The 57,671-nt window shown below is 32.1% G+C and carries 55 protein-coding genes and 2 tRNA genes (2 of these 57 cut by a window edge); 34 read left to right on the forward strand and 23 right to left on the reverse strand.

The features are described from left to right. Positions 1 to 98 carry the 5' end (the start) of an AIR synthase related protein gene (locus DIS18_RS00560; RefSeq protein WP_109351104.1) on the reverse strand. Its footprint begins 1,081 nt before the window's first position, so only the first 98 of its 1,179 coding nucleotides appear in the window; the start codon lies at positions 96 to 98; the stop codon falls past the left edge of the window. A 328-nt stretch (positions 99 to 426) separates the two neighbouring features. Here DIS18_RS00560 and DIS18_RS15145 point away from each other — a divergent pair, with 328 nt between their 5' ends. The 4 genes from DIS18_RS15145 to DIS18_RS00580 are packed head-to-tail and all read left to right on the forward strand — an operon-like array spanning position 427 to position 2,682. Beyond that, positions 427 to 765 (forward strand): DUF6249 domain-containing protein, encoded by a 339-nt coding sequence (locus DIS18_RS15145; protein WP_109351105.1) that lies wholly within the window; start codon positions 427 to 429, stop codon positions 763 to 765. Beyond that, entirely contained in the window at positions 766 to 1,290 is a 525-nt protein-coding gene (locus tag DIS18_RS00570) for an RNA polymerase sigma factor (RefSeq protein WP_109351106.1), read from the forward strand. Next, positions 1,271 to 1,582 carry a hypothetical protein gene (locus DIS18_RS00575; protein ID WP_109351107.1) on the forward strand — a complete coding sequence of 104 codons (312 nt, stop codon included), beginning with the start codon at positions 1,271 to 1,273 and terminating at the stop codon, positions 1,580 to 1,582. Before DIS18_RS00570 ends, DIS18_RS00575 begins: the two co-directional genes overlap by 20 nt. After that, positions 1,579 to 2,682: a serine hydrolase domain-containing protein gene (locus DIS18_RS00580; protein WP_109351108.1), complete on the forward strand. Its 1,104-nt coding sequence runs from the start codon at positions 1,579 to 1,581 to the stop codon at positions 2,680 to 2,682. Before DIS18_RS00575 ends, DIS18_RS00580 begins: the two co-directional genes overlap by 4 nt. A 199-nt stretch (positions 2,683 to 2,881) precedes the next feature. Here DIS18_RS00580 and DIS18_RS00585 read toward each other — a convergent pair whose 3' ends face one another. Continuing rightward, positions 2,882 to 5,068, reverse strand: coding sequence for a glutamine synthetase III family protein (locus DIS18_RS00585; RefSeq protein ID WP_109351109.1), 2,187 nt, complete (start codon positions 5,066 to 5,068; stop codon positions 2,882 to 2,884). A gap of 270 nt (positions 5,069 to 5,338) precedes the next feature. Between DIS18_RS00585 and DIS18_RS00590 the strand changes: the two genes are divergently transcribed. Continuing rightward, positions 5,339 to 6,361 (forward strand): glutamine synthetase beta-grasp domain-containing protein, encoded by a 1,023-nt coding sequence (locus DIS18_RS00590; protein ID WP_109351110.1) that lies wholly within the window; start codon positions 5,339 to 5,341, stop codon positions 6,359 to 6,361. A 610-nt stretch (positions 6,362 to 6,971) separates the two neighbouring features. Continuing rightward, the gene (locus tag DIS18_RS00595; protein WP_146191769.1) at positions 6,972 to 8,549 is read left to right on the forward strand and encodes a hypothetical protein; all 1,578 of its coding nucleotides are present in this window, start codon (positions 6,972 to 6,974) and stop codon (positions 8,547 to 8,549) included. A gap of 62 nt (positions 8,550 to 8,611) precedes the next feature. Here DIS18_RS00595 and DIS18_RS00600 read toward each other — a convergent pair whose 3' ends face one another. Continuing rightward, on the reverse strand, positions 8,612 to 9,562 hold the full coding sequence (locus DIS18_RS00600; RefSeq protein WP_109351112.1) for a calcium/sodium antiporter: 951 nt from the start codon (positions 9,560 to 9,562) through the stop codon (positions 8,612 to 8,614). 236 nt (positions 9,563 to 9,798) lie between these two features. Here DIS18_RS00600 and DIS18_RS00605 point away from each other — a divergent pair, with 236 nt between their 5' ends. The 4 genes from DIS18_RS00605 to DIS18_RS00620 all read left to right on the forward strand — a co-directional run bounded on the left by DIS18_RS00605 (position 9,799) and on the right by DIS18_RS00620 (position 14,781). After that, positions 9,799 to 10,158 carry a BlaI/MecI/CopY family transcriptional regulator gene (locus tag DIS18_RS00605; protein ID WP_109351113.1) on the forward strand — a complete coding sequence of 120 codons (360 nt, stop codon included), beginning with the start codon at positions 9,799 to 9,801 and terminating at the stop codon, positions 10,156 to 10,158. 2 nt (positions 10,159 to 10,160) lie between these two features. After that, positions 10,161 to 11,963 (forward strand): M56 family metallopeptidase, encoded by a 1,803-nt coding sequence (locus DIS18_RS00610; protein WP_109351114.1) that lies wholly within the window; start codon positions 10,161 to 10,163, stop codon positions 11,961 to 11,963. A 509-nt stretch (positions 11,964 to 12,472) separates the two neighbouring features. Continuing rightward, a complete protein-coding gene (locus tag DIS18_RS00615) occupies positions 12,473 to 12,625 on the forward strand; it encodes an SsrA-binding protein (protein WP_109351115.1) in 153 nt (50 codons plus the stop codon). 101 nt (positions 12,626 to 12,726) lie between these two features. Then, the gene (locus tag DIS18_RS00620; protein ID WP_109351116.1) at positions 12,727 to 14,781 is read left to right on the forward strand and encodes a hypothetical protein; all 2,055 of its coding nucleotides are present in this window, start codon (positions 12,727 to 12,729) and stop codon (positions 14,779 to 14,781) included. 55 nt (positions 14,782 to 14,836) lie between these two features. Here DIS18_RS00620 and DIS18_RS00625 read toward each other — a convergent pair. Beyond that, positions 14,837 to 14,910, reverse strand: a tRNA-Arg gene (locus tag DIS18_RS00625). Positions 14,911 to 14,994: 84 nt separating this feature from the next. Here DIS18_RS00625 and DIS18_RS00630 point away from each other — a divergent pair. The 5 genes from DIS18_RS00630 to DIS18_RS00650 all read left to right on the forward strand — a co-directional run bounded on the left by DIS18_RS00630 (position 14,995) and on the right by DIS18_RS00650 (position 19,370). Continuing rightward, positions 14,995 to 15,624 carry a Crp/Fnr family transcriptional regulator gene (locus DIS18_RS00630; protein WP_109351117.1) on the forward strand — a complete coding sequence of 210 codons (630 nt, stop codon included), beginning with the start codon at positions 14,995 to 14,997 and terminating at the stop codon, positions 15,622 to 15,624. A 495-nt stretch (positions 15,625 to 16,119) separates the two neighbouring features. Continuing rightward, the gene (locus DIS18_RS00635; RefSeq protein ID WP_109351118.1) at positions 16,120 to 16,677 is read left to right on the forward strand and encodes a YeeE/YedE family protein; all 558 of its coding nucleotides are present in this window, start codon (positions 16,120 to 16,122) and stop codon (positions 16,675 to 16,677) included. Positions 16,678 to 16,681: 4 nt separating this feature from the next. Beyond that, positions 16,682 to 17,095: a DUF6691 family protein gene (locus DIS18_RS00640; RefSeq protein WP_109351119.1), complete on the forward strand. Its 414-nt coding sequence runs from the start codon at positions 16,682 to 16,684 to the stop codon at positions 17,093 to 17,095. Continuing rightward, a complete protein-coding gene (locus tag DIS18_RS00645; RefSeq protein WP_109351120.1) occupies positions 17,096 to 17,887 on the forward strand; it encodes a sulfite exporter TauE/SafE family protein in 792 nt (263 codons plus the stop codon). 70 nt (positions 17,888 to 17,957) lie between these two features. Next, positions 17,958 to 19,370, forward strand: a complete 1,413-nt coding sequence (locus DIS18_RS00650) for an MBL fold metallo-hydrolase (protein WP_109351121.1) — start codon at positions 17,958 to 17,960, stop codon at positions 19,368 to 19,370. A gap of 100 nt (positions 19,371 to 19,470) precedes the next feature. On the opposite strand, the gene DIS18_RS00655 is transcribed toward DIS18_RS00650, so the two are convergent. The 7 genes from DIS18_RS00655 to DIS18_RS00685 form a co-directional block, all read right to left on the reverse strand. Beyond that, positions 19,471 to 19,746 (reverse strand): ATP-dependent Clp protease adaptor ClpS, encoded by a 276-nt coding sequence (locus tag DIS18_RS00655; protein ID WP_109351122.1) that lies wholly within the window; start codon positions 19,744 to 19,746, stop codon positions 19,471 to 19,473. Between the two features lie 31 nt (positions 19,747 to 19,777). Continuing rightward, complete coding sequence (gene prmA / locus DIS18_RS00660) at positions 19,778 to 20,611, reverse strand: 50S ribosomal protein L11 methyltransferase (protein WP_109351123.1); 834 nt, start codon at positions 20,609 to 20,611, stop codon at positions 19,778 to 19,780. 141 nt (positions 20,612 to 20,752) lie between these two features. Continuing rightward, on the reverse strand, positions 20,753 to 21,502 hold the full coding sequence (gene tpiA, locus DIS18_RS00665; RefSeq protein ID WP_109351124.1) for a triose-phosphate isomerase: 750 nt from the start codon (positions 21,500 to 21,502) through the stop codon (positions 20,753 to 20,755). Positions 21,503 to 21,582: 80 nt separating this feature from the next. Beyond that, on the reverse strand, positions 21,583 to 22,074 hold the full coding sequence (locus DIS18_RS00670; protein WP_109351125.1) for a TlpA family protein disulfide reductase: 492 nt from the start codon (positions 22,072 to 22,074) through the stop codon (positions 21,583 to 21,585). A gap of 6 nt (positions 22,075 to 22,080) precedes the next feature. Continuing rightward, positions 22,081 to 23,157: an ABC transporter permease gene (locus tag DIS18_RS00675; RefSeq protein ID WP_109351126.1), complete on the reverse strand. Its 1,077-nt coding sequence runs from the start codon at positions 23,155 to 23,157 to the stop codon at positions 22,081 to 22,083. Between the two features lie 35 nt (positions 23,158 to 23,192). Then, positions 23,193 to 24,500: a BT_3928 family protein gene (locus DIS18_RS00680; protein ID WP_109351127.1), complete on the reverse strand. Its 1,308-nt coding sequence runs from the start codon at positions 24,498 to 24,500 to the stop codon at positions 23,193 to 23,195. After that, positions 24,497 to 25,042 carry a DUF1599 domain-containing protein gene (locus tag DIS18_RS00685; RefSeq protein ID WP_109351128.1) on the reverse strand — a complete coding sequence of 182 codons (546 nt, stop codon included), beginning with the start codon at positions 25,040 to 25,042 and terminating at the stop codon, positions 24,497 to 24,499. The genes DIS18_RS00680 and DIS18_RS00685 overlap by 4 nt, the downstream gene beginning before the upstream one ends. 104 nt (positions 25,043 to 25,146) lie before the next feature. Between DIS18_RS00685 and folP the strand changes: the two genes are divergently transcribed. From folP to DIS18_RS00705, 4 genes are read left to right on the forward strand one after another with little or no spacing between them, the layout of a single operon-like run. Continuing rightward, positions 25,147 to 25,971, forward strand: a complete 825-nt coding sequence (gene folP / locus DIS18_RS00690) for a dihydropteroate synthase (protein WP_109351129.1) — start codon at positions 25,147 to 25,149, stop codon at positions 25,969 to 25,971. 6 nt (positions 25,972 to 25,977) lie between these two features. Continuing rightward, the gene (locus DIS18_RS00695; protein ID WP_146191770.1) at positions 25,978 to 26,661 is read left to right on the forward strand and encodes a hypothetical protein; all 684 of its coding nucleotides are present in this window, start codon (positions 25,978 to 25,980) and stop codon (positions 26,659 to 26,661) included. Between the two features lie 35 nt (positions 26,662 to 26,696). Then, the gene (locus DIS18_RS00700) at positions 26,697 to 27,482 is read left to right on the forward strand and encodes a diadenylate cyclase (RefSeq protein ID WP_109351131.1); all 786 of its coding nucleotides are present in this window, start codon (positions 26,697 to 26,699) and stop codon (positions 27,480 to 27,482) included. A 3-nt stretch (positions 27,483 to 27,485) separates the two neighbouring features. Next, entirely contained in the window at positions 27,486 to 28,268 is a 783-nt protein-coding gene (locus tag DIS18_RS00705) for a DUF3667 domain-containing protein (protein WP_109351132.1), read from the forward strand. Between the two features lie 8 nt (positions 28,269 to 28,276). Here the strand turns inward: DIS18_RS00705 and DIS18_RS00710 are convergent, their stop codons facing one another. The 3 genes from DIS18_RS00710 to DIS18_RS00720 form a co-directional block, all read right to left on the reverse strand. Continuing rightward, on the reverse strand, positions 28,277 to 30,046 hold the full coding sequence (locus DIS18_RS00710; protein ID WP_109351133.1) for an ABC transporter ATP-binding protein: 1,770 nt from the start codon (positions 30,044 to 30,046) through the stop codon (positions 28,277 to 28,279). Continuing rightward, positions 30,047 to 30,790 (reverse strand): tRNA pseudouridine(38-40) synthase TruA, encoded by a 744-nt coding sequence (truA, locus tag DIS18_RS00715; RefSeq protein WP_109351134.1) that lies wholly within the window; start codon positions 30,788 to 30,790, stop codon positions 30,047 to 30,049. Positions 30,791 to 31,215: 425 nt separating this feature from the next. Beyond that, a complete protein-coding gene (locus DIS18_RS00720) occupies positions 31,216 to 32,190 on the reverse strand; it encodes a hypothetical protein (RefSeq protein WP_245925550.1) in 975 nt (324 codons plus the stop codon). 186 nt (positions 32,191 to 32,376) lie between these two features. On the opposite strand from DIS18_RS00720, the gene DIS18_RS00725 reads away from it, so the two are divergent. Both DIS18_RS00725 and DIS18_RS00730 read left to right on the forward strand, forming a co-directional pair. Then, positions 32,377 to 32,883, forward strand: a complete 507-nt coding sequence (locus DIS18_RS00725) for a metallophosphoesterase family protein (RefSeq protein WP_109351136.1) — start codon at positions 32,377 to 32,379, stop codon at positions 32,881 to 32,883. 72 nt (positions 32,884 to 32,955) lie between these two features. Beyond that, positions 32,956 to 33,384, forward strand: coding sequence for an FKBP-type peptidyl-prolyl cis-trans isomerase (locus DIS18_RS00730; RefSeq protein WP_109351137.1), 429 nt, complete (start codon positions 32,956 to 32,958; stop codon positions 33,382 to 33,384). 349 nt (positions 33,385 to 33,733) lie between these two features. Here the strand turns inward: DIS18_RS00730 and DIS18_RS00735 are convergent, their stop codons facing one another. Then, positions 33,734 to 34,144, reverse strand: coding sequence for a DUF4293 domain-containing protein (locus DIS18_RS00735; RefSeq protein WP_109351138.1), 411 nt, complete (start codon positions 34,142 to 34,144; stop codon positions 33,734 to 33,736). Positions 34,145 to 34,329: 185 nt separating this feature from the next. On the opposite strand from DIS18_RS00735, the gene rho reads away from it, so the two are divergent. After that, the gene (gene rho, locus DIS18_RS00740) at positions 34,330 to 35,955 is read left to right on the forward strand and encodes a transcription termination factor Rho (protein WP_109351139.1); all 1,626 of its coding nucleotides are present in this window, start codon (positions 34,330 to 34,332) and stop codon (positions 35,953 to 35,955) included. Between the two features lie 100 nt (positions 35,956 to 36,055). Here rho and DIS18_RS00745 read toward each other — a convergent pair whose 3' ends face one another. The 4 genes from DIS18_RS00745 to proS form a co-directional block, all read right to left on the reverse strand. Further along, positions 36,056 to 36,418 (reverse strand): hypothetical protein, encoded by a 363-nt coding sequence (locus DIS18_RS00745; RefSeq protein WP_109351140.1) that lies wholly within the window; start codon positions 36,416 to 36,418, stop codon positions 36,056 to 36,058. A 137-nt stretch (positions 36,419 to 36,555) separates the two neighbouring features. Then, positions 36,556 to 36,807: a 30S ribosomal protein S20 gene (rpsT, locus tag DIS18_RS00750; RefSeq protein WP_109351141.1), complete on the reverse strand. Its 252-nt coding sequence runs from the start codon at positions 36,805 to 36,807 to the stop codon at positions 36,556 to 36,558. Between the two features lie 27 nt (positions 36,808 to 36,834). Then, a tRNA-Glu gene (locus DIS18_RS00755) sits at positions 36,835 to 36,906 on the reverse strand. Between the two features lie 172 nt (positions 36,907 to 37,078). Then, positions 37,079 to 38,557: a proline--tRNA ligase gene (gene proS, locus DIS18_RS00760; RefSeq protein ID WP_109351142.1), complete on the reverse strand. Its 1,479-nt coding sequence runs from the start codon at positions 38,555 to 38,557 to the stop codon at positions 37,079 to 37,081. A 98-nt stretch (positions 38,558 to 38,655) separates the two neighbouring features. Between proS and DIS18_RS00765 the strand changes: the two genes are divergently transcribed. The 6 genes from DIS18_RS00765 to DIS18_RS00790 all read left to right on the forward strand — a co-directional run bounded on the left by DIS18_RS00765 (position 38,656) and on the right by DIS18_RS00790 (position 45,923). Further along, positions 38,656 to 39,795, forward strand: a complete 1,140-nt coding sequence (locus tag DIS18_RS00765) for a hypothetical protein (RefSeq protein ID WP_109351143.1) — start codon at positions 38,656 to 38,658, stop codon at positions 39,793 to 39,795. Positions 39,796 to 39,917: 122 nt separating this feature from the next. Next, positions 39,918 to 41,474, forward strand: coding sequence for an OmpP1/FadL family transporter (locus tag DIS18_RS00770; protein ID WP_181363964.1), 1,557 nt, complete (start codon positions 39,918 to 39,920; stop codon positions 41,472 to 41,474). 171 nt (positions 41,475 to 41,645) lie between these two features. Continuing rightward, positions 41,646 to 42,323 (forward strand): GTP cyclohydrolase I FolE, encoded by a 678-nt coding sequence (gene folE / locus DIS18_RS00775; RefSeq protein ID WP_109351144.1) that lies wholly within the window; start codon positions 41,646 to 41,648, stop codon positions 42,321 to 42,323. Between the two features lie 38 nt (positions 42,324 to 42,361). After that, positions 42,362 to 43,843 (forward strand): cysteine--tRNA ligase, encoded by a 1,482-nt coding sequence (gene cysS / locus DIS18_RS00780; protein WP_109351145.1) that lies wholly within the window; start codon positions 42,362 to 42,364, stop codon positions 43,841 to 43,843. A gap of 67 nt (positions 43,844 to 43,910) precedes the next feature. Then, positions 43,911 to 44,129, forward strand: coding sequence for a membrane protein insertion efficiency factor YidD (yidD, locus tag DIS18_RS00785; protein ID WP_109351146.1), 219 nt, complete (start codon positions 43,911 to 43,913; stop codon positions 44,127 to 44,129). A gap of 63 nt (positions 44,130 to 44,192) precedes the next feature. Further along, positions 44,193 to 45,923 (forward strand): amidohydrolase, encoded by a 1,731-nt coding sequence (locus DIS18_RS00790; protein ID WP_219930749.1) that lies wholly within the window; start codon positions 44,193 to 44,195, stop codon positions 45,921 to 45,923. A gap of 203 nt (positions 45,924 to 46,126) precedes the next feature. Here DIS18_RS00790 and DIS18_RS00795 read toward each other — a convergent pair whose 3' ends face one another. Then, a complete protein-coding gene (locus DIS18_RS00795; protein WP_109351147.1) occupies positions 46,127 to 47,587 on the reverse strand; it encodes an aminoacyl-histidine dipeptidase in 1,461 nt (486 codons plus the stop codon). A 71-nt stretch (positions 47,588 to 47,658) separates the two neighbouring features. On the opposite strand from DIS18_RS00795, the gene DIS18_RS00800 reads away from it, so the two are divergent. Beyond that, complete coding sequence (locus DIS18_RS00800) at positions 47,659 to 48,726, forward strand: DUF3810 domain-containing protein (protein WP_109351148.1); 1,068 nt, start codon at positions 47,659 to 47,661, stop codon at positions 48,724 to 48,726. On the opposite strand, the gene DIS18_RS00805 is transcribed toward DIS18_RS00800, so the two are convergent. After that, entirely contained in the window at positions 48,727 to 49,515 is a 789-nt protein-coding gene (locus DIS18_RS00805) for a DUF6503 family protein (protein ID WP_109351149.1), read from the reverse strand. A gap of 115 nt (positions 49,516 to 49,630) precedes the next feature. Beyond that, positions 49,631 to 51,454, reverse strand: a complete 1,824-nt coding sequence (locus DIS18_RS00810; protein ID WP_146191771.1) for a T9SS type A sorting domain-containing protein — start codon at positions 51,452 to 51,454, stop codon at positions 49,631 to 49,633. Positions 51,455 to 51,491: 37 nt separating this feature from the next. Here DIS18_RS00810 and DIS18_RS00815 point away from each other — a divergent pair, with 37 nt between their 5' ends. The 5 genes from DIS18_RS00815 to DIS18_RS00835 all read left to right on the forward strand — a co-directional run bounded on the left by DIS18_RS00815 (position 51,492) and on the right by DIS18_RS00835 (position 57,304). After that, positions 51,492 to 52,331, forward strand: a complete 840-nt coding sequence (locus DIS18_RS00815) for a TrmH family RNA methyltransferase (protein ID WP_109351151.1) — start codon at positions 51,492 to 51,494, stop codon at positions 52,329 to 52,331. A gap of 9 nt (positions 52,332 to 52,340) precedes the next feature. Continuing rightward, positions 52,341 to 52,655: a GIY-YIG nuclease family protein gene (locus DIS18_RS00820; RefSeq protein ID WP_109351152.1), complete on the forward strand. Its 315-nt coding sequence runs from the start codon at positions 52,341 to 52,343 to the stop codon at positions 52,653 to 52,655. Between the two features lie 169 nt (positions 52,656 to 52,824). Then, a complete protein-coding gene (locus DIS18_RS00825; RefSeq protein ID WP_109351153.1) occupies positions 52,825 to 54,057 on the forward strand; it encodes a M48 family metallopeptidase in 1,233 nt (410 codons plus the stop codon). A gap of 175 nt (positions 54,058 to 54,232) precedes the next feature. After that, positions 54,233 to 55,045 carry a hypothetical protein gene (locus DIS18_RS00830; RefSeq protein ID WP_109351154.1) on the forward strand — a complete coding sequence of 271 codons (813 nt, stop codon included), beginning with the start codon at positions 54,233 to 54,235 and terminating at the stop codon, positions 55,043 to 55,045. A gap of 441 nt (positions 55,046 to 55,486) precedes the next feature. Then, a complete protein-coding gene (locus DIS18_RS00835; protein ID WP_109351155.1) occupies positions 55,487 to 57,304 on the forward strand; it encodes a DEAD/DEAH box helicase in 1,818 nt (605 codons plus the stop codon). A 53-nt stretch (positions 57,305 to 57,357) separates the two neighbouring features. On the opposite strand, the gene DIS18_RS00840 is transcribed toward DIS18_RS00835, so the two are convergent. Continuing rightward, positions 57,358 to 57,671: the 3' portion of a T9SS type B sorting domain-containing protein gene (locus DIS18_RS00840; RefSeq protein WP_109351156.1), read on the reverse strand. 2,584 nt of this gene lie beyond the right edge of the window; 314 of the gene's 2,898 nt are visible here — the last part of the coding sequence; its start codon lies beyond the right edge, outside the window — the gene reads right to left on this strand; it ends in the stop codon at positions 57,358 to 57,360.

The following is a 57,671-nucleotide window of genomic DNA, read 5'->3' on the forward strand; positions in this document are numbered from 1 at the left end:
AATAGCCCTTTATCAATATTCTTAATAGCATTGTGTACATCTTCTTTTGATGCTGAAACACCACGTTGCGCGTAACGTTTTGAAACTTCTTGACTCATAATATTGTATTGTGATGCAAAAGTAGTTTTTTGAATGAAAAAATCTTGGTTTTGCTAATAAGTTTTAATAAAAAATAATGCTTCTTTTTTGGTTATAAATACTAGAATGATGTATTTAACTTCATAAGAATAAAATGACAACTTTGTTTAAGTGGATATAAAACAATAAAACACTTTTATACCTACGAAATATTTTAGTCAATTTAAACAGACTAACCGTCTTAAAAAACATTCTCTTTTCCTTTCAATTACCTAAAAGCAAAAAGGTGTTGAAATAAGTTTGTAACCTTTTTATCAATCCTTACTCTTATATATAAAACAAAGCCAGATGCACACAACAAGTAATGAATTAAGCCTTATCCCTTTTGTAGTAATTTTTGTTTCTATTATAACAATAATTATACTTTTTTTAAGAAATAGACATAAAGAAAAAATTGAACTTATAAAAAAAGGGAGTGATGTAATTTTTGAGGATATTATTGAGCAAATGAGACTCAATAATTTAGGCCGAGGCATTATACTTATCAATTTAGCACTCGGCATTTTTTTGGGTCATTTATTAACCACAATAAGCGATTTAAATAATGCTGTTTGTTATATAGGAAGTTGTCTTATGTTTTTAGGAATAGGTTCTCTATTATTTTATTTTATTTTAAGAAATAAATAATTGGAGCCACTTATAAAACAAGCCAAAAAAGGTGATACAAATGCAATAAATACATTGATTAGCAATCATAGAGATTTAGCATTTTCTATTGCTTTAAACATTACAAAAAATAAAGCTGATGCAGAGGATATTGTTCAAAATTCTTTTTTAATTGTTCTAAAGTCACTTCAAAGTTTTAGAAATGAATCTAAATTTTCTACTTGGCTGTTTAAAATAGTTTATCGAGAAAGCATAAGAGCCTTTAAACAAAAAAGAAAACTTATCGAATTCTCAAAAACTGATATTGAATCTGAAGAAACAGACGTTAAAAAGGAAATAAATATCACCAAACTACTATCAAATTTAAACGAAAAAGAATACATAGTAATTTCTCTATTCTACCTAAAAGAAAAGAGCATAAATGACATTATAAAAATCACTTCTTTTAGTAAAGCTAATATAAAAGTATTGCTACATAGAGGAAGACAAAAATTAAAAAAAATAAAATTAGATACATCTTATTATCATGGACAAGAAAACAATTAATAATATACTTTCTAATGATTTAATCAAAATCTCATCAACAGAATTTAATAATGAAATTATTTCAAAATTAAAAAAGAAACCAGCTATTAAATATAAACCCATTTTTAAATCAACAGAAGTACTATTATCAAGTTTAATTATTCTTACACTGTTTTTAACAGTAGAATACAAAATCATAAATAACCCAGACCAGACTACATTAATATTAAGTCTATCATTAATTCTTATCCCTATTTGCTTTTTAGGATTCAATAAAATTCAACAATTAATTATAAATCAAAAAAGAGCATGAAAAAAAACTATTTACTACTAATTGCTTTTGTAATAACTGTGAGCTGTATAAGTCAAAACAAGTTTATATATTCTGAGGCTGCTTTAAAAAAAATAATAGATAAAAATGTAAATGAATTACTAACTGATAAAAGCATCCGTTCAGTAGCAATTGGAGTATACTTAAAAGGAAATGAATTTTCCGCTTACTATGGTGAGTTAGATAAAGAAAAAAATAACGCCCCTAATGATGGTTCAATATATTCAATAGCTTCAATTACTAAAACTATGACTGGTCTTCTTGCTGCTAGAGCTGTTTTAGATGATAAATTTTATTTAGAAGATGATATTAGGCAATATTTAAAAGGTGATTATAAAAATTTATCTTTTAATAACCATCCTATAAAAATTAAACATCTTCTAACACATACTAGTGGATTACCTGCAGAATTAGTTGGTGTAGAAGCTTATTTAAAAAATGGAGATATTAACGGCGCTTTAAACTTTGTAGAAAATTACAAAAAAGATAATTTTTTTAAAGATTTAAAAAGAATAAAAATAAATAAAACACCTGGAACAGAATATGTATATTCTTCTAACGGTACTAATCTATTGGGTTACATTTTAGAAAATGTATATAAAATGTCTTATGAGTTACTCTTGAAAAAATATATTTTTAAACCTTCTGAAATGGATAATACAAAACTAGAACTGTCTGACATAGAATTACAAAAGTTAACTAAAGGACATGATGGCCAAGGAAACACAACACCTAATCAACCTCGTTTTCATTTAGGAGCAGATGGCTATTTAAAATCTACTATTCCTGATTTACAAAAGTATATGAAGTTCTTATTGAATGATAAAAATGTAGTTGCTCAAGAATCTTGGAAAAAAGTAACCCAGAATACTACACCAATGGGATATTTTTGGCATATTGAAAACGATAATAAAACAACCATATATAAACATGCAGGAACAGCAATAGGTACTACATCTTGGTTAATTATTTGTCCTAAAAATAAAATAGGGATTAGTATGATAATAAATAGTAGATTTTCTAATTCTTCTGATTTACTTTATAGTACGGTTAAGAATATATTTCATGATATTAACTTATGATAATAAGCAAAAAACTGGCTGCAAAATCATAAAGAAATACATTAAACGAACCTCTACTAAAAAAACAATTCCGGATTTATAAAACACATCTTCGGATATCCGCGTTAGGTATTGAACGGTATGTTTGAAATCCCCGACGAAGGAGGGATTGAGTAGTGAAAGCCCGACCCCTTTTCGGGGTAACGCCCAAATAAAAACACTACCTTGTAAATAGCATTTCGCGGTACTTGGTTAGTGGCCAAATTTCGTCGTCTACCAATAGTTCTAGCTTATCGCAATGGTAACGGATATCATCAAACAGGGGTTTTACATTGTTGCAGTAAGCATGTGCTTTCTTTTCGATATCTTTACTTGCATTAGCCTTTTTTCTGGCTTCTAACATTTTGGTTACGTTAGCATTTATGCCTTCTATATGCTTAGATATTTCTTCGATTAAATTGATTTGCTCTCTGGAAACACTGTTGTACTTTTCTTCGAAAATTTCTTTTAAACCTCGAACATTTTCTACCAAAATATTTTGATACCTAACCGCTGTTGGTACAATATGATTTCGGGCAATATCGCCCAATACACGACTCTCAATTTGAATATGCATGATGTAAGCCTCCACCTCTATTTCGTAACGGGCTTCGGTTTCAATTTTACTCATAACACCCATTTCTTCAAACAGTGCAATGGCTTCTTTAGAAACTCGAGCTTTTAAGGCTTCTGGCGTTGTTTTATTATTACTTAAACCGCGTTTTTTTGCTTCTTTCTCCCAAGCTTCTCCATAACCATTGCCTTCAAACAAAATGGCTTTGGATGCTTTAATATATTCTCTTAATACATTAAAAACAGCCTCATCTTTCTTTAAATCTTTTTTGTCAATTAAAGCATCAACTTCTTTTTTGAAATCTTTAAGTTGTTTGGCTACAATGGTGTTTAAAACCGTCATTGGGTTACCACAATTTGCTGTAGACCCAACGGCTCTAAACTCAAACTTATTTCCTGTAAAGGCAAAAGGCGATGTTCTGTTTCTATCCGTATTATCTAATAAAACATCTGGTATTTTACCAACTACATTAAGTTTTAATTCGGTTTTTTCTTGTGGTGATAACTTTCCTTTTGTTACGCCTTCTAACTCTTCTAAAACTTTGGTTAACTGCTCGCCAATAAACACGGATATAATGGCTGGTGGTGCTTCGTTTGCACCTAATCTATGATCGTTACTAGCAGATGCTATAGCTGCTCTTAAAAGTGCTTCATGTGTATGTACTGCTCTAATCGTGTTTATAAAAAATGTTAGAAATTGCAGGTTACTCATTGGTGTTTTTCCTGGTGCCAATAAATTAACCCCTTTATCTGTTGATAAGGACCAATTGTTATGTTTACCAGAACCATTTACGCCTGCAAAAGGTTTTTCGTGAAGCAATACTTTAAAGTTATGACGAGATGCTACACGCCCCATAATATCCATTAATAACGCATTATGATCTACCGCTAAATTGGCTTCCTCATAAATAGGCGCTAACTCAAATTGGTTTGGTGCCACCTCATTATGTCTGGTCTTTACAGGAATTCCGAGAAGCATACATTCGGTTTCCAACTCTCGCATAAAGTTTAATGCTCGGCTAGGAATAGATCCAAAATAATGATCGTCTAATTGCTGACCTTTTGCTGAAGAATGTCCTAACAAAGTACGCCCCGTTAAAGTAATATCTGGACGACTTGCTGCCATCATTTTATCTATTAAAAAATACTCTTGCTCCCAACCTAAAGACGAGGTTACTTTCTTTACGTTTTTATCAAAGTACTTGCAAATGGCAGTTGCAGCATCATCTACAGCATGTAATGCTCTTAATAATGGTGTTTTATAATCTAAAGCTTCACCAGTATATGCAACAAAAATGGTAGGAATACATAATGTTGTTCCGTATATAAATGCTGGTGACGTTGGGTCCCAAGCTGTATAACCTCTAGCCTCAAAAGTGTTTCTAATACCGCCACTTGGAAAACTAGATGCATCAGGTTCTTGTTGTACCAATTGGTTACCACCAAATTTCTCGATAGCCATTCCACCACCTACAGTTTCAAAAAAGGCATCGTGTTTTTCAGCAGTTGTTCCTGTTAAAGGCTGAAACCAGTGTGTATAATGTGTAACACCTTTTGAAAGTGCCCAATCCTTCATTGAAGATGCTACTTGGTCTGCTACACTTCTATCAATCTTTTTTCCATGCTGAATAGCATTCATAACACCTATAAAAGCATCTTTTGTTAAGTAATGGCGCATCGTGTTTTCGTTAAACACATTTTTACCAAATAAATCTGAGCGTCGCTCTTTTTCTTCAACCAAAATAGGTTTGTAATTAAGAGACTCTTTTATAGCGTGAAATCTTAGTGTAGACATCTTATTAAGTATTAAAATGTTTGATTTTGAATTGTTAAGCAAAAATAAGCAGGTTAAATAATAAAACCTTCAAACTGAAAAATTCTTTTAAGCTTTTTTCAGTTTTTTTATAAAATAATCATCTTTTTTTAAAATAAACCTTAAAAAAATGGGGTATGAATAAAAATAACTCATCCATTTACTAAAATACCCCCTATATATTTAAAGTGAATATATAAAAAATTATATTTGTGATATTATTATCAATATTTCAATTATAAAATATTCATTATGGCAAAAATTAAATTAGAATATCTTTGGTTAGATGGGTACTACCCAACTCAAAACTTGAGAAGTAAAACTAAGGTAGAAGAGCACGAAAACTTTAAAGGGACATTAGAAGAATTAGGAAACTGGTCTTTTGATGGATCATCAACTAGACAAGCAGAAGGTGGATCTTCAGATTGTTTATTAAAACCTGTAGCTATTTATCCAGATCCAGATAGAATCAACGGATACTTAGTAATGACTGAAGTTTTAAATGCAGATGGAACGCCTCACGTATCTAACGGAAGAGCTACAATTGATGATGATGATAATGATTTCTGGTTTGGTTTCGAGCAAGAGTATTTCATAATGGATACAAAAACTCAATTACCATTAGGATTCCCTGTTGGCGGATATCCTGCACCTCAAGGTATGTACTACTGTTCAGTTGGTGGTAAAAATACTCACGGTAGAGATTTAGTTGAAGAGCACGCTGATTTATGTATTGATGCTGGCTTGAACTTTGAAGGTATTAACCAAGAGGTTGCTTCTGGACAATGGGAATTCCAATTGTTTGCTAAAGGTGCTAAAAAAGCTGGTGACGAAATATGGGTTGCTAGATATTTATTAGACCGTTTAACTGAAAAATATGGTTACTACATTGAGTATCACCCAAAACCATTAGGTAAAGATATGGACTGGAATGGTTCTGGTATGCACGCTAATTTCTCTAACGAGGTTTTAAGAACATGCGGATCTAAAGAAACTTACGAAGCTATTTGTGAAGCTTTCCGTCCGGTAGTAAAAGAACACATTGCTGTTTACGGTGAGTTTAACGACCAACGTTTAACTGGAGATCACGAAACTGCAGCTATCACAGATTTCTCTTATGGAGTTTCAGATAGAGGAGCATCAATTCGTATTCCAATTATTACTGTAGAGAAAGGTTGGAAAGGTTGGTTAGAAGATAGAAGACCAGCATCAAACGGAGATCCTTATAAAATTGCAGGTAGAATTATTAAAACTGTTAAATCTGCTAAAATATAATTTAGCAACAGATTTTGTTCATAAAAGAACGCTAGCATTAATTTGTTAGCGTTTTTTTGTGGTTAATAATTTGGGCGTTACCACAAGGGTCGGGCTTTCCGCTATATCTTTCTGCGAAGCAGCCCCGAACATGTTTCGGGATCTCGTTATCAATTAACTTCACATTTCAAAAAATCTATTTATAACCAAAACTTCGCATAAAGGATGCCACTGCAATCCCTAACGCGGGTGTGTTTGCTTGCTTTAGGTGTTTAAACTGTGGTTTTGGGTCTGTTTTGGGAGGTTCGTTTAATGTTTCGTGGATATAAAATCGTTTTAATACTGAAACAAGTTCAGCACATGTGTTTTATATCCGATACTAAACGAAGATAGTAGGTTTTTTTACAAAATAAAACCCTAAGCTACAATACTATTTGTGAAAATTAAGAAAAATAGGATTCGAATTTTTAAAACTAAAGCTTCACGTGAGTAAATATCAAAAACATAAACACGCCATAGCAAACCACTAAAAAGAACCCTTTAGATCTACTAATTTGGAAACGTTCTTTTATTAAACAAATTCTTACAATTATTTTTTTAGATTTGCACACTTAAAAACAAACCAATTATAATGAAAAAACTATTTACATTAATTCTATTACTATTTATCACAATGTCTTTTGCACAAGATGTTTCTATTACAAAAAGTGACATTTTTAAGGACAAGAAAAAAAATTCATATTTATCATTTACGCTTGAAGCAGATGATGGAGGTATAGTAACCATAAGATCATACCATGGAGGTATGCAACAAAAACTTAAAGGCTATTACATTCAATATTTTGATAGCAACCTGAAGGAAGTTAAAACTCTTGATTATGAAGTTAAAAATAAAACTATAAAAAATGCTTTTTTAAAAAACGACAAACTACATCTTATAGAAATTGAAGAGCTTAAAAAGGAAAAATCTATTGCAATAAATATATCATCATCAGAAATTAATAGTTTAAGTTTTTCATCTCAAAACTTACTTAAGTTTTCTGAAGATAACATCAAAGACTATTTTGGAGTATTTATATTTCCATTTTTTATAAATAATGGTTGGGGACAAGCTGATGGTAATCATATGGGAGAGGTTATTTTCTCACTAAACAAAAAGTTTTTTGCCATAAATTTTGATATTAAAAATAAAGACAAAGAAACCCATAAAGTATTTGTTTTTAATGACAATTTTGAGCTTGTTTATGATAAACTAATTACTAAAAATATTAAAGACAGGCTATTTGAATACAATAGTTTTGAAGTAGATGATGAAGATGGTACTGTATATTTTCTTGGTAAATCCTTTGAAAAAAATTCAAAAAGAACTAAAAAAGGTGGAAAAGTAAATTACCATTTTGAATTATATAAAGTTAATGCAGAATCGGTTGAAAGCACTAGTTTTAAAACTACTGGAAAATTAATAGAATCTTTACAATTATTAAAAAATGAAGATAGGTTAATTTGCACTGGTTTTTTCGGAAATGACAAAGAACATAAAATCAATGGTGTTTGCATTTATGATTTAAATCCTACTACGTTAGACATAAATTATAGTAAATTCAATGAGTTTTCAGAAAAATTCTTGAGTGATAAATACGGAGAAAAAAACAGAAAAAAGAAACGTAAAAAGGAAAAAGGAATTGACAATATAGAATTTAAAGGTGTTTACCTAATGGGCAATAATGACCTTGTAATAAATGCTGAAGAGTTTTTTATAACGACACATACAATGTCGAGTGTAAATGGAGGTATGAGAACTTATACAGTATACCACTTTAATGATATTATGACTCTAAGACTAGATGCTAATGGTGACTTAAAATGGGCAAGAAATATTAATAAGTCTCAAACAGGTTTTACAACTAGTTCTTTTACTACACTTCCTGTAAACGAGTCTACTTACTTTTTTATAAACTGCTCAGATAAAATAAAAAGAGTTAGCAAAGACAAAATTTATTTTAGCCAAACATCATCAAAAAAGTCTAATCTATATATCATCTCTCTTGATGAAAACGGGAACTATGATTACAAAAAATTAATTGATGATAAAGAATCAAAAGTTTATTACAAAGTAAATAATGGTATTCCAAATTTAGAGAAGAAAACTGTTTTCTTGCTAGGTGAACGAAAGAAAAATGGAAGAATCATTAAACTGAAAGTCGATTAAATTCTTCAAAATCTAAACTATAAACCTCCAATTCTTTTTTTGAATTAGGAGGTTTTTCTTTTTTAAAGCTTCCCGTGAGTAAACACCAAAAACATAAACACGCCATAGCAAACCACTAAAAAGAATCCTTTAGCTCTACTAATTTGGAAACGTTTAGGAAGAAATATTAACGGAATTAGAATTGCTGAAAAACCAAGCATCCAAAAAATATCGTTTGATAATATTTGAGGTTCTGTAACTGGTATTGGTTTTACCAAAGATGTTAAACCTAAAACTGAAGCTATATTAAATATGTTCGAGCCTATAAGGTTTCCAAGAGAAATGGCTTTTTCTTGTTTTGCGGCTGCAATTACTGATGCTGCTAATTCTGGCACACTTGTTCCAATAGCTATTAAAGATACACCTATTACAGCTTCACTAACCCCAACAGAACGTGCTATTTCTTTAGAGCCTTCAACCAACCATTCGCTTCCAAAATAAAGTGATGCTGCTCCGATTAATAACCATAGGCCAATTTTAAAGTTAGAAACGGTTGCTAAGGCATCATCAACCTCTTCTGAAACGGTATCTTTTTTTGCACTTCGGATGAGATAAACTAAAAATGTAATTAATCCAGCAAATAAAATACCGCCTTCTATGGCTGTTAAAACATTATCATTCTTTAAAAAATAATAGAGCACAATGGAAAACACCATCATTACTGGCCAATTAAGCTTGTAAAACGATTTATCTACAGCTATTGCTCCTACCATAGCTGTAATTCCTAAAACCAAACCAATGTTAGCTATGTTAGAGCCTACTACATTGTTAATAGCTATTGCTGGCGAACCAGAAAGTGCCGCTTGTAAGCTTACTAATAATTCTGGTGCAGAGGTTGCAAATGAAACCACCGTCATACCTATTACCATTTTAGAAATACTAAACTTAAATGATAAGGCTACTGATGAGCGTACTAAAAACTCACCTCCTATTACTAACAATATAAAACCAAGGATAACCCAAAGGATGCTCATAAACTTATTTTTTTACGAAGATAAATGAAAGTAAAAAAAGTGATAAGTTAAAAGTAAAAAGTTTTTTGAAAACTTAAAATTTAGTTAAATAACTATTAATTTAGTTGTGTAACTATAAAAATAGTTATAGGTTTGTAATGCGTTAGGGATAGTAGCGGCATCCTTTTTTGAAGCATGAGAAAAAGATATAGCGAATAGCCCGACCCTTGTGGTAACGCCCAAATATTTATTAGGACATGGAAAAATTAACCAATAAGGAAGAAGAAATTATGCATATTTTATGGAAGCTAGAAAAGGCTTTTGTGAAAGATGTGCTTGCAGAAATTAGCGAAGATAAACCGCATTACAACACGCTTTCTACCATTATTAGAAACTTAGAAGAGAAAGGTTATGTAGCTTATAATGCTTACGGGAAAACACACCAGTACTACCCTATTATTAAAAAGGAGGATTATAGAAAACGGTTTATGAGTAATGCAATAGATAGCTATTTTAACAATTCTTATAAGAATGTAGTATCATTTTTTGCTAAGGAGGAAAAGATTAGCGTTGAAGAATTAAAGGAGATAATTAAACTTATTGAAAAAAACGAATAACCATGGAATATTTAATTAAAGCGAGTGGCGTTATTGCTGTTTTTTACCTGTTTTACAAGTTGCTTTTAGAGCGCGATACTTTTTTTAAATCTAACAGGTGGTTTTTACTTGTTGGTTTATTGATTGCTATAATTGTACCTAGTATTGTAATTCCTGTATATATTGAATATACGCCTATTGATGTATCTGAACTTACATTTGAAAATGTTGCAACTGCTCCCGCAAATTCTGGTTTAGAGTTTTGGGATTACGTTATTATAGCCTATGCATTAGGTGTTGTTTTCTTTTTTGGTAGATTTTTTGTTCAGATGTCATCCTTATTACTCCTTATTTTTAAGAATAAAAAGGAAAAACAAGGCAAGTATACTTATGTAAAAACCAAAACTGATATTTCTCCGTTTTCATTTTTTAATTGGATTGTTTACAACCCAACGCAGTTTAATAAAACAGAATTGAAGCAGATAATTGCTCATGAAAAAGTACATGCTAAACAATATCATAGCATAGACATATTATTAACGCATTTAGCCTGCGTTGTACTTTGGTTTAATCCATTTATTTGGCTTTATAACAAAGACTTAAAACAAAATTTAGAGTTTTTAGCAGATTATGATACTGTGCGTCAAACAGCTTGCAAAAAAACCTATCAATATACATTGCTTAAAACAAGTGTGCCAACTCATCAATTGGTATTAAGCAATAATTTTTATAATTCATTAATCAAAAAACGAATCGTTATGTTACAAAAATCGAAATCAAAAAAAATCAACAAAATTAAATATGCATTGGTTATACCATTATTAGTCATATTCCTGATGAGTTTTAACACCAAAGATATTTATATAAAAAAGGCAGAACCTGTTTTTGATATGCTTCCAAACCCGGTACTAAATAATCTAGAACCCGAAAAAAGCATGATTGTAGAAACGCCTTTAAAAACAAATGCAGTTGAGACTATTACAACACCAAAAGTAAAAAATAGGACCATAAATAATGTATCTAAAAAAGAAGTTGAGGTTTTTATAGTTACAAAAAACGCTTCTGATGCAGATCTTGATCAAATTACTTCTGAAGCAAAAGCTAAAGGCGTTACTTTAAAATTTAAAAATGTTAAGCGAAATGCTGACGGTGAAATTACTGCAATTAAAATTGAAGCTCGTGGAAATGATTCTAACGCTAGTTATAACTTAAATTCTGATGAGCCTATTACACCAATAAAAATCTCTTTTGGCAAAAAAGGCAAAAACATTTCTATTGGTAATGCTAATGTTAAACAGAAATCTGTTACCTATATTATTAAAAATGGTAGTAAGGTTAGCAAAGTAAAAGGCACAGGAAGTGGTACTGAGAACATTTTTATATCTAATGATGATGGTGTTTATGAGGTTGAAGGTGACTCAGTACACTACATTACAAAAGGCAGAAATAGTTTTACAAAACGTATTAAAACTGTTGATGTTATTAAAAATGGAGATAATGACGATACCGTTGAAATTATTGTTGATAATGATGGTTTAAATGAGAATGAGGATATTATTATAGTAAAAAAGGATAAACCTGGTAAAACGGCTTATAAAGTAAAAGCTGTAGGGAAAGGAAAAAGTAATAACAAAGTCATTATTAAAACGGATGATGGTACTGAACCTATATATATTATTGATGGAAAAGAAGTTAAAAACAAAGCTTTTAAAACCTTAGATAACGACGATATTAAAAGTATAAATGTTTTAAAAGGTGATTCGGCAATAAAAAAATATGGTGATAGAGCCAAAAATGGTGTAGTAGAAATTACAACCAAAGATTAACGATAAACATTACCAATTTTTATAGTTTTAAAAGGCACTCTATTAAGAGTGTCTTTTTCATTTTTTTAGTTTATGTAATGATGAAAATCACTAAAAAGTACTTTTTTGAAACAAAACGCCCCTTGAGTTTTAAAAACTGTTACAAAAAACCCCTATAATTATTATAATTTAATACAATAATTATATTATTAAATTACAAATAATAACTTTAATAAAGACCGTCACATAAATATTGAAATCAATTTCATCTTTTTACTTACAAATTCGTATTTAAATTCATTGATTTATATAAAAACACTTGGTAAGCATATTGGTAAATATATATCTTCAAAAAACATTGATATAATTAACCTTATTTACAAACCTTTTAAAACCTAAAAATATGATTACACTTGCCAAAATTGTAGTAGAAATAATAGTCTTTATTCTTTCACTACTATAAATCAAAACCAAGTAAAACTTAGTCTAGAATAAGTTTTACTATTTTTACACTTTAAATAAGTTATAAAGTGAAAAAGCAAGTTTTTAAATTTTTAGCCAAAGTAAATAAACTAGTTCTTCCAAGTTACTCAAAAAAGCAATTAGATTTAGTAAAAGCTACTAAATTGCAAATGGCAATTATAGGCTGGAGATGGTATGTAACCCGAAATGCGTTAGATTGATAGATAAAAACACGCATTTTGGCTTAAATTTTGCGTTTTAATTATTTCTAATAGTACATTTACATCTAATAATTACAAATGCCCCACAAATCTCTAAACCTATGGTTAAAACTATTTATCCATTATTAATATTTCTAAGCTTCACATTACAAGTATTTTCTCAAGAAGCTAGTATCTCTACTAAATTTTCTCAAGATGGTAATCTATACCAAACAGAAGAGAGGTCGTCTGAAAAAATTGCAGAATTTAAAGAAAATCAAAAATGTATAGTTAAAAGCTACTTAGGTAATTATACTTATAAAGTAAAGTATAAAGATGTTGTTGGCTTTGTTAGAGATCAGTACTTGTTTGTTAATGAACAAATGATGGACTTGTATTTTGATCATGAAGAAAAGCAGCGAGAAAAAGCTATTGAAGCCAGAAAGCAGAGACAAGACAAGGTAGAAGCTATTGCAAGAAAAGCTCGAGAAGAGAAAGAACTTATTGAACAAAGGAAAAGAGATTCTATAGCTAAGATTGAAGCTGAAAAGCAAAGAAAGCTCCTAGAAATTCGCAGAAACGATTCTATTGCTAAAGCCAGAATAGAACAAGAACGTCTTCGTATTGAACAAAGAAAAAAAGATTCTATTGCACGAGTTATAAAAGAACAAAACAGACTGATAGCTGAAAAACGCAGAAACGACTCTATTGCTTTAGTAAAAGAAGAAGAGAGAAAGTTATTAGTAATAAAAAGACGTAACGACTCTATAGCAAAGGTAAACGCTGATAAAGAAAGACGTCGTATTGCACAAATAAAAAAAGACTCGATTGCTCAAGCAATTAAAGAACAAAATAGACTAATAGCTGAAAAACGCAGGAATGATTCCATTGCTTTAGTTAGAGAAGAAAGAAGGAGACAATTAGCACTTCAAAAAAGAAACGATTCTATTGCTAAGGTTAAAGCTAATCAAGAATTACTTCGCATTGCACAACAAAAGAAAGATTCTATAGCAAGAGTTAAAATTGAACAAGATAGACTTCTAGCTGAACAAAGAAAAAAAGATTCCATTGCACAGGCATTAAAAGAACAAAAGCGGTTACAAGCTGAAAAACGTAAAACAGATTCTATTAACCAAGTTAATAAAGAATTAAAGCTATTAAAACAGCGAAATGATTCTATTGCTAAAGCTAAAGTGCAACAAAAGAAGGAAGCAGAGAAAAGAAAAAAAGACTCTATTGCCAAAGTAAATGTAGAGCAAGCAAAAGCTTTAGAACTTCTAAAAAAGCGAAATGATTCACTTAAATCTGTAAAATCTAAACTTAAAAAAGAAGCTGAAAGAAAAAAGAAGGATTCTCTAGCTAAAGTAAAAAAAGAGAAAGCTGATGCTTTGAAATTATTAAGAAAACAAAATGACGCTGCAGCTAAAGCCAAAAAAGAAGCTGAAAAAAACGAAAAAATTACCATCAAAAGATCTAGCGAAGCACTTTTAATAAAAGAAGAAAAAAGGAAATATGATTCTTTAATAAAGGCACAACAACAAGAAAGAAAAGAGTTGCAAGCACTTAAAAGGAAAAGTGATTCTATTGCTCAAGTTATTGCTCTAGAAAGACAAGAGTTAATAGCATTGAGAAAAAGAGATTCTATTGCTAAACTTAATAATCAGAGATTACAAACTGATAATTCTCAACAGGAAGATATCTCCAGAAAAGCTCATGAGAAAGCCGCAAAAGAAGCTGCCTTTTTAGAAAGAATGAAGTTTAGAGATTCTTGTCATTATCAAATTAATGAATATGATAAGTTTTATAACATTACAACCATTAGAACAGAAGCATATACATTAAGCAATAATTTAACAGTTGAGTTATATAGACAAAACAGAAAAACAAATGTATTTTTTAACTACTCTGGAGACCTAGGTTGTGCATCTTATTTACCAAACCAAAGGTCTAGTGTTAAAGTTACTTTAGAGAATAATCAAACCATTCCTTTTTACCACTCTTGGGATATTGAATGTGGTGAGTTTTTATTTAAAGCTAGATTAACTAGTGCACAAATTTCAATTCTTAAAAATTCTCCAATTAAGTCTATTGTTCTCAAGGGAACTGAAGACTCAAAACAAATAAACTTTATTGAGTATAAAGAGTTTTTTATAGATAAACTCAAATGTATTGAGTAAAAAAAATTTGTAAGTAAAAAAGCTCTCAATTATATTGAGAGCTTTTTTACTTTAGTGACCATGGCAGGATTCAAACCTGCAACCTCTTGAGCCGTAATCAAGTGCGCTATTCAGTTGCGCCACATGGCCTTTTTTCGTGGGTGCAAATATACATTTTTTATTAAAACTCCACCAAACAATTTCTTTCAATTTTTTAAATCATTACTTTTGAATATGACTTCTACCTTACTACAAGAAAAATTTAACAACACCTTAGATAATTCGCTCATAAGCGAAATAGAAAATATTGGTAAAATAGCCACATTTAAGACAAATGATATTATTATAGACATTAATCAACCTCTCAAATTCATTCCCCTATTATTGGAAGGTAATATTAAAATTCTAAGAGAAGATTCAGAAGGTAACGAACTACTAATATATTTTCTAGAAGCAGGAGAAACCTGTACCATGTCTCTAACTTGTTGCATGGGAACCACAAAAAGTAAAATAAGAGCCGTTGCAGAACAAGACTCCACACTTATCATGATTCCTGTTCAAAATATGCAAAAATGGTTTCATGAAAATGCCAGTTGGCGCAACTTCATCCTAGAAAGTTACCAAACCCGTTTTGACGAAATGCTCGAAGCCATAGATAACCTAGCCTTCATAAAAATGGACCAAAGGTTGTATAAATACCTCATCAACAAAACCAAACTCCACGATACAAAAACCATCATTGTAAAACATCAAGATATTGCTGAAGATTTACACACATCGCGTGTCGTTATTTCACGCCTTTTAAAACAACTTGAAAACCAAAACAAAATCAAACTCAGCCGAAATAAAATAGAAATCCTTTAAATAATTTGGGCGCTACCCAAGGGTCGGGCTTTCCGTTACAAGTCCTCGCTTGTGCGCTAAGGCGCAAAAGCTGTGGGCTTTCCACTGCAATCCCTAGCGCAATTATCTGCCATTACAATTCACAATCTACAAACAACTAGACTATTTAAAAAGTCAGAAGAGATAACCAAAACTAGTAAAAAGTAAAGTCCCTAATTCCGATAAAATCGGAATCATCAATCTGTAGAAATAATGAACGAAAAAACGTAATCGCGATGCGTAGCATCAGGCGTGAAGTTTTGAAAGTGAATGGTGCTTTTGCAATTTCCTCAGATTGATTTGATTTTTTGGTTCGTTTTGCATCAAGGCAAAATGAACATATAATAACTCTTTAACAGATTCTCAGCTAAAGAATATATTAGTAAAACACTTTTGTATATTACAGCTATACTTAAGTAACATTTATTACAATAACTTAAGTACATTCAACATAAATTCGCACTAAAACTGGTAAATATGGAATCTATTTTAAACCCATGGCCTTGGTATATATCTGGTCCATTAATAGCCTTAGTTATGGCTCTTCTACTCTACTTTGGCAAAACATTCGGCATGTCATCAAACCTTCGTACCATGTGCTCTATAGCTGGTGCAGGTAAATTTGCAGACTTTTTCAATTTTAAATGGAAAGACCAAGTTTGGAACTTAACCGTAGTTCTCGGCGCTATTATTGGCGGATTTATAGCAACTCAATACCTTTCAAACAACTCTGGAACAGATTTAAACCCTTCAACAGTATCAGAACTTCAAAGTATGGGCTTTAAAAATCCTGGTCAAACATTAGTCCCAAACGAGATGTATAGTTTAGATGTTTTAGCATCGCCAAAAGCTTTAATCCTATTAGTTGTTGGCGGATTACTTGTAGGTTTCGGAACACGTTACGCAGGTGGTTGCACATCAGGTCATGCTATTACAGGTTTAAGTAGTTTACAAAAACCATCATTAATAGCTGTTATTGGTTTTTTTATCGGAGGCCTTATTATGGCGAATTTTATTTTACCTCTAATTTTTTAAATATATGAAGGCGTTAAAATTTTTATTAGTAGGCATATTTTTCGGTATCGTTTTAGTGAAATCCGAAGCGGTTTCATGGTACCGTATTTATGAGATGTTTAGGTTTCAATCCTTTCATATGTATGGTATTATTGGTACAGCTATAGCATCGGGTATTTTATTTTTACAACTCTCAAAACGAGGCGCTATAAAAAGTATAAAAGGTGCAGATATTTTTGTCCCTAAAAAAGAAAAAGGGCTGATTAGATATATAGTTGGAGGCATTATTTTCGGATTAGGCTGGGCGCTAATTGGTGCTTGCCCAGGCCCTATGTACATCCTTTTAGGAACAGGAGTTTGGAGCATGGTAATTGTTATCGCTGCTGCTATTTTTGGGACATTTATTTATGGTCTTTTGAAAGATAAATTACCTCACTAAATGGATACAACCCAAATTATTGGTTATGTAGGCGCACTAATCGTCGGTTTAGTTTTAGGCTTAATTGGCGGTGGTGGTTCTATTTTAACTGTTCCACTATTAGTATACTTATTAGGATATAACCCTGTTGTTGCAACTGCTTATTCTTTATTTGTTGTTGGCACCTCTTCAATGGTTGGTACTTACCAAAAACATAAAAAGGGTTTGGTGGATTTTAAAACGGGATTAGCATTTTCTTTTCCATCATTTGTTGCTGTTTATTTGTCCAGACGTTATTTGGTTCCTGGAATTCCTGAAACACTTTTTAGCATAGGAGATTTTGATATAACAAAGGGTATGGGAATCATGATTTTTTTCGCAATCATCATGATTATTGCCTCATATTCCATGATAAAAAATAGAAAAGAAAATCTTGAATTATCTCGAAGTCAACCCTATTACAAAACATTCATCCAAGGTCTTATAATTGGCACAATAACAGGCATTATTGGTGCTGGTGGTGGATTCCTATACGTTCCAGCACTTGTAATATGGGCAAACATTCCTATGAAAAAGGCAGTTGGTACATCATTGATTATTGTAACTATTAACTCTTTAATTGGTTTTATAGGTGATATACAAACTTTAGATATAGAATGGACATTCTTATTAATTTTTACAAGTATTTCAATATTAGGAATTATTTTAGGTGTATTTCTATCCAAATTTATAAGTGGTAAAAAACTTAAAAAGAGTTTTGGCTATTTTGTTTTAGTCATGGCTACCTATATCATTTACAAAGAGTTAAAATAATTTTAAAAGTAATATAAGTTACAAATCAAACTCAAAAGGTTTCGTAATTTTACAAAAGAATTTATAGCAAATGAAAATAGAACAGATATATACAGGATGTTTAGCCCAAGGTGCTTACTACATTGAATCAAATGGAGAGGTTGCTATTATTGATCCTTTACGAGAAACCCAACAATATGTTGATAAGGCTGCTAAAGAAAACGCCAAAATCAAATATATTTTTGAAACTCATTTTCATGCAGATTTTGTTTCTGGTCATGTAGATTTAGCTAAAAAAACTGGAGCTACTATTGTTTTTGGACCTGGAGCAAAAACAGAATATAATATTCATGAAGCCACAAACAATGAGGAATTTAAAGTAGGAAACCTAACCATTAAAGTGTTGCATACACCTGGACATACTCTAGAATCTTCAACATTTTTATTATTGGATGAAAATGGAAAAGAACACGCTATTTTTTCAGGAGATACTTTATTTTTAGGTGATGTTGGCAGGCCAGATTTGGCAATTAAATCCGATTTAACAAAAGAAGATTTAGCGGCTATGTTATATGATTCTTTACGAAATAAAATCATGACTTTACCAGATGATATTATTGTGTATCCTGCTCATGGTGCAGGTTCTGCATGCGGTAAAAATTTAAGTAAAGAAACAGTTGGTATCTTAGGTGATCAAAAGAAAACGAATTATGCTTTAAGAGCAGATATGACTAAAGAAGAATTTGTAAAAGAAGTGTTGGATGGTATTGCTCCTCCTCCACAATATTTTGCAAAAAATGCCATGATGAATAAGGTTGGATACGATGCTTTTGAAAACATTCTTAAAAAAGGAGATACTCCTTTAAGTCCTGAAGCTTTTGAAGTTAAAGCAAATAACGAAGATGCTTTGGTTTTGGATGTGCGTTCTCCAAAAGATTTTGTTGACGGACATATTCCTAACTCAATTTTTATAGGTTTAAATGGTGGTTTTGCACCTTGGGTTGGTGCCTTAATCACAGATTTGAAACAGCCAATTTTATTAGTAACTCCAGAAGGTCGTGAAGAAGAAACTGTAACCCGATTATCTCGTGTTGGTTATGATAATACACTTGGGTATTTAGAAGGCGGTATAAACGCTTGGAAGCAATCAGGAAAAGATATAGAAACTATTAAATCGATTAATGCTGACGTGTTCTCTAATCATTTTAAAAATGAAAATATAAATGTACTTGATGTTAGAAAAGATGGTGAATTTCTATCTGAACACTTAAAAGGTGATAATGTACAACACTTTTCTTTAGATTTTATTAATGATAATATGAACTCCATAAACAAAGATCAAACCTATTATGTGCATTGTGCAGGAGGTTATCGTTCAGTCATTGCAGCTTCTATTTTAAAAGCACGAGGTTTTAATAATTTAGTTGATATTGCTGGTGGTTTTGGAGCTATTAAAAATACAGATTTGCCAACTACAGATTTTGTTTGTCCTACAACGCTCTAATTTCTTAGAATTTTGAAGACTCTAAAAAGTTGTAAATAAAAAAGACTTCACAAGTTTTAAAATTTGTGAAGCCTGATAATTATAATTTTTCAACTTTTAATTATATTATTTCTGCACTTAAACCTGCTTCTAAAAGCATAGAACAACGCGGTTTTAAATCTTTATACTCACCTGTTTTTACTGTACATCTACCTTTATAGTGCACAAGAATGGCACATTGTTCAGCTTGTTCCGCGGTATGCTCACATGCATGGATAAGCGTTTCTATAACATGATCAAAGGTATTTACATCATCGTTATGTAATACAATTTCATTTTGAGTAACTACTGCTTCTTTAAGCAATAATTCTTCCGAAGTTTTTTCTTTTGAACTCATAGCCTAATAATCTTGGGGATTAATTATAGTACTAATTTAAAAATTTTAGTGAAACCCAATTGTTTCTTTCCAACTTTTCTTCAAATTTTAACAAATGTTTTTCACACACCTCTTGAATCATTGGAATATCATCATTGTAAAATCCACTTAAAAAAAGCATTCCATTTTTATTAAGTTTTGACACATAGGTTGACATATCTTGCATTAAAATATTACGATTAATATTTGCTATAATTATATCATACTTATTTTTAATAGCTGATGCATCCCCTTCTATAACCGTAATACTTTTGCAATTATTGCGCTCTACATTTTCGAGACTATTTAAATAACACCAGTTATCATAATCTATAGCATCAATAGGTTTTGCGCCTTTAAGTTCTGCTAGAATAGCCAAAACTCCTGTACCACAACCCATATCTAAAACGGATTTATCTTTAAAATCGTTTTTTAATATATGCTGAATCATCATGTGCGTAGTTTCATGATGCCCAGTACCGAAACTCATTTTAGGCTCGATGACAATATCGTATTTAGTATCGAATTTATCATGAAATGGTGCACGAACTGCACATTCACCATCTACCACAATCGGGTTAAAATTTTTCTCCCATTCGGCATTCCAATTGGTTTGTTCTATCTCTTCAAAAGTGAAACTAATTTGAAATTCGTCTGAATTTAGAATTTGAACATCGTCTAAAATGTCTGCATACCATTCTTCTTTTTGAATGTATGCGGTTACACCGTCTTCAGTTTCTACAAAACTCTCAAAACCTGCATAACCTAATTCGGCAATTAGAATTTCTACTGCTGGTTGTAAAGGATGTACTTTGAAGTAGTACCCTATGTAGATGATATTGGACATGATGCTAGTATTATGTTTGCGGATTTACCCGCGTTAGCGATTGCAGTGGAAAGCCCACAGACCGACGAAGGAGGTGCGAGGACTTGTAATGTAAAGCGCGACCCCGATTTTCATCGGGGTAACGCCCAAATTATTATTTATTTAAAATGCATTTACAATTGCAAAAAAGTCTTCTGCATTAAGTGATGCTCCTCCAATTAAACCACCATCTACATCTGGTTTAGAGAAAATTTCCTCTGCGTTTGCTGGTTTTACGCTTCCTCCATAAAGAATTGAAACCTCCTCAGCAATATCATTTCCGTATTTATCTGCCAACGTTTTTCTGATGAATGCGTGCATGTCTTGCGCTTGCTCTGGACTAGCAGTCTCGCCAGTACCAATAGCCCAAACCGGCTCGTAAGCCAACACGATGTTTTGGAATGCCGCAGCACCTAAATGGAATAATGCGTTTTTAATTTGATTACCAACAACGGCCTCTTCGTTTCCTGCTTTTCTATCTGCTAATTCCTCACCAAAACAGAAAATAACACGCATACCTTTTGCAAGTGCAGCGTCTACTTTTTTAGCAAGTAACTCGTCTGTTTCATTAAAGTATTCACGACGCTCACTGTGTCCAAGTATAACCGTGTTTATACCTATACTTTTTAACATACTAGCACTAATTTCTCCGGTATAAGCTCCGTTTTCTGCAAAGTGCATATTTTGTGCAACAACTTCTATATTAGATTGTCTTAATGCGTTATATGCTGCCCATAAATTTGTTGCTGTTGGCGCAACCATAACTTCTGCATCTGTAGTTTTAGTTTGGTTTTTTAAAGCCGTAATTAGCGATTCAGTTTGCGCTAAATCATTATTCATTTTCCAGTTTCCGGCTACGATTTGTTTTCTCATAATAAATTGATAACCTTTTGATTACAAAAGGGTTAATTTTATTTTTAATTAATTATTTTTCTTTTGTAATGCTAAAATAGTTAATTTTTCAATGCTTCTATTAACTTAATGTCATTAGCTTTAATAACATCAAATACAACGATTTCGCCAGCTTTATTTATAACCATATATCTAGGAATCCAACTTATATTTACAAAATCAGCAAAATCACATTTCTTAGCATTTTGCATGAAATAATGTTCGCCTTGTACATCGTATTTTTTTATGCCTCGTTTCCAAGCGTCTTCTGCTCTATCTAGAGAGAAAAATAAAAAAGTGACATCTTTAAATTGGTTTTGTAAGGCTTTAACCTTTGGCATACCCTTTATACAATCGCCACACCAAGATGCCCAAATATCTATTACTATAGTTTTGCCCTTGTGTTTTTCTAAAATATTTTTTAGAGTAATTTGATTACCGTCTAAAGTTGTAAATGTATCGTTTAATGCTGCTTCTGAAAATGCATTTGGATTTTTAGTATTACAACTTAAAACACTTAGTAATAACACTAAAATGTAGCTTATTCTTCTCATAATGTTTTATTCTAATTTTACTTTTGGATCTAACCAAACATAAATTAAGTCGACTAATATATTAATCATTACAAAAAGCGTCGCAATTACTAAAACCGAACCCATAATTACAGGCAAATCCAGCGTGTTTAAAGCATTTACTATTTCTTTTCCTAGTCCGTTCCAGCCAAAAATGTACTCTACAAAAACGGCTCCTGCCAACATGGATGCAAACCAACCAGAAATGGCTGTTACTACAGGGTTTAATGCATTTTTTACAGCGTGTTTTTTTATAATTTGAAATTCGCTTAAACCTTTTGCTCGCGCTGTACGGATATAATCTTGATTGAAGACTTCTAATAACGAATTACGCATAAGCTGAATAACCACAGCCAATGGACGAATACCAAGAACTATTGCTGGTAATATTAAGTTTTTCCATTTTATATGCATGTCTTCTCCAAAATCATCGAGTTCATAAAGACTTCCTGTCATTTCTAAATTAGTGTATTCATGCAACAAATAACCAAAAAACCATGCAAACAAGATGGCACTAAAAAACGATGGAATACTCATACCAAACGTGCTTAGAATTTGAATAGTTTTGTCTAACCATTTATCTTTATATAATGCTGAAACTATACCTAACAAAATTCCTAATACAATGGCAATAAAAATTGCTGATACAGCTAAAACAAATGTATTTGGCAATGTTTCAGACAATACTTGACTGACGCGTTTCCCTTGTTTAGCAAAAGATTCTCTTAGATATGGCTTTTTTAAAACTGTAGTTGTATTACCTAATGAAAATAAACTAGCCTCATTATATTTTCCTTTGCTCAAAAAGGTATAATCTTCTGAATTATTTGAGTGAAATGAAATGGGTGACAAATCATTTAAATAATATAAATATTGCGTGGTTACGGGTTTATCAAATCCGTACTTTTTCTTGACGATTGCTAGTTGTTTGCTGTCATCATTTTGCCCCATCATCATTTGGGCAGGATCTCCGGGAAGCACACTAAATAAAAAGAAAATAACAGTTATTACTCCTATTAAAGTGAGTAATGCATAAAAGATTTTATTTAGTAGGTAGTTTATCAATAAAAGTTTATTCGTTTATATGTTTTTATTAATTGCTAATCTTTAAGATTAATCTCAATGACTCCGGTATAAAATGTACTGTTTTGAGTATTTAGTTCTTTTAATTGAATTGAATCTTTTATAACATTTACGCTTTCAATTTTAGCAGAATCAATAGTTTCAACATCCTCTTTTGTAGAAGGCTCTCCATTAACAAAATACGCAATGATTTCTTCAGTCTTCTTTGGTTCAGGTCTTTTTTCAACTTTTGGTAATTTTAAATCATCAAGATCATTCCAATGTACTTTCTGCTGAACTGTAGCTTTATCTAATTCTAAAATTCCTGGGTTTGAACGCACTACCGTTTTTAGGGCTTTTTCATCACATAAATACCATTCAAAATCTATATTATAGGCTTCATTTATTCTCTGTTTAGCCTCATCACCTGATGCTGTTAAACCTATAATTTGATAGTTGTTTTTTCTAGCTTCATCTTGTAATGCTTTTAACTTTAATGCACCATCTCTTTCAATTTTCTCTAAGCTATAAGATACTACTACAACTAAATTGTCTTGTTCTAAAAAGTGTGTTGTTAAATCTTCATCTTCATTTTCAATTGAAAAATCAACCACAGGTGGTGTATAGCCTTCTTGAATAACCTCGGTTTCAACACTAACAAACTCGCCTTCAACAGACGGGTAGTTCCCATTTGTTTTAATAACTTTTTCCTCACCATTCACATTAAATTTCCAACTATACTCTTGAATTGGTTTTGGAGCATCTTTTGGAATAATCATACCTTCATGAATATTCTTTCCTATAGCATAAGCTCTAAAATCAATTGCAGGTAAATGCATTAACACATGATACCCAAACCATAAACTCAAAATAAATCCTAGTAACGCAAGCACTGTTGTAGGCAATTTTGAAAATACAGGTTTGATGTATTTTACCCCAAAAAACAAAATCAAAATAAACACTAAGAGTATAAGATCTTTACCAAAAGATTCCCAAGGGTCTAGCTTTAAAAAATCTCCAAAACAGCCACAATCCTTTACTTTTTCAAAGTAAGCAGCATAAAAAGTTAAAAACGTAAAGAAAACGATTAACCCAAGTAAACTCCAAACAGTAAATTTTGGTTTATAACCAATAAGTAAAAAAACACCTAAAACCACTTCTAGAACTACAACAAAAACTGAAATAATTAAAGCATAAGGCTCTAAAAAAGGAATGTTTAAAACATCTGGACTGAAATATTCTTGCAGTTTATATGAAAACCCAAGTGGATCGTTTAGCTTAATAAAGCCTGAAAAGATGAATAATAATCCAACAAAAATTCTAGAAAATGCAACTAATATTTTCATGATTTACCTTCGTTTAAATGAATCATAGCAAAAACTGCATAATTAATCATATCCTGATAATTAGCATCAATACCTTCACTGACTATTGTTTTTCCTTGATTATCTTCAATTTGTTTTACTCGAAGTAGCTTTTGTAGAATTAAATCAGTTAAACTACTTACTCTCATATCTCGCCATGCTTCACCATAATCATGATTTTTATCTTGCATAAGCTGCTTGGTAATCGCTACTTTTTCTTTATATAATTTTGTAGCATCTTCTGTAGACATATCTGGTTGCTCAACTACACCTTTTTCTAATTGAATTAGTGCCATAATGCAATAGTTGATAATACCTATAAATTCACTTTCTTGCCCTTCATCAACCTTCTGAACATCATTTTGTTGCAATCCTCTAATACGCTGCGCTTTTATAAAAATTTGATCTGTTAATGATGGTAATCTTAAAATTCGCCATGCACTTCCGTAATCACTCATTTTCTTAATAAATAAACTTTTACAGGTATCTATTACCGCATCGTATTGTTTTGAAGTATCTTGCATTAGTAAATTGAATTTTGCGTAAATTTCGCATAAATAATTAAAACCTTCAAGGTTTATGGTTTAAAGTTTTAAACTATGTACCAACACTTTACAAAACAGTATAAATGACTATTAATTGCAAAGGCAAACTCATTGATTTATCATCACCAAAAGTGATGGGAATTTTAAATATTACTCCCGATTCTTTCTATGATGGTGGATCCCACAAAAACGAAGACGAGATTTTAAATCATGTTGAGTACATGTTAAATGAAGGTGCAACTTTTATTGATGTTGGTGCGTATAGCTCTAGACCGAATGCTAACCATGTTAGTGAAACTGAAGAATTAAGTCGTATCATTACTATTATAAAACTGATTTTAAAAGCGTTTCCAGAAACTTTAATTTCTATAGACACCTTTAGAAGTGAAGTTGCTAAACAATGTATTGAAGCTGGTGCTTGCTTGATTAATGATATTTCAGCAGGTTTATTAGATGAAAACATGTTGCAAACCATTGCGAATTTAAAGGTGCCTTATATTATGATGCATATGCGCGGAACACCACAAACCATGCAACAGCAAACTGAATATGATGATTTAATAAAAGATGTCTTATTCTATTTTTCTGAAAGAATAGCAGCTGCAAAAGCTTTAGGCATTGTAGATATTATTGTTGACCCTGGGTTTGGTTTTGCAAAAACATTAGAGCAAAACTTTGAATTACTGAATAAACTAGAGCTTTTTAAAATGATTGAAAAGCCATTATTAGCTGGTATTTCTAGGAAATCTATGATTTATAAAACACTAGACACTTCAGCTCAAGAGGCTTTAAACGGGACATCAGTTTTAAATACCATTGCACTTCAAAAAGGAGCTTCAATTTTAAGAGTTCATGACGTTAAGGAAGCTATGGAATGTATTAAATTAGTTGAATCGTTAAGTAGTTAAAAGAAAATGAGATACTATATTTTACTAATTATTATGCTTTTTTTGCTTTCATGTGGAAATGAAAAAGTACTCCAATTACCAGAAATAAATCATTCTGAAATTACAGATATAAAAGATGTATCTCATGCCTATTTATTTTATGATAAAACAAAAGAGGACAGCGTAGAACTCAATAGAAAAAACCTCATCAGTACCACAAATTGGTTGATTAATGTTGATAAACGTTTAACTTTAAAACAAGCCATTCCACATATTAAATACTTACAGGATAAAAAGGCTAATTCTAGTCATAAAAATGAAAAGGCTAAGAATTACTTCACTTGTAATGATACGAGTATAAAGAATTTGGGGTTTGTAGAGTTTACTAATACTACATATAGAAATGAATCATTGTCAAGCTATAATGGAAAAAAGTCTAATTTAGACGATTTAGGAAACTCAATCGCCATTGCTTTTGAAGATTACAACAACATTACAATTGCAAGCACTGTTTTAAAATCCATGATTGTTGAAACTACAAAAGATAGTTTATCACACTATCTAAAAAAGTGCGATACTATTAATAGTATAATTTTACTGAATTTCAATGAAGAATTATCGTTTCAAAATTACATTGAATATAAATCCATTATTTCTGAAACGGATTTAAACGACTCAGAAATATCAAACAACGAATTTATTTTTAATTAACCCTTTTTTCTTAAATTTACCAAAACCCACCACTATTGGATATTTTTAAAGACCTTTTAAAATTTACAGTTGTAGATATTATAGATGTTATTCTTGTAGCACTTCTTCTCTATTACGTTTACCGATTAATTAAAGGTACCGTTGCTATTAATATTTTTATTGGAATCATAATCATCTATGGCGCTTGGATGCTTACAGATTTCCTAAACATGGAACTGCTTACAGGTATTTTTGGCGGTTTTATGAAGGTTGGAATTATAGCTTTAATCGTCGTTTTTCAACCAGAAATAAGGAAGTTTTTACTCATGGTTGGCTCTACTAATTTTGGTAGACGACGCAAATTTTTACAACAAATTAATTTCTTAAAAACAGAAACTAATGATGAAACAGATGTTGATGCTGTTATTTCTGCATGTAATAAAATGTCGATGTCTAAAACGGGGGCACTCATTGTTTTTGAACGCAATAATAACTTAGATTTTCTATCCTCCTCAGGAGATGAAATGAATATAAAAGTAACACAACCCATTATAGAAAGTATCTTTTTTAAAAACAGCCCGCTGCATGATGGTGCCATAATAGTAAGCAATAATGTAGTGAAAGCAACACGAGTAATTCTTCCTGTAAATAATGAAAAAAACATACCTCAGCGTTTTGGTTTACGCCATAGAGCAGCTATAGGTGTTACTGAAAAAACAGATGCTTTAGCTTTAGTTGTAAGTGAGGAAACAGGACATATCTCTTATTTTAAAGATGGTGAGTTTGTTGTTTTTGAAGACTCTAACGAACTGAATGAGATAATTAAAAAAGATTTAGCGTAAAAAATGACATGTAGAAATTGTGAAAATACACTAAGAACAGATTTTAGCTTTTGTCCAGACTGTGGCTCTAAAATTATCAGAAATAGGCTAACTCCTAAAAGTTTAACTTATGATTTTTTAGAACGCTATTTTAATCTAGACAATACGTTTTTAAAAACGCTTTGGCACATGATTATTAAGCCAGAAGACGTTTGTGGAGGTTATATTTCTGGTGTTCGTAAAAAGTATTTAAACCCAGTAAGTATGTTAGCTATTTCGTTAACACTTTCTGGATTTGTCATTTTTTTAACCAAAAAATTAGCTTGGAGTGAAATTGATTTTTCAAAAATAAGTTATGCTCAAACGAGTTCTGGAGGTGCAGGTACTGAAAAAATCATGTCTGCAACCATGGAATATGGTTCATTACTTTTTTTATTTTACATCCCAATTTTAGCCTTTGCTAGCTTTGTGTTTTTCAATAAAAAGCAATACAATTTTGCAGAACATATAGTTACTGCTATATATGCGTTAACCAGTTTTGGAATTATAGGCTCCCTATATGCAATACCAACATTATTTATAAGCCCTCAATTTTATTTTGAAACGGCTATTTTATACTCCTTAGCCATGGTGCTATTTTGTATTTATGTGTCTTATAAAAACTCAAAAGACAGCATAAAATCATTATTTTGGAGAATCCCGATGTTTTTATTTATCTTTTTGATAGGATATATGGGAGTATCTGTTCTTACCTTTTTAGCATTATTCATTACTGGAGAAATATCTATTCAAGATTTTAAGTCTTAATAAATTGTTTAAGCCACTTCTTCTTGTAAAAACTGAACTTCATATAAGTTCTTATAATACCCATTTTCCTTTTTAAGAAGCTCTTTGTGAGTACCTTGTTCTACAATTTTACCAGCATCCATTACAATTATTTTATCTGCTTTTTTAATAGTTGCCAAACGGTGTGCAATAACTATAGATGTTCTGCCTTTAGTAATTTTATCGGTAGCATTTTGGATGAGTTGTTCCGAATATGAATCTACAGAAGAGGTAGCTTCATCCAACACCAAAATACTCGGGTTAGTAACATAAGCACGTAAAAACGAAATGAGTTGACGTTGACCAGAAGAGAGCATCACACCACGCTCTTTTACGTTATAATGATACCCATTAGGCAGTGTCATAATAAAATCATGAATCCCAATATCCTTTGCAGCTTGATATACCTGTTCTTCGGTAATATTTGGATGATTCAAGGTAATATTATTCAAAATCGTATCTGCAAACAAAAATACATCTTGTAACACTACAGCTATTTGAGTTCTTAAAGAAGATAAAGTTACATCCTTAATATCAATTCCATCAACAGAAATAACACCATCTTCAATTTCGTAAAAACGGTTTAATAAATTTATAATAGTTGATTTTCCTGCACCCGTAGCACCAACAATGGCTACAGTATCACCAGTTTTTACATCAAAAGAAATGCCTTTTAATACTTTTTCATCTTCAACATAACTAAAATGAACGTTATCAAATTTAATATTCCCTTTAAAAGACTCCGCAACATGTGTACCTAAATCATCAATTTGAGATGTGGTATCAATTATTTTAAATACACGCGTTGCAGCCACCATACCCATTTGTAAGGTATTAAACTTATCAGCAATTTGGCGTAATGGTCTAAACAGCATCGGAACAAACATGATAAACGCCACCAAATCCCCTTGAGATACCGAAGTATTTTGTAAAACTACATTCAAGCCACCATACCAAGCCACCAAACCAATGGTTATTGAACCACATAAATCTGGTAAAGGAAAAAATATAGAGTTATACCAAACCGTTTTTACCCAGCCTTTTTTATGGCGTTCGTTAATGGCTTTAAAGTTTTTATATTCTAAGTCTTCGCGTGTAAACAACTGCAAGATTTTCATACCTGTTAAGCGCTCTTGTACAAAACTATTTAAGTTAGAAACTTCGGTACGTACATCTTCAAACGCTTTTTTCATATACTTCTGAAAAATTCGTGTGGCATAAAGTAATAAAGGCATCATGATTAATACAATGCCGCTCAATTTGAAATTCATGTAAACCATCACACCAAAAACCACAGCCATGGCCAGTAAATCTTTAAAAATCATGAATAAACCCTGACCAAAAATATCAGCTATACGTTCCATATCAGTTACGGCGCGTGTTATTAATAAACCGACCGAAGAATTATCATAATACTTCATTTTATAACGTAGTAAATGATCAAACAGTTTTACACGCACATCTTGCACCAAATTCTGTCCCAACCAAGCCGCATAATAGATAAATAGCAACTGAAAAACGGTGTTTAAAATCAAAACTCCAAACATCAACAAAATATAAAACAAAAAGTCTTTTTCTATTTTAGTCGTAATACTATTATCAATAGCATATTTGGTAATATATGGTGTTGCGGCGCTAAAAATAGCCAACAAAACCACCAGTAAAATCAAACTATAGAAAACCAATTTATAAGGCTTTATGTATTCAAACAGCCGTTTAAAAAGTTTAAAATCAAATATGTTTTCTTTCTTTTTCTCCATCTACAGTTTTATATCCTCAGGGTACTCTATTTTAGTTAAATATAATCCATGCGCCGGAACCGAAAATCCAGCTTCACTCCTATTTTTAGACTCAATAATGGTATGCAATTCATCAACCTCCATTTTCCCTAAACCAATATTAATTAAGGTACCTACAATAGCACGCACCATATTTCGTAAAAAACGATTTGCTTTTATTACAAAATGTAGCTCATCATTTTTAAGAACCCATTCCGCTTGCATAATATCACAATGATACGTTTTTACATCCGTTTTACTTTTCGAAAAACATTGAAAATCTTTATAGGTCAATAAAATTTTCGAAGCTTCATTCATTTTCTCTACATCCAAAGCCTGCTTCACATAAAAGCTATTTTCAACAGTAAACACATTTTTCTTAACCGTAACACGATACAAATACGCTCTGCTTATCGCATGAAAACGCGCATGGACATCTGGTTTAACCTCAAAAATAGTGGTAATAGCAACATCATTAGGTAAAAAAGAATTCATCTTAAAAACCAAATCGGGCGCATCAAAAACAACAGCCGTATCAAAATGCGCAAAAAGTTGTGTAGCATGTACACCAGCATCGGTACGTCCTGCGCCCATTACAGAAACTGGCTCATTAAGTAAAGTCGATAAACCCTTCTCAACAACCTCCTGAACAGTAATACCATTTGGTTGATTTTGCCAACCATGATACGCGGTGCCATTATAAGAAAGTTCTATAAAATATCGCAAGGACTCTGTGTATTATTGTAAAAGCACAAAGATAGATAGATTTACGCTTCCTATAAAGCCTCTAATCTTAATTATATATTAAAACATTTTTTTTGCGTTACCCCGAAAAGGGGTCGGGCTTTTATTCATACATTTCTATTTTAAATTTTTGAATTCATGAACATAAATGTTTCGTTACAAGTCCTCGCTTCTGCACTAGGGTGCAAAAGCTGTGGGCTTTTCTCTGCAATCCCTAACGCGGGTTTGTTTGCTTATTTTATTTTTAAGTCAAAAAAGAAGGTTTTTTTGGATAGATTTGTTTAACGTCCAGTATAATAAATATAGTGAAGGAGATTAACACTCTCGTTTCGGTTTATTACTTAGCTAAATAGCATATTTATGTTTAAAACAAACAACGGTACTTTTTTATATCGCTTTGTGCTTAGTTATTTTTCAATTTGCTTTAGAATCCAATCCATAAGTCCATATTTATTTATTGCATCCCAAGTTGATTGAGTATTCTTTTTTTGGGATGGATTATCTTCAGGATGCAAAACAATTAATTCAGTATTTTTATTTCCTGACAGTTCCAACTCGGCTAAAAAACCAACTATATCTGTCGAATTATTTTCATACAAAGTTCTTAGTTGCTTTGTTAGCTTGTATTTTATTGCAGGTTCTATGTATGCTCTAACAGCAAAACCTTTGTAAATTTTAACATTTTTATTTTTCTCATCAAAGTAGCTATAAGATGAGAAATTGTTATAACTCTCTGGATTAGTTTTGGGAGTACCCTTCAAATGTGTTTCCAATAAATAATTTATAAATTTCGGTTCCCAAAGGTCAATTCGATTAATTCTAATATCACGTTTGTGTTGATACCATTTTCTTGTAAAATCCAATGTAAAATTGCAAATGACAATACCTTTAACATTGAGTTGAAATTCGAGATCATCCTCTTTCATAAATTTAATATACTGCATCGCTCTATGTCCCACTAAACTCGCTCCTAAAAAGAAAATATTTTCATTTGGTAAATTATGCTCATTAAATACTTCTTGAATTAGCTTATGTGTAGAAATCATAGATGATTTAGTAAAGTAAAAGTCAAGAGGGATTTCGGTTGAAACTGACAATACTGCAAAGTCTTTTTCAAATGCTTGATTATACATTTGTTTTGAGCTTCTATTCTTCTTGTCATATCTTGAATCCTCAAGAAAAATAAGCACACCTTTAAGTTTCTTGTTTTCAGGAAGCATTAGAGTATAACCTTTTTGAATAAAAGGAAAAAAATCATTTTCTCCCGTTCCAACTCTAAGGCTATCATTTTTTGCTGGTTCGTAGTATTCAACAATTTTCTGTGAAAAAGAATTTACACTTAAAAGAATAAAAAAGAGTAAAAAAATTAGCTTAAAATTCAATTTAGTTATTGGTTGTTATTAATTAAGTACAATATTTCACGAATATGAAAACGCTTTAATGTTTTGCATCCGACGGTAAACGAAGGTAGCTGAATTTTTTAATAAAGTCAAGTTAATAACTTTCATTTCAAATAGATTAAATGAATTATCAATAACTTTACAAACACAAATTACAGTTTCAATTTAATGACCAAAATACTCCTCTTATCAGACACACATAGCTATATAGACAACGACATTTTAAAGTACGTTAAACAAGCTGATGAAGTATGGCATGCTGGCGATATTGGCAGTTTAAAAGTTACCGATGCTATAAAAGCTTTAAAACCTTTACGTGGTGTTTATGGTAATATTGATGATGCCGAAGTACGTTTAGAATTTCCAGAGCATAATCGTTTTATGTGTGAAGATGTAGATGTTTGGATAACGCATATTGGTGGCTATCCGCCAAAATACAATGGTAGAGTGATTGAGACTATAAAACAAAATCCGCCACGATTATTTATTTGCGGGCATTCGCATATTTTAAAGGTGATGCCTGATAAAAAACTAAACCTCATCCACATGAATCCGGGTGCAGTTGGTAGACATGGGTTCCATAAGGTTAGAACTATGCTTCGTTTTACTATTGATGGTAAAAAAATTGATGATTTGGAGGTTATTGAATTCCCTGTTAGACATCCAAAAAACTAAAAAAGCAACTACATTTCTATTGATTAGTTGTAAATTTGCAAACTTATTTAAAAACAGAAAATAGTATTAGTTATGAGTCAAGTAAAAGAGAATGATACAGTAAAAGTACACTACACAGGAAAATTAAGCAACGGGCAAATTTTTGATAGCTCGCTTGAAAGAGAACCATTAGAGGTTACTCTTGGACAAGGCGCACTTATCCCTGGTTTTGAAAAAGGTATTATTGCTATGGAAGTTAACGAGAAGAAAACCATAAATATTCCTGTTGCAGAGGCTTATGGCGAGGTGCAAAAAGAATTATTTTACGATGTGAAGAAAGAACAACTTCCGCCAGAAATGACTCCTGAGGTTGGTATGGGACTTGCATCTAAAGGTGAAGATGGCAGAGAGGTACAGTTTAGAATTGCTGAAGTTAAAGAAGACCATATTGTTGTTGATGCTAACCACCCGTTAGCTGGACATGATTTAACTTTTGAGTTAGAACTTGTTGAGATTAAATAATATTTAAGTTATATACATATTTAAAAAAAGCTTGAAATGTATTTCAGGCTTTTTTTGTTTCCTTTTTCTGTGAGTTTATGCCTTAGCAGGAATGACAGAACATTGGATAAGCTATAACCTTGGCAGATGCGTGCGTTAGGGATTGTAGTGGCATCCTTTTTTAAATTGACTAACACAAAACTAACTTTAGAATAAATAATAAACAGATAGCCACGTCGATCACTCCTTTCTATGACGTTTAAAAAAGATATAACGTAAAGCCCGACTTTAGGGTAACGCCCATAAAATAAAAAAACCCAAAGCTTTCGCTCTGGGTTTTACGCACTAATACTACTAAGATATAAGGTTTTTAACGTAACCTATCTACTGATTTTACAAGATCTTCATCCTTCTTGATGGCCTTATTGGCTAATGCCAACAACACGATAGAAACAATAGGGAGAAGCATCCCAATACCTTTCTCTGAAACCGCCGTTTCTCCAGATATGTTTAGTGATTGATACACGAAAAATCCTAGTAAAATAAAGTTTAATATGATGTTAAGTCGACCCAACATAAATTGAGACTTCCTATTTTTATAACGGAATATTGACACAACTGAGAAAAAAGCTGATGTTAAAAAAGCTGCGAATACATAATTAACATTGGCAGCAAATATTTTTACATTGGCTTCTGTAACCCATAATTCAAACACATAAATTAGTCCTGCAGAAACTCCTGCGGCCAACAATAGGTATATAGTTTGAATACGTTGTAACATAATAAATTGTAAAACTAGACCGCAAAAATAATAGATTTAACGCTAATAAATAAAATAAATTTGTATTATTGCAGTAATAATTCACAACAACCGCACTCACAAGCGGTTATTTCTTCAGATTTAAAAAATCATATTTCAGAATAACTCAAGATAGTATTCAAATACAAATATCCAACACATTATAAATGTTTGAAATTTCACAATTAAAAGAAAAAAAACTCGCTGATTTACAGGAGATTGCCAAAAAATTGAATGTCCCAAAATACCGTTCAATGAAAAAATTAGATTTAGTTTACCAAATACTAGATCAACAAGCTGCAGACCCAAAAGCCGTTAAAGCGGTTGTACCTGAAGCTAAAGTAGAAACTGAAAAGCCTGCTAGAAAACCTAGACAACGCGTACAGAAACCTGCTAGAAACGATCAACAACAAAACAACGATACCTCTGCAGATAACAAACCTGTACCAGAAGCTGCTCCAAAAAACGAAGCTATTGCTAAGGCTGATGCTCCTCAAAATAAAGAAGAGAATAAACCCGTACATAAGCCAAACCCTAGGCCACAAAACGATAACAACAAAAAACCAAACCCAAGACATAATAACCAAAACAAAAATCAACATAGAAACCAAAAAAATGGTAATGTTGATAAGGGTAATAAGGATAACAGAAACCGTTACCGCGAGCCTGATTATGAGTTTGATGCTATTATTGAGAGTGAAGGTGTTTTAGACATCATGCAAGATGGATATGGTTTTTTACGCTCATCTGATTATAATTATTTATCGTCTCCTGATGATATTTATGTATCGCAATCTCAAATTCGTTTATTCGGTTTAAAGGTTGGAGATACAGTTTTAGGAAATGTGCGTCCGCCAAAGGAAGGCGAAAAATATTTCCCTTTAATTAAGGTTAGTAGAATTAATGGTCAGAATCCAAATGTGGTTAGAGACCGTGTGTCTTTCGAACATTTAACACCATTATTCCCGCAAGAAAAATTTAATATTGCAGAACGTCAAAGCACGATTTCTACGCGTATTATGGATTTATTTGCACCCATTGGAAAAGGGCAACGTGGTATGATTGTATCACAACCAAAAACGGGTAAAACCATGTTACTTAAAGATGTTGCCAATGCTATTGCGGCAAACCATCCAGAGGTTTATCAAATGATTTTATTAATTGATGAACGTCCGGAAGAGGTAACAGATATGCAACGTAATGTACGTGGAGAAGTTATTGCTTCTACCTTTGATAAGGAAGCGCACGAGCACGTAAAAATTGCAAATATCGTTCTTGAAAAAGCAAAACGATTAGTAGAATGTGGGCACGATGTGGTGATTCTTTTAGATTCTATTACACGTTTAGCAAGAGCATACAACTCGGTACAGCCTGCCTCTGGAAAAATATTAAGTGGTGGTGTAGATGCCAATGCTTTACACAAACCAAAACGTTTCTTTGGTGCTGCACGTAATATAGAAAATGGTGGATCGCTTACCATTATTGCTACTGCACTTACCGAAACAGGTTCTAAAATGGACGAGGTTATCTTTGAAGAATTTAAAGGAACTGGTAATATGGAACTTCAGTTGGATAGAAAAATATCTAACCGTAGAATTTTCCCTGCAATCGATCTTACTTCTTCAAGTACACGTCGTGATGATATTTTACTAGATGCCGTTACCGTACAGCGTATGTGGGTAATGCGTAAATATCTAGCAGATATGAACCCTGTTGAAGCTATGGAGTTCATAAACGAACGTTTCAAGCAAACTAAAAACAACGAAGAATTTTTAATTTCTATGAATGGGTAAACCATTCCCGTGTAGACGGAAAACTAACTATAACTAACTCAAACTAAAAAGAGCCTTTACAAAATTGTAAAGGCTCTTTTGTATAATAGTATTTACTTAATTAGTAACTATTCAAAAGATCTCTGTACTCTTTTAAATCGGCAATATTACCTTTGTTATTAAGATTTTTCATTAGTGCAATAACATATTTTAGGCTTTCTACAGGCGCTACTTCATCATTTGCAACAACTTCACCATCCTCATCAATAGGTTCATCATCAAGTATAGGAATCATAAAAGATTCTGTTTCTTGAATATGCTCATAAGTTAATCTGAGTACTTTTACTACTAATGGCACTTGTTGCTCTAAAGCATAGCTTCTTAATTCCTTTAAGTCTTCAATTAATTTATCAGTATTGATTCCTGTTTTGTCTATATCTTTAAGAATCTTATCGATTAATTTTATTGCTTTTTTATTTTCCAAGAGGGTAATTTTATAAGGTTATAAGTTTTTACAAATTTAAATTTTAAAAACCTTTTTTCACTATAAGAAGGTTAAAAAAAATCATAAAAAAAGCTTCTCAATATTGAGAAGCTTTTACTTTTTGAACTTTAAATGGATTAAAGTGCAGCAACATGCTTAGCTAAACCAGATTTAAGGTTTGCAGCTTTGTTTGCATGAATAACATTTTTCTTTGCTAATTTATCTAACATAGAAACTACAGTAGGAAACATTTTTTCCGCTTCTTTCTTATCAGTTAACTCTTTCAATTTTTTAATTGCGTTACGAGTTGTCTTGTGCTGATACTTATTAATCAAGCGTTTTGATTCGTTACTTCTAATTCTTTTTAATGCTGACTTGTGATTTGCCATTTTATTTCTTTCTTAATTTTTTAATTGTAGCCCGTAGGGGAATCGAACCCCTCTTACCAGGATGAAAACCTGGCGTCCTAGCCGATAGACGAACGGGCCATTAGTTTTTGAGTGCGCAAATATAAATTATTAAATCTATACTTACTATAATCTTTCAAATAACATACAATGTTTCCATTGCGGATGCAAAAATACAACTATTTTTAAATGTTGCAAGAGGTAGATAATCTTTTTTTAAAAAAATTTATATCAACCTGATTTTCAATACAAATTAATACGCCTTTGCAAACAATACTCTGCGTTTTGAAGGTTTTCCTGAATATACACAAACACCCTCTTCTTCTTTCCCATCCAAAGGAATACATCTAATTGTTGCCTTAGTTAACTCTTTAATTTTATCTTCAGTTTCATTTGTTCCATCCCAATGCGCTGAAATAAAGCCTGTTTTTGTTTCTAAAACAGTTTTAAATGCATCAAAAGTATCTACTTCTGTAGTATGCTCATTTCTAAAATCTGAAGCCTTCTTAAATAAGCTTTCTTGAATGTCCTTTAACAAGGTTTCTATCTTTTCATTTAAACTATCTAATGGAACTACTTCTTTGGTTAATGTATCTCTACGTGCTAATTCAACAGTACCGTTAGCTAAATCTCTTGCACCAATAGCAATACGTAATGGCACACCTTGTAATTCGTGTTGCGCAAATTTAGCTCCTGGTCTATGTGTTGTTCTATTATCAAACTTAACTGTAATGTTTTTTGCTCTTAAATCACTTAAAATACTATCTGCGACTTCCGTAATCGCATTTAAATCTTCTTCACTCTTATATATAGGAACAATAACAACTTGATTTGGTGCTAAACTTGGAGGTAATACCAATCCAAAATCATCACTATGCGTCATTATTAGCGCACCCATCAATCGTGTTGAAACACCCCAAGAGGTTGCCCAAACATAATCTTGCTTACCTTCCTTATTAGCAAACTTAACATCAAATGCTTTTGCGAAATTCTGACCTAAAAAGTGTGATGTCCCCGCTTGTAATGCTTTTCCATCTTGCATTAATGCTTCTATACAATACGTTTCGTCTGCACCTGCAAAACGTTCACTTTCTGTTTTTAATCCTTGAACTACTGGAATAGCCATAAACTTTTCCACGAAAGTGGCATAAACATTATTCATTAATTCTGCCTCAGAGATTGCTTCCTCTTTAGTAGCATGTGCCGTATGCCCTTCTTGCCATAAAAATTCTGCTGTACGTAAAAATAAACGTGTACGCATTTCCCAACGCACAACGTTAGCCCATTGATTTATTAAAAGTGGTAAATCTCTATATGATTGTACCCAACCTCTAAATGTATTCCAAATAATAGCTTCACTGGTTGGTCTTACTATTAGCTCTTCCTCTAACTTAGCCTCTGGGTCTACTCGTAACTTTCCTGGTTTATCAGGATCGTTTTGTAGTCTATAATGCGTAACAATGGCACACTCTTTTGCAAAACCTTCAGCATTTTTTTCTTCGGCTTCAAACAAACTTTTAGGAACAAAAAGTGGAAAATATGCATTTTGATGTCCAGTTTCTTTAAACATTTTATCTAATTCTGCCTGCATTTTTTCCCAAATAGCATAACCATACGGTTTAATTACCATACAACCCCTAACTGCAGAGTTCTCCGCTAGGTCTGCCTTGACAACCAATTCGTTATACCATTTTGAATAATCTTCTGCTCTACTAGTAAGTTTTTTGCTCATATCTTTGTTTTGGCACAAATATTGTGACTATTGGAAATATAAAATAGTTCAGCAAAACTAACTATTTTTGTTATGTTCAACAATTAAATTATAGAGATATGCAATTTAACAACTACCTAAAAAGAAAAATGCCATTTTTAGCCCTACTTGGTTTACTCTTTGGCTTAGTTTCATGTGGCTCATACCAATATGTTGGTGTTGATAGTGATGGGATTTATGGAGACACCCCTCAAGTACAAACTCAAAACACTGAGACTGTTGCAGTTGTTGAAGTACCTAATAAAAACAATAGTGACTTCTATAAAGATTACTTTAGATCAAAATCTATAGAATCAGAAAATATTTATACTGGTGATGAAATATTCACTGATATAGATGCCTATGAAGGTCCGAATTATGTTGAAAACGATACACTACAAAATAATTACCAAGGCTATGCAGGCTGGGGTCAAGACAGCAATAGCATAACAATAAATTATATAGACAACGGTTGGAATAACTGGGGTTGGAATGGTGGTTTTGGCTGGGGCTGGAACCGTTGGAACAACTGGGGTTGGAATAATTGGGGCTGGAATAGATGGAACAACTGGGGTTGGGGCGGAGGCTTCGGCTGGGGCTGGAACAACTGGGGATTCAATGATCCTTTTTGGTGCCCTCCTTTCTATGGTAATGCTTGGGCATATAATAGAGGTTTCTACAACAGAGGTTTTTTTAATAATAGAGGGCTTTACAGCAGACGAAGTATTGCTTACAATGGAAGTAGAAGAAATAGTTATGCTTCAAACAATTCTAGAAGAGGTGTTAGTAGTAATAACTTAAATAGACGTAGCTCTGTAAACTCGCAAGGAAGAACAACATCTAAATACAATACATCAAGAAGAGGAAGTGTTTCTAGAAATTCTACTTCTGCAACAACTAATAGAAGAGTATATAATCCAAACGGTACACGCACATCTTCGGGTGTTACAAGAAGATCTACAGTAGCAAGAACACCTTCTACAAATTCTACAGCAAGATCTTCATCATCAAGAAGAAGTTCTAGTTCTGTTTACAGACAACCTACACGAAGTAGCTCAAGTTCTGGTGTTTCTAGAAGATCTTCATCTTCAAACAACAGAAGCTATACTCCAAGTAGAAGTTCATCTAGTTCAAGATCAAGTTCAGCATCTAGATCATCTTCAAGTAGTAGAAGTTCTGGAAGTAGTTCAAGATCTTCAGGTGGAGGAAGAAGACGTTAATCCAATTTATCATTAAAGAAAAATATTTTAAATGAAATAATGAGCCATAATATCAAGTCATAAATTATTTGATTTTCTTAATGGCCAATTACATCTGATACCCCTAATAAAAAAATAAAAACATGCAGATAAAAAAGTTAAATATACTATTCATAGGTTTACTATCTATATCAACAATTTACGCGCAAGACATAAGTGATGCCGTAAGATATTCGCAAAGTGAAATTCAAGGAACAGCTCGTTTTAGAGCATTAAGCGGTGCTTTTGGAGCCTTAGGAGGAGATATGAGCGCAGTTAGTGCAAATCCTGCTGGTTCTGCAGTTTTTAGTCAAAGTCATGCTTCTTTTACAGGTTCGAACATTGACTTAGATAATAACACTGGCTATTTTAATGGAGCAACAATCAACAATACTTCTAATTTTGATATCAATCAGGGAGGTGTTGCATTTGTTTTTGTTAATCGAAATGCCAACTCACCTTGGAAAAAATTCACCTTAGGTATTGCTTATGATAGAACAAACAATTTTGACGATGTTTGGAACGCCATAGGTACAAACACAAATAATTTTGTATTAGTTGACAATAATGACAATGAATTAGTACCTGTAAACTCTATTGCTAACTACTTTTATCAATATGCTGACGGTGTTAGATTAGGAGACATTTCTTTATTAGATGATGAGTTTGTTGAAGATGCTTATGCTGATATAGGTAATGCATTTGGTTTCGCCCACCAACAAGCATTTTTAGGGTATCAAGCGTATATTCTTGATCCTGATATAGATGATGACAATAATACAACTTACAATACAAGTAACAATGTCGTAGGTGGAACTTTTAATCATGATTACTTATATACTAGCACTGGATATAATGGAAAAATTTCATTTAACCTTGCAGCTCAATATGACGATAATTTATATATAGGAATTAACTTAAATTCTCATTTTATTGATTACCAAAGAAGCACGTCTTTACAAGAAGACAATTCAAATGGCGGATTAATAAACTTTATTGATTTTGACAATAATCTTTCTACAACAGGTAATGGTTTTTCATTTCAGTTAGGAGGAATCATGAAATTATCTCCTGAGTTTAGAGTTGGTCTTACTTATGATTCTCCTACTTGGTATTCTATAGAAGAGGAAACAACTCAATTTATAGACACGAACGAAGCTGATGCCGATTTAGATTTTATAGGAGGAATTGTTAACGTTTACCCTAGATATAGATTACAGACTCCAGCAAAAGTAACAGGAAGTTTAGCATATGTTTTTGCAAAGAAAGGTTTGATAAGTTTTGATTACTCTAAAAAAGACTATGGTAAAACTAAATTTAACCCAGAAGCTGACTTTACTGATTTAAACAATGCTATAAGTGATGTTTTAACAGATGCTTCAACATATAGATTTGGTGCTGAATACAAGCATCAACAATTCAGTTTTAGAGGTGGATATCGTTTTGAAGAAAGCCCATATACTGATGGCATAACTGTTGGTGATTTGACAGGATATTCTCTAGGTTTAGGATATAATTTTGGAAACACCAAACTAGACGTTACCTATGACAAATGGGAACGTACTGATGAAACACCACTATATAATGTTGGGCTTACTGATACAGCAACTATAGATAGAGAAAATTCGAATATCACATTATCTTTAAGCTTCAATATTTAAAGATTACATAAAATATTATAAAAAAGCTTGAACGAAATGTTCAAGCTTTTTTATTTACATGTAATTTTATTAATTAATTCTAGACTAACTGGAATATTAATTATTTATTAACTTCAAGCATAAGAAAAGTGAAATGCTTATCTTTGCAAATTAAATTTTTACTTATATATCATGGCTTTTGATAGCAATATAGAAGATTTTGACGCATTAGGAAACGAACACATTGGTACTTCTGAAAACACACCAATGCGTAATGATGCTTTTAAACTAACAAACGAAGAAAAGATAGACATTATTAAAGATGATGTTCGTCATATCATGGAAACTTTAGGTTTAGATTTAACAGACGATAGTTTAAACGGTACACCAAACCGTGTTGCAAAAATGTTTGTTAATGAAATTTTTGGAGGTTTAAATCCAGATAAAAAACCTAGCGCTTCTACTTTTGATAATAAATACAAGTATGGAGAAATGCTTGTTGAAAAAAATATTACTGTATACTCAACCTGTGAGCATCACCTCTTACCTATTGTTGGACGCGCTCATATTGCATACATTTCTAACGGAACAGTTGTAGGTTTGTCAAAAATGAATCGTATTGTTGATTATTTTGCAAAACGACCACAAGTACAAGAACGTTTAACCATCCAAGTTGTTAGAGAACTTCAAGAAGTTTTAGGAACTAAAGATGTGGCTTGTGTAATTGATGCTAAACATCTTTGTGTAAATTCAAGAGGCATTAGAGACATTGAAAGCAGTACAGTGACTTCAGAATTTGGTGGAAAATTCAAAGACATGGCTACACGTCGTGAGTTTCTTGATTACATTAAATTAGATACAAAATTTTAGACTAAAAACCCCTTTTAATAACTCATCAACAAACCAAAATGCAGTTATACCAATCCAATCCAATTAAAATATACAATTCACTTACTGGCCAAAAAGAAATATTTAAACCTATAAACCAAGGTCATATAGGTATGTATGTTTGCGGACCTACTGTTTATAGTAATGTTCATTTAGGAAATGTAAGAACCTTCATGTCTTTTGATATGGTTTTTCGTTATTTAAAGCATTTAGGATATAAAGTACGTTATGTTAGGAATATCACAGATGCTGGTCATTTAGAAAATGATGCGGATGCTGGAGAAGATAAGATTACTAAAAAAGCACGTTTAGAACAAATTGAACCTATGGAAGTGGTTCAACGATATACAGTAGATTTTCATAATATACTGAACACATTAAACTTTTTACCGCCAAGTATTGAACCTACCGCAACAGGACATATTATTGAGCAAATAGAATTAATTAGTAAAATCATTGAGAACGGTTTTGCTTATGAAGTTAATGGCTCTGTTTATTTTGATGTGCATAAATTTAATGAAACGAATGAGTACGGTAAATTAAGTAAGCGTAAGCTTGAAGATTTAATTCATAATACTCGTGAATTAGACGGACAGAGTGACAAAAAGAACCCTCAGGATTTTGCACTATGGAAAAAAGCTGAACCTCAACATATTATGCGTTGGCCCTCACCCTGGAGTGATGGTTTTCCTGGTTGGCATTTAGAATGCACAGCAATGAGCACCAAATATTTAGGCGAACAATTTGACATTCACGGAGGTGGAATGGATTTGAAATTTCCGCATCATGAATGTGAAATTGCTCAAAACGAAGCTGCTAAGGGTATTAGTCCAGTTAATTATTGGATGCATGCTAACATGTTAGAGCTTAACGGTCAGCGTATGTCTAAAACCACAGGAAATACTGTTAACCCTGATGAATTATTATCTGGAAATAATTCATTTTTTAGTAAAGCGTATTCTCCTAGTGTTATTCGTTTTTTTAATGCGCAGTCGTCTTATAGAAGTGTTTTAGATTTAACGGATGATGGCTTATTAGCTAGCGAAAAAGGGTTTTTCAGATTAATGGATGCTGTGAATTTATTAGATGATTTAAAAGCATCTTCAACATCTTCAATTGATGTTTCTGCATGGAAACAAAAATGTTATGATGCCATGAATGATGATTTTAATTCACCCATTTTAATCGCCCATTTATTTGAAGCCGCAAAATATATCAATCAAATAAAGGATGGATCTGAAACAGTATCAAATGAAGATTTAAGCCTATTAAAAAATACTATAAACGATTTTGTTTACGATGTTTTAGGTCTTGAAAATACAGCAAAAACAGATTCTGGTACTGATAAACTTTCTGGAGCTGTTAATGTTTTGATAAAGCTAAGGCAAGAAGCTAGAGCGAATAAGGATTTTGCTTTATCTGATAAAATTCGTGATGAATTGTTAGCTGTTGGTATTCAACTTAAAGATGGTAAAGACGGTACTACATTTTCTGTCAATTAGTTTTTTGTTAGCAGTAGTTGTTTAGTCTTAATCTACTTAAAAACAAGACATTATACAATAACATTTAATGAAACTACTCATTGCACCATTTTTGTTTCTGATAAAAGTATACCAGACTTTAATATCACCCTTAACACCTGCGACTTGCAGATTCCAACCTACATGCTCCCATTATTCAAAAGAAGCTTTAATTAAACATGGTTTATTTAAAGGTGGTTGGCTAGCCATAAAGCGTATTTTTAGTTGCCATCCATGGGGTGGTAAAGGTCATGATCCTGTTCCATGAACAAAAATTGATATATAAAATCTTATTTTATTGTTGTAATTTGATTGTCTAAATATTTTTTTAATGAAATCAATGCAATCCTTTAAATTAATTATTGTTATAACTTTAATTTCTATTATTAGTTGTACCAGTTCAAAAAAAGAATTTGCAACAATGCTTATTCATGGTGGACCAATTTATACTGTTGATTCTATTCAACCAATTGTAGAAGCTGTTGCTATTAAGAATAACACCATAATATTTGCAGGAAATTTTAAAGAAGCTGAAGCATTTAAAAATGACCAAACTCAACTTATTGATTTAAAAGGAAAAACCATGACACCTGGTTTAATTGAAGGGCATGGTCATTTTATGAGTTTAGGTTATAATGAATTAAATCTAGATTTAATTAACACTACAAGTTATCAAGACATCATTGATGCTGTTGCAGAACGTGTAAAAACTGCAAAACCAGGAGAATGGATTATAGGTAGAGGATGGCACCAAAGCAAATGGGATTCAATGCCAAAAACAATGGTAAAAGGTTTTCAAACACATAATCGGTTAAGTGAAGTATCTCCTAATAATCCAGTGTATTTAAAACATGCCAGTGGACATGCAGGTTTTGCTAATGAAAAAGCTATGGAAATCGCAGGACTCCATATATTAGCCAAAGAAGGTATTAAGAGATTTGATTCTAAAGAGGGAGAAGTTATTTTGGATGAGTTTGGAAGACCTACTGGTATTTTTAACGAACGTGCGCAGTCATTAATTCATAGACATATTCCGGAGAAAACGCCAGAAACTGATATTCAAGCATTCGAGCTTGCAGTAAAAGCGTGCCTTAGAAATGGCATAACCAGTTTTCATGACGCAGGTATTCCTAGAGAGACTATTGCTCTTTATGAAAACATGAAACAAGAGGGTAAGTTAAAAACCAGAATCTACGCAATGCTTACAGGTTGGGATAAAGAATTATTGAATGAATGGTTTGATAAAGGTATTATGATTGATACTGCAAACCTTTTAACAATACGGTCAGTCAAGTTGAATTGTGATGGTGCCTTAGGTTCCAGAGGTGCATGGTTACTTGAACCCTACAGCGATAGACCAGGGCATTTTGGACATGAAACTTTACCTATGGAATTTGTAGAAGAAACTGCTTTAAGTGGACTAAAGTATGGTTTCCAAGTATGTGCTCATGCCATTGGAGATCGGGCTAATAGAGAAATTCTAGATCGATACGAATATGCGCTTAAAAAGATGCCAGAATCAGCATTAAACCATAGGTTTAGAATTGAACATGCACAACACTTACATCCAGATGATATTCCACGTTTTGCAGAATTACAAGTTATTCCTGCTATGCAAGCTGTACATATGTCTTCGGATAGACCATGGGCTATAGATAGACTTGGAAAAAAACGTATTAAAGAAGGTGCTTACATGTGGCAAGATTTACTACAAACTGGTGTACCTATTGTAAATGGTACTGATGTGCCTGTTGAACCCATAAATCCCATTGCTAGTTTCTATGCTAGTGTTAGTCGTAAAACCTTAAAAGGAACACCTGAAAATGGTTATGAACCTGAGCAAAAAATGACCAGAGAGCAAGCTTTAAAATCTTATACTTTAGATGCAGCTTATGGTGCTTTTGAAGAGCATATTAAAGGCTCTATTAGTGAAGGAAAGCTAGCTGATTTCACTGTATACAACCAAGATTTGATGACTGTAAAAGAAAATAATATTCTAAATACTGAAGTTGTTATGACAATTTTTGATGGTGAAATTGTTTATCAAAAGAAATCCAAATAAATTAAATCTCAGCTATAGAATAATTTTATCATAAAAACATAAAAGCATTATTATTTAATGTTTCTTTTTAGAGGCGATTTGGGGTGCTTACTTTATGTTTCACGCAAACAATGCTTTTAACGTTTTTAGTGATATCATCGTCAAACATATATAAATAATAGATTAAATACAAATAATATCGATTAAGTGCAAATTACGTGTATTTAATTTTCAGGAATCTCCTTTAAAATTTCCAATACAAATTTCCAATATTTTTGAACTGACGAAATTTGAGCACGTTCATCTGGTGAATGAGCACCTTTAATATTTGGACCAAAACTAATCATATCCATGTCAGGATAATTCTGTCCAAGAATTCCACATTCTAACCCTGCATGACAAGCAGCCACATGCGGTTTTTCTCCATTTAGATATTCATATAGTTTTGTCATCACTTTTAAAATAGCAGAATCCATATTGGGTGTCCATCCAGGATAATCACCAGAGCATTCAACCTCACAACCAGTTAATTCAAAAGTAGCACGAAGTGTGTTTGCTAAATCCAATTTTGAACTTTCAACTGATGAGCGCGTTAAACATCCTATGTGAATATTTCCATCTTTCACTTTAACTCTGGCTATATTATTTGAAGTTTCAACCAATTCTGGAATATCAGCACTCATTCTATACACGCCATTTAAAGCAGCATATATGGCTCTTGTAAGTCCTTCTTGAACCCCTAAATTCATGATTTTTTTTGGTGCTTCAGTTTTAGAAATAGTAATCTCTAAATCAGGCTCCATGGTTTTAAATTCTTTTTTGATAGTTGTAGAAATTAATGCCATTTCTAATAAAAAAGCATCTTCGTGAATAGCATCAATCGCTACAATAGCATTACTTTCTCTTGGGATAGCATTTCGTAAACTACCTCCATCAATTTCTGAAATACGTAAACCGAAATTCTCAAAACCATCAAACAATACACGGTTCATGATTTTATTAGCGTTTCCTAAACCTTCATGAATTTGCATTCCTGAATGTCCGCCTTGTAAGCCTTTAACTGAAACTTTATAGCCAATTTTAAATTCAGGTGTTTCCTCTTCTTCATAGGTTCTAATAGCTGTAACATCTATTCCTCCAGCACAACCTACACCTATTTCATCATCTTCTTCAGTATCTAAATTCAATAGAATGCCTCCAGAAAGCAAACCACCTTTTAATCCCATAGCTCCCGTCATACCTGTTTCTTCATCAATGGTGAATAGTGCTTCAATGGCTGGATGGGGAATATCAGTACTTTCTAAAATAGCCATAATTGTTGCAACGCCTAAACCATTGTCTGCTCCAAGGGTTGTGCCTTTTGCCTTTACCCAATCGCCTTCAATAAACATCTCTATACCTTGAATATCAAAATCAAAAACGGTATCACCATTTTTTTGATGAACCATATCTAAATGGGACTGCATCACAACCGTAGTTCTATTTTCCATACCAGTGGTAGCTGGCTTTTTAATAATAACGTTCCCAACCTCATCTTCTATAGTTTCCAAACCTAAATTCTTACCAAAATCTTTCATGAAAGCAATAACACGTTCTTCTTTTTTTGATGGTCGTGGTACAGCATTTAAATCTGCAAATTTATTCCACAATGCTTTGGGTTCTAGTTGTCTTATTTCTGAGTTCATAGTTTTGTGATAATTGTACACAAAGGTACATATTACTATTAGGATTTATAAATAGTTTCCTATTTTTGAGCATGCTGAAAGAGAAAAAAACAATTATTGCACTGTTGCTGATTCCTCAAATTTTATTAGTAAAGCTACTCGCCAATTCCCCAGAGTTTATAGAGCAATATTATAGCAATGGATTATACCCAATAATTTCAAGAGTTTTTAGATTTACGTTGGGTTGGTTGCCATTTTCATTTGGAGATTTAATTTATACCATTGTGTCTCTTTATGTGATAAGATGGTTTTTTAAAAATAGAAAGCGTTTACGAAAAGACACAAAACGTTGGTTGGTTGATATAATTGCTGCATGCTCGATATTTTATGGTGTTTTTCATTTGTTTTGGGGATTGAATTATTATCGCTTACCATTACATAAAAGCTTGAATTTAGAACATGATTATACAACAGAACAATTAGTAAGTGTAACCAAATCTTTGATTAAAAAATCGAATGCTTTGCACTTCGAAATCACTAAAAACGATACAATTAAAGTTGATGTTCCTTTGAGTAAAAGTGAAATTTTTAAAATGGTTCCATCTGGATATGATAATTTAAAAAGTATTTTTCCACATTTAGAATATTACCCAAAAAGTTTAAAGAAATCGATATACAGTTACCCTTTAACGTATATGGGATTTAGTGGGTATTTGAATCCATTTACCAATGAGGCACAGGTAGATGGGTTGATTCCAACCTATAAATTCCCAACAACTTCAACACATGAAGTAGCTCATCAATTAGGTTATGCTGCAGAAAACGAAGCTAATTTTATTGGTTTTATGGCTGCTACTAGCCACGAGAATATCTATTTTAAATATACAGGCTATACGTTTGCTTTACGCTTTTGTTTAAATGAAATTTACAGACGTGATGAAGCGTTATACGAAGCAGTTGTTGAAAACGTTAACACAGGTATTTTAAAAAACTACAAAGAGGTTCGGGATTTTTGGAGTACACATGAAAATCCCGCTGAACCACTTTTTAAACTATTTTATGGTAATTTTTTAAAGGCTAATAGCCAAAGTAAGGGCATGCAAAGTTACAATTATGTTGTTGCCTTATTGGTAAACTATGCTAAGAAACACCCTTTGTAATTACTCCATAAGTTGTGCACCAGCTGGCACATCAAAAATACTTGAGTCAGGTTTTTCTGTTGAAATTTTAATGTCTGTAAATTCTAAATCGTTTCGTTTAGATGCTGGCAAATTGTTTTCTACTTTAAACCAAGTTAACGTTTTTGGTAATATTAAACCTTCTACGGTTTGCCAATCACTATATTTTATAAAATGCCATTCTTTACTTTTTTCTTTTGAAAAATAGGTTACTGTATAGCCTAACCATTCCATTTTATTAGTTTCTGAATCGTAATATAAAATATACTCATCTTCTGGTGATTCTCCTACGCCACTTTCATAAGAAATTTTAATTCCTGGGTATGATTTTCCTTCAAATTCTAATGCTGCAACATCTTCATAAATTATACCATCATCAGCCAAAATAAATGGCATCGCATAAAAGTAGAACATCAAATTATAATAGAATTTTGCATTGCCTTTATACGTTGCGGTATCTTTATTTTTTAACCAAACGATTTCACCATCAAAACCAATGGTATGGTTTGGCATTTCTATAAGCGATTTTCTGTTTTTCAAATGTGTTGTTGTAATCTCATCTCCGTTAGGTTTTTTCATGGTAAATTCAAGAGACTTCATGGTATTCCATTTATCTAAACTCCCGTGAGCATCAAATATTCCTGTAATGTTTTCTGGGTAGATACTAGTTGTTACATCAAGTGTTTCTTCTGAATAATCGACAGTTGGTGCTGTTTTGTTTTTACAAGCGAATATTGATATTGCTAGAACTATGAGGAGTGATTTTTTCATCTAAAGTTTTAATTGTTTGTTGATAAAATGTTCTGTCGGTTTTAGTGAAACTAAATTACAATAAAAAAGCTTCAGAAAATTTCTGAAGCTTTTAGGCTTACATTGGAATATCATACTATTCTAAAATAAGCTTTTTTGTGATTTCTGAAATGCCATCTCCGACTTTTAAAAAGTATACTCCTTTTGAAAATTGAAATACATCTATTTTTAAAGATTTATTTATGTCCTCAGATACTTTAGAATAGACATTTTTACCTTGAATATTATAAATGTTTATTTTAATAGTTTTGTTAATAGTCTTATCAAAATTCAGTTCAATAAACTCACTCGCTGGATTTGGAAACATTGAAAATGTTGATTTTTTAAAATGCACAAGATTAAGGGCAACTGAGCTTTCTAAATAGTCAGGAATATTATTACCGTTAGTATCATCATCTAATGGTGATCCATTATTATTATAATCTTCATCTTTTGTCAAAACTCCATCTCCATCATCATCGTCATCAATATAATTTGGAATGGTATCACTATCTGTATCTATAACCTCATTTAAACCTTTAGATGCAACTGCCCTACTAGATATGGTAGATTGGTCTGCAAGCTCATCTATAGTATCAATATTATCCCCATCGTCATCATCATCCAAATAATCTGGGATAGAATCTAAATCTGTATCATCATCGGTTAAAATTCCATTTTCGTTTATATCTTCATCACTATTAATTACACCATCGTTGTCTTCATCTCTACAGTCTTGTAAAACTAAATCCAAAGAAGTAACCGAAGGACACAAGGAGCCTAAAACCTTCACACCAACATATATAGTAGTTGAACTACTGTTATAATTGTTTGGCAGCGCATTTCTTCCATTATTAGCATCTCTCTCAGAAATATAGTAACTAACAGACAAACCTGTTTGACTCCCAACTACTTCACTTGTTTTAGATGACAAATCGAAAACTTCAAATCCATCATTACTTGTATCATCACAGATTTCATATGCAGTTGGTTTATTTATAGATGGTCCAGATTCAATGGTAATAATAAATGAAGTTATAGCATAACTTCCTTTGGTTTTCTCTTCAACTCTTGAATAAATTTCTGCACCTCCAATTATGTCATAAAGGTATGGCAAAGCATTTATGTTATTTTCTGCATCATTTTGAGTTAAATAATAAGTAACTACAAAATTATCTGGATTTTGGCTTCCTAAAATATCAGTATCTAAACCACTCAAATCAAAACTATCACAAGCAAAAATATATGGAGCTGGGTAAGCTATTGCAAATAATGCTCTTATTTGAAATGATGTTGATTCTATGTAACCTGTGTTGTTATGTTCAGCTCTTACAAAAATTGTTTGCGGATTTGTAGCATTAAAGAAATTAGAAGGGTTTACTATTTGATTAACCCCTAAATCAGTATCTGCTTGTGATATATGATAAGTAACTGTATAATTATTTTCATCATTAAACCCACAAAATAGTTCTACTGATGTTAAATCAAAAACCATAAAACCATCAGAATCGGTATCGTAAGTTTCTAATTTTTCAATCGCTGATAATCTTTTAACTTCGATAATATTTTCACTTTGGAGGATATCAAAATCACCGTCGGGGATAGTTTTATTGGCTCTATAATAAATAGTTTGTGGACTTGATATATTTAAATAGTTTTCTGGGTCACTGATAGGGTTTATTTCATTATTCATATCCTCTTCAGTTTCATAATATGTAACTGAACTATAATTAGCTGGGTTAACAGCTGGACAGAAAGTGAAAGGATATAAATCAACTAAATTAAAAACCGCAAAACCATCATCATTATCATCACAAACATAAGCTGGAGTATATCCACAAGGTGGAGGTGGGCCTTGAACTTGAGAGAAAACAGATATAGGTAAAAAAGCCAATAAAAATAAAAGTAATAGTTGTTTCATATTTATAGTAAATTTGCAATTCAAACCTAGTAAATAATTGACTACAAAATTAATTTCAAGCGCAAACAACCCATTTATTCGACAACTTGTTCAATTAAAAGACAAGTCGCGAGAACGTAAAAAAACAGGCTCTTTTTTAATTGAAGGTGTTCGAGAAGTTTCGTTAGCTTTAAAAGGCGGTTATGAATTAGTGACCGTTTTATTTTATCCTGATTTATTCTCAGAAGAACAATTAAACGATTTAACTGTAAATGTTAGGTTGAGCGCTCCCGATAGTTATCGGGACGAAACCCAATTAAACTGTATTGAGATTTCAAAAGAAGTGTATCAAAAATTAGCTTACCGCGATACCACTGAAGGTGTTTTAGCCGTTGCAAAATCAAAAACAAATAGTTTAGGTGATTTGGTTTTTGAAAATAAAAACCCATTGATTCTAGTTGCTGAAGCTCCAGAAAAACCTGGAAATATTGGTGCTATTTTAAGAACCGCTGATGCTGCAAATGTGGATGCTGTAGTTATAGCTAATCCGAAAACGGATTTATACAACCCTAATATTATTCGTTCTAGTGTAGGCTGTGTGTTTACCAATCAAATTGCTACTGGAAGCACTTCTGAAATTATTGATTTTTTGAAATCAATAAGCATTGAAATTTATTGTGCAGCGTTGCAAGCTTCTGTTGATTATCATACGCAAGATTTTACCAAACCAACAGCTATTGTTGTTGGTACTGAAGCTACTGGTTTAAGTGATGCGTGGTTAGAAAACTCGACCCAAAATATTATTATTCCTATGCAGGGCGAAATAGATTCTATGAATGTTTCGGTTGCTGCTGGAATTCTTATTTTTGAGGCTAAGAGGCAGAGAGGATTTAAATAGACTATAAACATGTATTTCTATTACGTCTATATCTTAAAATGTTCTGATAATTCTTATTACACGGGAATAACCAATGACTTAGATAAACGAATTAAAGAACATACCTACGGAAAATATAGAGATTGTTACACTTATAAGCGAAGACCAATAGAAGTTAAGTTTTACGAAACTTTTAATGATGTATTGCAAGCCATATATTTTGAAAAGAAAATAAAAAGATGGACACGTGCAAAGAAAAAAGCCTTAATTGATGGGGATTTTGATATGCTTCAAATATTGGCTGAGTGCAGAAATGCAACTCATTATAAATATAGAGGTAAATAAGCACATCGAATTAGCTTTACATAATCTAAATTTAAAAACTACCATATTCAAAAGCTTTAACTGTGTCATGTTGAGCGCAGTCGAAACACATTAAAAAACGGAATTATCATGCACTTCGACTACGCTCAGTGTGACAGAATAGTTTAATTTAGCCTCTCAAATATATAACATGAATTCAACTACCCTATTTTACATCATCATCGCCATTATTGTTATCAATTTTATAGTTGATAAAGTGCTTGACGCGTTAAACGCAAAGCATTTTAATGATACACTTCCTGAAGAATTACAAGATGTTTATGATGATGCTGAATACAAAAAATCGCAAAGCTATAAGGCTACGAATTATAAATTTGGATTGCTAACCTCAACGTTTTCCATCCTTTTGACTTTAGGGTTTTTATGGTTTGATGGTTTTGAGTTTGTTGATAACATAGCTCGAGATTATAGTGAAAACCCAATTATTGTAGCGCTTATTTTCTTTGGAATTATTATGATTGGCAGCGATATTTTAACCACACCATTTTCTTATTACAGCACCTTTGTTATTGAAGAAAAATTCGGGTTTAATAAAACCACTGTAAAAACTTTCTTTTTAGATAAAATTAAAGGTTGGTTGATGATGGCTATTATTGGCTGCGGTATTTTAGCGCTCATTATTTGGTTTTATCAAGCTACAGGAAAACACTTTTGGTTATACGCTTGGGCTTTAGTAGCTGTTTTTACGTTGTTTATGAATATGTTTTATTCTAAGCTTATTGTGCCGCTTTTTAACAAACAAACGCCTTTAGAGGAAGGGACATTGCGTGATAAAATTTCCGCGTATGCCAAAACTGTTGGCTTTAAATTAGATAAGATTTTTGTAATTGATGGCTCCAAACGAAGCACCAAAGCCAATGCCTATTTTTCTGGTTTTGGAAGTGAAAAACGTGTAACGCTTTATGACACCTTAATTAACGATTTAGAAGATGAAGAAATTGTTGCTGTTCTGGCACACGAAGTTGGGCATTACAAAAAGAAGCATATCATTTTTAATTTGTTTGCTTCTATTCTGTTAACAGGGTTGACGCTTTATATTTTATCGTTGTTTATTTCAAACCCTTTATTATCGCAAGCTTTAGGTGTTGAAATCCCTAGTTTTCATATTGGGTTAATTGCTTTTGGACTCCTCTACTCGCCTATCTCTGAAATTACAGGCTTGATTATGAATGTGTTTTCTAGGAAGTTTGAATACCAAGCAGACGATTATGCTAAAAACACTTATAAAGGTGAACCACTTATTACCTCCCTAAAAAAGCTTTCTAAAAATAGTTTGAGTAATTTAACACCGCACCCTGCTTATGTGTTTATGCATTATTCGCATCCTACACTTTTGGAACGTATTGGGAATTTGAGGAAGTGAGTTTGAATACTTGGTGTCATTTCTGTAAATGAGAAACCTCATGATTTATGTTTTGGTCAAAACTTGACTTTATAAAAATTTTCAGCTACTTTCGTCTTATATGAAATATAAAACATTAAAGAATTTCTTTATATGCTTAGCTTTTGTCTCGTTTTAAAATAAAATTCAAAAATGTATGAAGGATGATGATTTATATTTAATTGATGATTCTATTAAACAATTTGAGATTTTAGAAAATGAAAATATCAATGAACATTTAAAAGAATATCCAAAATTAATATCAGTCTTAGATAACACAATTTTTAAATATTCTTGTCTCTCTTACCACCTTATTAAGTATCAAAAAACGCTACCAGTCAACATTAATCATTTACAATTTTTTGTTACCTCTGTTGCTAATAATGCTATTGTTCTAAAAAAATTATTTTTATCTGGCTGGCACTTACAGTCACAATCAATTATGAGAGTTCAATTTGAGCAAATTAATATTGCTTTATCTATTATTTGTGACAATGATTTTTTTAAAAAATATCATAAACTACAGCAAATAAAAAAAGAAAAAGTACCATTCAGTCCAAAACAAAAGGAAACAAAAAATATTATCAGAAAACTACTAATAAAAAGAAAAGGGAAAGAATTTTATAATGCTATAGAATCTTTAATGGATTTCTTATACAAAGAATTATCGAGGTCGATTCATGGTAACTTTTTACATATTGCTATGCTTTCATATAGTGTAGACTTTAAAAAAGACATATTAACTCCTGGAATAGGTGGCAATATGAAATCAATACCCAGAACAGTCTATACTTTACAAGAGATGAATAATTATTCTCAAATTATGTTTACTTTCTTAAGGATTTTGGTCAAAGAATCCAAAGAAATTAATTTTGAAGGAACCGATTTGAATTTGAATTTTATGGAAAAAACTTTAATTTTAAAAAATGGAACATTGAATCAACACAAAATAACGATTCATCACAAATAAAAAAGATTTCAAAAATAATTCAAAAAGTTTAAGCTGACAAGACATAACCCTCTTCAAGAACTAGTAATAATCAAATTCATTAAACAAACCTTTCCCAAAGCAAACCAAATTCCATTCTAAACCCAATAATCCAGCAAACAAACCCGCGTTAGGGATTGAAGTGAATAGCCCACAGCTTTTGCGCCTTAGCGCAGAAGCGAGGACTTGTAACGGAAAGCCCGACCCTTGTGGTAACGCCCAAATAACACTTATTTATTACTTCAATTTAATAGATTCTTCGCTTCGCTCTGAATGACAAATAATTAATGTATCTTCGCCGCTTGAAACTCAAGATGAGTTTACTCCTCAGGGTGAGGATGTGTTACTGGAAGTTTAAGTTTAGTATGTCGATGCGCTTCTTTATGTAACACCACATAACAAAATCGCATACATTAAACAAGAATGAGCACATTCCAAGATTTAGGTCTTAATGACGACCTATTACAAGCAATTACAGATTTAGGGTTTGAAAAACCTAGTGAAGTACAACAAAAAGCAATCCCAATTTTATTAGAATCTGAAACCGATTTAGTGGCTTTGGCCCAAACGGGTACGGGTAAAACTGCCGCATTTGGTTTCCCGATGTTAGAGAAAATTGATGTGGCTAGCAGAACCACGCAGGGTTTAATTTTATCGCCTACCAGAGAGCTTTGTTTACAGATTACCAACGAGATGAAATTGTATGGTAAATATTGTAAAGGCCTTAATGTAGTGGCGGTATACGGCGGTTCTAGTATTACAGACCAAGCGCGTGAGATTAAACGTGGCGCACAAATAATTGTGGCGACTCCTGGACGTATGAAAGATATGATTAACAGACGTTTGGTTGATATTTCTAAAATCCAATATTCGGTTTTAGATGAGGCTGATGAGATGTTAAACATGGGCTTTAAAGAGGATATTACTGATATTTTATCGCACACACCAGAGGATAAAAACACCTGGTTGTTTTCGGCTACAATGCCTAGAGAAGTATCTAGAATTGCTAAAAACTTTATGCACAACCCACAGGAAATTACTGTTGGAAATAAAAATGAGAGTACAAGTAATGTATCGCATGAATATTATTTAGTAAATGCTAGAGATAGATACCAAGCATTGAAACGTTTAAGTGATGCTAATCCTGATATATTTTCGGTTATTTTTTGTAGAACGAAACGTGATACACAAAAGGTTGCTGAAAAACTGATTGAAGATGGATATAGCGCTGGGGCTTTACATGGAGATTTGAGTCAGAATCAGCGTGATATTGTGATGAAATCGTTTAGAAACAAACAAATTCAAATGTTGGTAGCTACTGATGTTGCTGCACGTGGTATTGATGTTGATGATATTACACACGTAATAAATTACCAATTACCTGATGAAATTGAAACCTACACACACCGTTCTGGTAGAACTGGACGTGCTGGTAAAAACGGGATTTCAATGGTGATTGTTTCTAAAAGTGAAGTGCGTAAGATTAAAAGTATTGAGCGCATTATTAAACGTCAATTTGATAAAAAAGAAATTCCTGATGGTGCTGATATTTGCGAAGTGCAATTGATGTCTTTGGCTAATAAAATTCACAACACTGAGATTAACCATGAAATTGATAAGCATTTAGCTAACATAAACGAGTTATTTGCTGATACAGATAAAGATGAATTGATTAAAAAATTCTTCTCGGTAGAGTTTACACGTTTTTATAATTACTACAACAAATCTAAAAACCTAAATGTTGCAGAAGGTTCTTATGATAGTAGTGAAGGTAGAAGTAGGGGTGGTAAATCTACACGTTACTTTATTAATGTTGGTGGTAAAGATGGTTTTGATTGGATGAAGTTAAAAGACTTCTTGAAAGAGCAACTAGGACTTGGTAGAGATGATGTTTTTAAAGTGGAAACTAAAGACAGCTTCTCATTTTTTAATACTGAAAACGAACTTAAAGAGAAAGTATTAGCACATTTTACCGACTTTAAACATGAAGGCCGTTTTGTAAACGTTGAAGTATCTGAAAACCGTGGTGGCGGTGGAAGACGTGGAGACAGACGCGGTGGCGGCGGAAGACGCGATGGTGGAAAAAGACGTGACGATAGACGTGGTAGCGGAAGACGCAGTGATAGAAAAGAAAGTTCTGGAAACCGAAGTGACAGACGCAGAAACGAAGGTGGTTCTAAACCTAGACGTTCTGATTCTAGTGATTTTGGAAGTTCTAGACCTAGACGCTCTAGACGATAGATTGAAAAGAAATAATATAAAAAATCCTGAAATTAATTTTTCAGGATTTTTTTTTATCTTTTTAATGAAAAATGTCCATAATAGGTTTTCTGTCTCTCTCGAACAAAGACTTTAAACCAATAATCTGATTCTGGCATAGGATTGCCATTAAAAGTTCCATCCCATCCTTGAGATAACGAATTTAATTCTTTAACTAATTTACCATATCGATTAAAAATTGAAATTTTTAATCCTAAACCTAACAACTCAGAATTTATGTGCCAACTGTCATTATAACCATCTTGATTAGGAGTAAAATATTTTGGATAACTTAAAATTAAAACTTGTTCTTGATGGGTTCCACATCCATTTCTATCTCTAATGTATA

Source organism: Algibacter marinivivus, assembly GCF_003143755.1.
Taxonomy (GTDB): Bacteria; Bacteroidota; Bacteroidia; order Flavobacteriales; family Flavobacteriaceae; genus Algibacter_B; species Algibacter_B marinivivus.

Bases quoted from the DNA above. Each gene is read 5' to 3' on its own strand.
- DIS18_RS15145 (WP_109351105.1), top strand. From the start codon at position 427: ATGCACACAACAAGTAATGAATTAAGCCTTATCCCTTTTGTAGTAATT.
- DIS18_RS00575 (WP_109351107.1), top strand. From the start codon at position 1,271: ATGGACAAGAAAACAATTAATAATATACTTTCTAATGATTTAATCAAA.
- DIS18_RS00580 (WP_109351108.1), top strand. From the start codon at position 1,579: ATGAAAAAAAACTATTTACTACTAATTGCTTTTGTAATAACTGTGAGC.
- DIS18_RS00585 (WP_109351109.1), bottom strand. From the start codon at position 5,068: ATGTCTACACTAAGATTTCACGCTATAAAAGAGTCTCTTAATTACAAA.
- DIS18_RS00590 (WP_109351110.1), top strand. From the start codon at position 5,339: ATGGCAAAAATTAAATTAGAATATCTTTGGTTAGATGGGTACTACCCA.
- DIS18_RS00595 (WP_146191769.1), top strand. From the start codon at position 6,972: ATGAAAAAACTATTTACATTAATTCTATTACTATTTATCACAATGTCT.
- DIS18_RS00600 (WP_109351112.1), bottom strand. From the start codon at position 9,562: ATGAGCATCCTTTGGGTTATCCTTGGTTTTATATTGTTAGTAATAGGA.
- DIS18_RS00605 (WP_109351113.1), top strand. From the start codon at position 9,799: ATGGAAAAATTAACCAATAAGGAAGAAGAAATTATGCATATTTTATGG.
- DIS18_RS00610 (WP_109351114.1), top strand. From the start codon at position 10,161: ATGGAATATTTAATTAAAGCGAGTGGCGTTATTGCTGTTTTTTACCTG.
- DIS18_RS00620 (WP_109351116.1), top strand. From the start codon at position 12,727: ATGGTTAAAACTATTTATCCATTATTAATATTTCTAAGCTTCACATTA.
- DIS18_RS00630 (WP_109351117.1), top strand. From the start codon at position 14,995: ATGACTTCTACCTTACTACAAGAAAAATTTAACAACACCTTAGATAAT.
- DIS18_RS00635 (WP_109351118.1), top strand. From the start codon at position 16,120: ATGGAATCTATTTTAAACCCATGGCCTTGGTATATATCTGGTCCATTA.
- DIS18_RS00640 (WP_109351119.1), top strand. From the start codon at position 16,682: ATGAAGGCGTTAAAATTTTTATTAGTAGGCATATTTTTCGGTATCGTT.
- DIS18_RS00645 (WP_109351120.1), top strand. From the start codon at position 17,096: ATGGATACAACCCAAATTATTGGTTATGTAGGCGCACTAATCGTCGGT.
- DIS18_RS00650 (WP_109351121.1), top strand. From the start codon at position 17,958: ATGAAAATAGAACAGATATATACAGGATGTTTAGCCCAAGGTGCTTAC.
- DIS18_RS00655 (WP_109351122.1), bottom strand. From the start codon at position 19,746: ATGAGTTCAAAAGAAAAAACTTCGGAAGAATTATTGCTTAAAGAAGCA.
- prmA (WP_109351123.1), bottom strand. From the start codon at position 20,611: ATGTCCAATATCATCTACATAGGGTACTACTTCAAAGTACATCCTTTA.
- tpiA (WP_109351124.1), bottom strand. From the start codon at position 21,502: ATGAGAAAACAAATCGTAGCCGGAAACTGGAAAATGAATAATGATTTA.
- DIS18_RS00670 (WP_109351125.1), bottom strand. From the start codon at position 22,074: ATGAGAAGAATAAGCTACATTTTAGTGTTATTACTAAGTGTTTTAAGT.
- DIS18_RS00680 (WP_109351127.1), bottom strand. From the start codon at position 24,500: ATGAAAATATTAGTTGCATTTTCTAGAATTTTTGTTGGATTATTATTC.
- DIS18_RS00685 (WP_109351128.1), bottom strand. From the start codon at position 25,042: ATGCAAGATACTTCAAAACAATACGATGCGGTAATAGATACCTGTAAA.
- folP (WP_109351129.1), top strand. From the start codon at position 25,147: ATGACTATTAATTGCAAAGGCAAACTCATTGATTTATCATCACCAAAA.
- DIS18_RS00695 (WP_146191770.1), top strand. From the start codon at position 25,978: ATGAGATACTATATTTTACTAATTATTATGCTTTTTTTGCTTTCATGT.
- DIS18_RS00705 (WP_109351132.1), top strand. From the start codon at position 27,486: ATGACATGTAGAAATTGTGAAAATACACTAAGAACAGATTTTAGCTTT.
- DIS18_RS00710 (WP_109351133.1), bottom strand. From the start codon at position 30,046: ATGGAGAAAAAGAAAGAAAACATATTTGATTTTAAACTTTTTAAACGG.
- DIS18_RS00725 (WP_109351136.1), top strand. From the start codon at position 32,377: ATGACCAAAATACTCCTCTTATCAGACACACATAGCTATATAGACAAC.
- DIS18_RS00730 (WP_109351137.1), top strand. From the start codon at position 32,956: ATGAGTCAAGTAAAAGAGAATGATACAGTAAAAGTACACTACACAGGA.
- DIS18_RS00735 (WP_109351138.1), bottom strand. From the start codon at position 34,144: ATGTTACAACGTATTCAAACTATATACCTATTGTTGGCCGCAGGAGTT.
- rho (WP_109351139.1), top strand. From the start codon at position 34,330: ATGTTTGAAATTTCACAATTAAAAGAAAAAAAACTCGCTGATTTACAG.
- rpsT (WP_109351141.1), bottom strand. From the start codon at position 36,807: ATGGCAAATCACAAGTCAGCATTAAAAAGAATTAGAAGTAACGAATCA.
- proS (WP_109351142.1), bottom strand. From the start codon at position 38,557: ATGAGCAAAAAACTTACTAGTAGAGCAGAAGATTATTCAAAATGGTAT.
- DIS18_RS00765 (WP_109351143.1), top strand. From the start codon at position 38,656: ATGCAATTTAACAACTACCTAAAAAGAAAAATGCCATTTTTAGCCCTA.
- DIS18_RS00770 (WP_181363964.1), top strand. From the start codon at position 39,918: ATGCAGATAAAAAAGTTAAATATACTATTCATAGGTTTACTATCTATA.
- folE (WP_109351144.1), top strand. From the start codon at position 41,646: ATGGCTTTTGATAGCAATATAGAAGATTTTGACGCATTAGGAAACGAA.
- cysS (WP_109351145.1), top strand. From the start codon at position 42,362: ATGCAGTTATACCAATCCAATCCAATTAAAATATACAATTCACTTACT.
- yidD (WP_109351146.1), top strand. From the start codon at position 43,911: ATGAAACTACTCATTGCACCATTTTTGTTTCTGATAAAAGTATACCAG.
- DIS18_RS00790 (WP_219930749.1), top strand. From the start codon at position 44,193: ATGAAATCAATGCAATCCTTTAAATTAATTATTGTTATAACTTTAATT.
- DIS18_RS00795 (WP_109351147.1), bottom strand. From the start codon at position 47,587: ATGAACTCAGAAATAAGACAACTAGAACCCAAAGCATTGTGGAATAAA.
- DIS18_RS00800 (WP_109351148.1), top strand. From the start codon at position 47,659: ATGCTGAAAGAGAAAAAAACAATTATTGCACTGTTGCTGATTCCTCAA.
- DIS18_RS00805 (WP_109351149.1), bottom strand. From the start codon at position 49,515: ATGAAAAAATCACTCCTCATAGTTCTAGCAATATCAATATTCGCTTGT.
- DIS18_RS00810 (WP_146191771.1), bottom strand. From the start codon at position 51,454: ATGAAACAACTATTACTTTTATTTTTATTGGCTTTTTTACCTATATCT.
- DIS18_RS00820 (WP_109351152.1), top strand. From the start codon at position 52,341: ATGTATTTCTATTACGTCTATATCTTAAAATGTTCTGATAATTCTTAT.
- DIS18_RS00825 (WP_109351153.1), top strand. From the start codon at position 52,825: ATGAATTCAACTACCCTATTTTACATCATCATCGCCATTATTGTTATC.
- DIS18_RS00830 (WP_109351154.1), top strand. From the start codon at position 54,233: ATGAAGGATGATGATTTATATTTAATTGATGATTCTATTAAACAATTT.
- DIS18_RS00835 (WP_109351155.1), top strand. From the start codon at position 55,487: ATGAGCACATTCCAAGATTTAGGTCTTAATGACGACCTATTACAAGCA.